This window comes from Sphingomonas faeni (assembly GCF_040407505.1).
GTDB lineage: Bacteria > Pseudomonadota > Alphaproteobacteria > Sphingomonadales > Sphingomonadaceae > Sphingomonas > Sphingomonas faeni_E.
On sequence record NZ_JAPZPQ010000001.1, the window covers coordinates 225,657 to 281,448 of the forward strand.

Below are 55,792 nucleotides of genomic sequence, written 5' to 3' on the forward strand. Positions count from 1 at the left end.
CCTCGGGTGCCTGTATCTGTTCTTCAGCCTGCCTTCGAAGACGCAGCTGTATTTCGGGCTGTGGAACCTGCTCGGGCTGGTGATCTACTTCGTCTATGCGCGGCCGAGAGCGCTCGCCGAATGACGGGCTGGACGATCGGGATCATTGGCGGCTCGGGGCTGTACGCGGTCGACGGGATCGAGGGCGGGCGCTGGCAGACGGTGGAAACTCCCTGGGGCGAGCCGTCCGATGCGATCTATACCGGGCGGGTCGGGCATGTCGGGGTGGCGTTCCTGCCGCGGCATGGGCGGGGGCACCGGATCTCGCCGTCGGAGTTGAACGCGCGGGCGAACATCGATGCGTTGAAGCGCCTTGGCGTGACCGATGTGTTGGCGGTGTCGTCGGTCGGGTCGCTTGTCGAACAGCGGCCGCCAGGGAGTTTCACCGTCGTCGACCAGTTCATCGATCGCACCAAGGGGCGGCCGTCGAGCTTCTTCGGCACCGGCCTAGTCGCGCATGTGTCGATGGCCGACCCGGTCTGCCCGCGCCTGTCGCGCTATGCCGCCGATGCCGCGCGGGAGGCGGGCGCGCAGGGCGATGACCGCGGCACGTATCTCGCGATGGAAGGCCCGCAATTTTCGACCCGCGCGGAAAGCAGGCTCTACCGCCAATGGGGCTGCGACGTAATCGGGATGACCGCGATGCCCGAGGCGAAGCTCGCGCGGGAGGCGGAGCTTCCGTATGCGCTGGTCGGGATGGTGACAGATTACGACTGCTGGCGAGAGGACGAGGCGGGCGTCGATGTCGCGCAGGTCGTGGCGCAGCTTGGTGCGAATGCGGCGAAGGCTCGGGCGATGGTGATGGCGTTGCTGCGCGCGTTGCCGGTGGAGCGGGAGGCTTCGCCGATCGATACGTGCCTCGATAGCGCGATCATTACGGCGCCGGAGGCTCGCGATCCGGCGTTGGTGGCGAAGCTGGATGCCGTGGCGGGACGGCGCTTTCTCGGGGCTGAAGCTTGACCTTGCCCTCACCTTTCCCACCGGCAAGAGCCGGCGGGCTCCTTCCCTTGCCCGATGGGAGAGGGGGAGACGGCGAAGGCGGCGAGGGTGAGGGCAGGGGGCGCTAGCGATGGCGCTTGGAACCCTGGGCTCCCGCTTTCGCGGGAGAACAAGGTTGACCGGCGGTTCGTGAAAAGTTCGTCATTCGCCGCGTTCGACATATCCCTGCAACATATCGGGGCGAAGGGGAGTGCGTCGCCGCTCCCTCTCCCCCTGTGGACGGCGACTTGACCGGGTCTCCCCTGTCCCGGTCTTCTCCCTGAACTACGGGGCGATCCTTGCGATCGCCCCGCCTTTTTTATGTTCGGGAGACGCGGGGAATATCGGCGCGAGACGCCCGACAATAACCTGAGATTTTGGAAGTCTATCGATCCTCCCCCGTCAGGGGGAGGTGGCAGGCGCTTGCCTTACGGAGGGGGAGGTAAGGGAAACCTCTGTTTCGTGTCCTCCCCCTCCGTCGCCTAGGGCGCAACCTCCCCCTGGCGGGGGAGGATCGTAGGGCAGTCTTACGCGGCCAGCTTGCGCAGGACGTAGTGGAGGATGCCGCCGTTGAGGAAATATTCCAGCTCGTTGACGGTATCGATCCGGCACTTGGTCTGGAACGTCTCGCTGGTGCCGTCGGCGCGGGTCATCTTCACGGTGACGTCCTGGCGCGGGCGGATGCTCGCGACGTCGAGGATCGTGAACGTCTCAGACCCGTCGAGGCCGAGCGTCTTGCGATCGGTGCCCTCGGCGAACTGCAACGGCAGCACGCCCATGCCGACCAGGTTCGAGCGGTGGATACGCTCGAAGCTCTCCGTAATTACGGCGCGGACGCCCAACAAGTTCGTGCCCTTCGCCGCCCAGTCGCGCGACGAGCCGGTGCCGTATTCCTTGCCCGCGACGATCACGAGTGGCGTGCCGTCCTGCTTGAAGCGCATCGCGGCGTCGTAGATCGCCATGACTTCGCCGTCGTACTTCGACATGCCGCCCTCGATGCCGGGGACCATCTCGTTCTTGATACGAATGTTGGCGAAGGTGCCGCGCATCATCACGTCATGGTTGCCGCGGCGTGCGCCATAGCTGTTGAAGTCCGCCTTGCTGACCTGGTGCTCCTGCAGGAAGCGGCCGGCGGGGCTGTCGGCCTTGATCGAACCGGCCGGCGAGATGTGATCGGTGGTGATCGAATCGCCCAGGATCGCGAGCGGCTTGGCGTCGATGATGTCCTGCACTGGCGATGGCGTCATGCTGAGGCCCTCGAAGTAGGGCGGGTTGGCGACATAGGTCGACCCTGCGCGCCATGCGTAGGTGTCCGAGCCCGTGACGTCGATCTCGCGCCACTTGGCGTCGCCTGCATAGACGTCGCCGTAGCGCGCGCCGAACATGCCGGCGTCGATGTTGGCGTCCATCGTCGTGCGGACTTCCTCGTTGGTCGGCCAGATGTCGCGCAGATACACGTCCTGGCCGTCCGAACCCTGGCCCAGCGGCGTCTCGATCATGTCGGTCGTGACGGTGCCCTTGATCGCATAGGCGACGACCAGGGGCGGCGAGGCGAGGAAGTTGGCGCGGACATCGGGCGACACGCGGCCTTCGAAGTTGCGGTTGCCCGAGAGCACCGACGCGGCGACGAGGTCGTTCTCGTTGATCGCGGCCGAGATCGCAGGGGCCAGCGGACCCGAGTTGCCGATGCAGGTGGTGCAGCCATAGCCGACGAGGTTAAACCCGAGCGCGTTCAGGTCCGCGGTGAGGCCGGCCTTGTCGAGATAGTCGGTGACGACCTGCGAACCGGGCGCGAGCGAGGTCTTCACCCACGGCTTCGACTTGAGGCCGAGTGCATTCGCCTTGCGCGCGACGAGCCCTGCGGCGACCAGCACCGACGGGTTCGACGTGTTGGTGCAGCTGGTGATCGCGGCGATCACGACGTCGCCGTCGCCGATGTCATGCTCGCGACCCTCGACCGCGACGCGCGCGGGCTGCTCCTTGTGGTAGAGCTTGTGGAGGTCGCTGTTGAACACCTCGTCGACCTTGTTGAGGCTGACGCGGTCCTGCGGGCGCTTCGGGCCGGCGAGCGAGGCGACGACGGTGCCCATGTCGAGCTCGAGCGTGTCGGTGAAGACGGGATCCTCGGCATTCTCGTCGCGCCAGAAGCCGTTCGCCTTGGCATAGGCTTCGACCAGCTCGACATTCTCGTCCGAACGCGCGGTGAGGCGCATGTAGTCGAGCGTCTTGTCGTCGATCGGGAAGAAGCCGCAGGTCGCGCCGTATTCGGGGGCCATGTTGGCGATCGTCGCGCGATCGGCGAGCGTCATGGACGACAGGCCGGGGCCGAAGAACTCGACGAAGCGGCCGACCACGCCCTTGGCGCGCAGCATCTGCGTGACGGTCAGCACGAGATCGGTGGCGGTGATGCCTTCGTTCAGCTTGCCGAGCAGCTTGAAGCCGACGACTTCGGGGATCAGCATCGAGACGGGCTGGCCGAGCATCGCGGCCTCGGCCTCGATCCCGCCGACGCCCCAGCCGAGCACGCCCAGGCCGTTGATCATCGTCGTGTGGCTGTCGGTGCCGACCAGCGTGTCGGGATACGCGATCATCGTGCCGTCGCCGTGGTCACCCGACGAGGCGGACGACCAGACGGCCTGGCCGATATATTCGAGGTTCACCTGGTGGCAGATGCCGGTGCCGGGGGGGACGACCTGGAAATTGTCGAGCGCCTTGCTGCCCCACTTCAGGAACTCGTAGCGCTCGATGTTGCGCTCATATTCGAGGTCGACGTTGTCGTGGAACGCCTGCGGCGTGCCGAACTCGTCGACCATCACCGAGTGATCGATGACGAGGTGGACGGGGACCTGCGGGTTGATCTTCTCGGGGTTGCCGCCGAGCTTGGTCATCGCGTCGCGCATCGCCGCGAGATCGACCACGCAAGGGACGCCGGTGAAGTCCTGCATAAGTACGCGGGCGGGGCGATACTGAATCTCGCGGTCGCTGCGGCGCTCCTTTTGCCAGTCGACGATCGCCTGGATATCCTCGCGCGTGACGGTCACGCCGTCCTCGAAGCGCAACAGGTTCTCGAGCAGCACCTTCATCGAGAAGGGCAGGCGGCTGATGTCGCCGAGCTGTTCCGACGCCTTCGCGAGGCTGTAATAGTCGTACGACTTGCCGCCGGTGGAGAGGCTGGTGCGGGTCTTGAGGGTGTCCTGGCCGATGGCAGTCATAGGGGTCCTTCCCGTGGGCGTCGGGCCGCCGGGCGCCGAGGGGAAAGCAGCCGTATAGGCCACGCGGGCGCGTCGGGGACCGAGCGAAAAATGCTGTTACCGGAGGGGCCTTAGCAAGGGGGAGCGCATCGGGGAAGGGCGCGGGAGTGCAGTGGACCGGTTATTCCGCCTTCGCGTTGCCAAGTGGACGCGTACGCCGGCGCGTCAGGCGGGACCATCGCTTTTGTGGACGCCGGCGGCGCGTCGCAGGAACAGGTTCATGCGTTCGACCGCGGAACGGGTGAGCGTTATCGTACTGCCGTCCGCATAGGGCTCGATCTGCGCATCCGCGACGAGATGTGCGAGCCAGCGCTGGCCCACCGCCGGCGGCGTCTTCGTAAGCGCCATCAGGTCGGGTGCGGTAATGGCTTCATCGCTGGCTTCCGCGACGAACAGCCGCAACAACATGTTCCATGCGTGTTCGTCGAAGATCTCGCTGGGGAAAATGTCCCCGCGCATGTCGCGTACCGTGAGGAGGTTTTCCGCGGTGCGGGCCGAGTCGGTGTCGATTGCCATACGCTAACATGACAGATCGCGCTTGCGACGCGCTAGCAAAAATAACGCGATTTCGTGGCTAACACAGGTTGTTGAGCACCATGGTAACCTAGCGCATTGCGCACGATCGCCGCGGTGGCGAACGTAAGGCATGGGCCCCGATACCGACGACACACAGATTTTGCGCGATGCCATCGAACATGCCTTGGCAATCGCCGATGCGCAGCGACGGTATCTGATGGCGGCGTTGCTGGCACATTGGCTCGACGAATTGGCGGACAAGCCACCCGCAAGCGCCTGATCGCGACGGGCCGGGGGGCGTTCGCCTCAGCTTTGCCAAGGCTAGCGCGGTGGAACGTCAAATGGCCCAGAGCGGCCGCGCGGTGATAATTTTACAACGTTTAAGACAGAATATTACAGTTGCCTGAATATTGCGTAGTCATTGATTGCGTTCCCAAAATGGTCTGCATACCCTCTCCACATTGGCGTACGTCTTACAGGGGGCGACGCGGACAAGGGGACCAACGTGACGACTATCGCTACCTCGCGCATGCGCGGCGCACGCACCGGATCGCGCCATGCGCGCGCGGCTTTGCTGACCTCGACGGCGTTGCTCGCCGCGGCGGCGCTGCCGTCGATCGCAGCCGCGCAGGACCGCCTGCCGCGCATGGAATCGATCGCCTACGGAAGCACGCTGAACCCGGTCGATGTCGTTTCCGAACCCAACATCGTGATCTCGGCACCGGGCACGCCGACCACGGCGCAGGATATCGCTGGCGGCGTGAACGGCGTCGGACAGATGACGATCTCGACGGGTGGCGGCGGCGTCGGCCTGTGCACGGGGACGCTGATCAATCCGCGCACCGTGATCTTTGCCGCGCACTGCGTGAACGAGAACGCCGCCGGCACCGGTGCGCAGAACCCCTGGGGCTACGGCGCGCAGGGCGGCGGCATTCCGATCGCGTTCGGTTTCCAGCAGAACAACCGTCCGGCGCTGCTCGACTGGTTCCTACCGACCACCGCGACCGGCGCGGTCAACACGCAGCAGTACAAGACCAACACCGCCAACTTCCTCTATAACGTCAACCAGGTCGTCTATAACGCCGACTCGCTGAAGCTGGGGCTGGCCCAGAACTTTCTTCAGGGCGACGTTGCGATCGCGACGCTGGACACGCCGGCTGCCAACGTGCCGACCTGGGCGCTGCTGCTGTCGGCACTGCCCGCGCCTGCCGCGATCAGCGACACCACCGGCACCGGCTACCACGTCACGATCACCGGCTATGGTCGCAACGGCCAGGGTGGTACGCTCGTCGGCGACACCAACGGAATCGATTACCGCCGTCGCATCGCCGAGAACACGATCGGCATCCTCGGCTCGTTCGACGACCTCAACGGCTTCCTCTACGGTTCGATCGATGGGATGCCGCAGAACCTGTATCAGCTCGATTTCGACGATCCCCGCCGTGGCACCGCCGCTGCCAGCCCGTACGACTTCAACATATTCAAGGACAACGCACTCCCCAACGAGGGAACGACCGCAGGTGGGGATTCGGGTGGGCCGCTGATCCTCGACCGGACTTTCGCCAAGCAGGTCGTGATCGGCGTGTTGTCGGGCGGTAACCGCTTTTACAACGAGACACCGTTCGGGGCTTACGGGACGGCGAGTTTCTACCAGCCGCTGTATCTGTTCGCGGACTATATCGCTGCCAACAACCCCTATCGCTATGCGCAGACCAAGACCGGCGACGGCCTGTGGACCGATGCGTCGCACTGGGTGACCGCGCTCGATCCGAACTACCAGATCATCGTCGACGGCAAGCTCGTGAACGGCGTTCCCACAACCGTCGGGGCGGGCATCGCAGGCGATGGCAACAAGTTCGGTCAGGTCTGCTTTGAAACCGACTGCCTCGATGTGAAGACCGGCGTCGAGACGATCGGCGGCGTACCGGTGGCCAACGGGCCACGTCCTGCCGCCGGACCTGCGCTAGCGGCGCTGTCGCCGACGCTAGCCAACGGCCTGCCGGGCGCGAGCAACTTCGTACCCAACAACATCGACCCCGATCGCGCGACGCAGCGTAGCGCGCGCTATTACGACGTCACGCTGTCGGCGGCGGGCACGACCACGCTGAACTCGGCGGTGACGGTAGACAAGTTCACCGTCGCGGGCAGCACGGCCAAGCTCGCCGTGACGTCGGCCGGGTCGCTCAGAAGCCTGATGACGATCAACCAGGTCACGGGCACCGTCCAGAACGACGGTGTCATCTCGACGCCGGGCGATTACTTCATGCTGGCCGGCATGCTGACCGGCTCAGGCCGGATCAACACGCCGTTCTTCACTAGCGTCGCCGGGATGATCGCACCCGGCACGACGGGGACGATCGGCACGCTGACGATCGGCGGCAACGGCGTGCTCGCCTCGGGCACCAACCTGTTGATCGATCTCGGGCCGAACGGGACGTCGGACAAGCTCGCCTTTGCGGCGACGACGTTCAACGCGGCGGGCGTGGCGACCAACGGCATCGCCAATCTCGGCGGTCGCGTCGGTTTCGCGCCGGTCGCAGGTCAGACGATCCGGTACAACGACCTCTACACGATCGTCACGGCGCAAGGCGGCATCACCGGCAGCTTCGCCGCGGCGATACCGCTCAGCGCGATCCTGACGCCGAGCTATGTCTACAGCGCCAACGCGGTGCAGGTCCGGATCCTCGCGGGTCAGTACCGCAACGTCGTGGCCGCGACGCCGGTGCAGTCGGCCTATGCCGGCCTGCTCGACCAGAACCGCTCCAACTATGCGGCATTGAGCGGGGTATATGGCTCGCTCGACCTGCAGAACGCGGCGACGATCCGCTCGACGCTCGAGGGCCTTGCCCCGCGGGCCGAGACGCTCAAGTCGAGCCTCGGCGTCGCGTCGATCGACACGATGTCGCGCTTCTACCGGGATCACATCGCGCAGATCGACACGCGTGGCGGTCTCGGCGGTACGCTCGCGCTGATCGGCAAGCCGGTCCAGGTCGCCTCGCTGATGGCGAGCGACCTTCCCGGCGGGCAGGACACGATGAGCGACTTGAGCGGCACCGTGTTGCAGCAGGGTCGTCTGCCCGACGACATGAGCGGCTTCATCGCGGGCGGCTATATCGACGGCAAGAGCCGGTCGATGCCGGGTACCAATCCGTTCGGCGGGCATGACAAGTTCGACGGTTACTTCGCGGCTGTCGGTCTTGAAAAGCAGGCCGGCGAGGGTGGCGTGATCGGCTTCTCGTTCTCGTACACCAATACCGACGGCACCACCGGCGGGATCGCGCAGCGCGCGAAGGGCGAGCTGTTTCAGGGCACGCTGTACGGCAAGCTGGAGACCGCATCGGGGATCGTCCTCGATACGCAGTTCAGCGCGGGTGCGTTCGTCGCCAAGACCGATCGCAACGTCGGCTTCGTCGGCACCAACTATCGCCTGCGCGGTACCGACAATGCGTTGACGGTCGTCAGCGAGGTCGGGCTCGGCAAGGCGTTCGACCTGTCGATGCTCAAGGTCGGCCCGCGCGTGTCGATGCGGGCGAGCCATATCGGCTTCGGCAAGTCGATCGAGACTGGCGGCGGCCCGGCCCTGTTCGTCGATCGCGACAGCTTCGACAGCCTGCAGGGTCGCGCCGGGCTGGTGCTCAGCGGCAGTGGTTCGTTCCGGCCTTATGCCGCCGCGAACTACGTCCATGACTTCCAGTCGACGCCGGGCGTGTTCGGCGCGAACTTCGTCGGTGGGATCGGTCCGAACGCGCTGTTCGGGCTGGCCGGGCAGGACAAGAACTGGGGCGAGATCAGCGCCGGGCTGACGCTGGTCGGCGACAGCGTCGACATCTCGGTCGGTGCGGACACCACCGTCGAGCGCAAGGACGTGTCGAACCAGTCGTACAAGGGTTCGATCAAGATCCGCTTCTGATCGGGGGAGTTCCAGACCGTTGGGATAGCGAAAGGGTCATCCGCTGGTGCGGGTGGCCCTTTTCGTATTCTCGGCCGAGCCTGTGTGAGATTCGGGGGGCCGAGCGCTTTCGCGGCACGGCCATCTACCAGCCCGTCATCCTGACTTTCGTCAGGATGACGGAGGGTGGGAAAGTGCGCATGGACGATTTGTCGTACCTTGGACCGCCACGACACGAACGTCCGCCGTCCTCACCTCAACATGCAAAACGCGCAATTGACTGCCTGGGCAATGGTTGCCATGGCAACGACATGGCGTTCTACACCAAATCGGAATTCGGGCCGGACTGTTCGCTCGGCTACCTCGCGCGGCGGATTCATCAGATCGGGCAGAGCCTGATCGAGCCGGTGTTCGCGGCGGAGGGTCTGTCCGGGACGCAGTGGTCAGCGCTCATGTCCATCCTCGCAGGCCGGGCGGCGACGTGTGCAGACGTCGCGCGGGATCTTTCGCACGACAAGGGCGCGACGACACGGCTGGTCGACGCGATGGAGCAGAACGGGTGGGTCACGCGGTCGCGGGCGAGCGATGACCGGCGCGTGCTAAATCTCGAACTGACGGCCGACGGCGAGGCGGTCGCGATCCGGTGTCGCGATAAGATCATCGAATACTGGAATACCCTGCTGACGGGCTGGGACCGGGCCGAAATCGAGAAGCTGATCGAACTGATGCAGAAACTCCGCACGACGCTGGACGACGCTCTGACCGAAGGACGCCGCGCATGAAGATTGGCACTGCCCTGGCCCCGATCACGGTGGCGGGGCTGCTCGCGGGGTGCGCGATCCCGGCATCGAAGACCGTGGTGGAGCCGGTATCGGCCACGGCGCTGGGGTTGTCTCCGGACGCCGCGCCGGTGATCGCGGTCGACTGGTGGCGGTCGTTCGGCGATCCGCAGCTCGATCGGCTGGTACGCGATGCGGTCGCGGGCAGTCCGTCGCTCGATGCGGCGCTGGCACGGGTCGCGCAGGCGCAGGCGGTGCTGTCGACGCGGCGTGCGGACAACGGCCTCGACGTGACGCTCGATGCGCAGGAGCAACTCGCGCGGTTGAGCGGTCGCTACACGATCCCGCCCCCTTATGCCGGGTCGACGCGGTTCGTCGGGTCTACCGCGGCGAACCTCAGTTGGAACCTCGACCTGTTCGGGCGGCAAAAGGCCGCGATCGAGGGGGCGCGGGCGTCGGTGCGTGCGGCTTCGCTAGACGTCGCGGCGGCGCGGATGGCGCTGTCGGGGGCGGTGGTGCAGACGTATATCGATCTCGAACGCGCCGAGGCGCAGGCGGGGATCGCGCAGCGGACGATCGCGACGCGGCAGAATTCGCTGAAACTGGTGAACGTCCGGATCCGCAACAACCTCGCGAGCAAGCTCGACGCGCAGGCCGCGATGACATTGCTGGCGCAGGCGCGGCAGGCGTTGCTGCGTGCGCAGGCGGCGCAGGTGCTCGCGAAGAATGCGCTGGCGGCGCTGGCCGGGCGTGGTGCGGATTATCCGGCGACGATCGGCGCGACGGCGTTGCGGCTGGATGCTGCGCTGCCGTTGCCCAAGACAGTGCCCGCCGACTTGCTCGCGCGACGTGCCGATATCGCGGCGGCGCAGGCGCGGATCGAGGCTGCGGCGGCCGGGCGTCAGGTTGCGCGGAAGGCGTTCTATCCGAACGTCAATCTGGCGGCGCTGGCGGGGTTCCAGGCGGTCGGGCTCGGCAATCTGTTCTCGCTCGATGCGGGCACGGTCGGCGTCGGGCCGGCGATCCATCTGCCGATCTTCGACAATGGCCGGTTGAAGGCGGACCTCGCGGGCGCGACCGCGGCGGTCGATCTGGCGACCGCGGATTACAACGACCGGGTGATCGTTGCAGTCCGCGAGGCGGGTGACGCGGTGGCGCGGATCGGGGCGCTCGATGCAGACCGGCAGCGGCAACGCGAGGTGGTACGCGGCTATGCCGAGACCGGGCGGCTGAACGCGATCCGCGTGTCGAGCGGCCTCGATAGCCGGCTCGATCTCGTCGACAACGACGTCCGCACGCTGGCCGCCGAACAGGCCGACGCCGACCTCGCCGCCGATGCCGCGCAACAGCGCGTGCAACTCGTGCTGGCGCTGGGTGGTGGTTATGATTTTCAGGGGATGACGCGATGACCGATACGCAAACGCCGGCGCCCGCCGCGGCTCCGGCCGGCAATCCGCGCGCACGGAAGCGCGCGCTGACGATTTTGGGTGTGGTCGTCGTGATCGGTGCGATCGTGTGGGCGGTGTTCCACTTCCTGCTCGCCGCGCCCGAACAGGAGACCGACGATGCCTATGTCGCGGGCGACGTGGTGGCGATCACCGCGCGCGATCCGGGGCAGGTGACGGCGATCCATGCGGATAACACGCAGGTCGTGAAGGCGGGCCAGCCGCTGATCGACCTCGACGCGGCGACTGCGGATGTCGGCGTAGCGTCGGCGGAGGCGGAACTCGCACGGGCGGTGCGGGCGACGCGGTCGGACTTTTCGAAGGTGAACGAGACCGGGGCCGCGGTCGTGCAGGCCGAGGCCGAACTGGCGCGGGCGCGGAACGATCTTGCGCGCCGCCGTGGGGCGGCCGCGGAGGGCGCGATCTCGGGCGAGGAACTGAGCCATGCCGCGGATCAGGTGAAGGTGGCGAGCGCGACGCTGCAACTCGCGCGCAGCCAGCAGGCGCAGTCGAAGAACGGCGTCGTGGGCACCACGGTGTCCAACAACCCGGCGGTGCTGGCGGCGATCGCGGCCTATCGTCGCGCGGCGATCACGCGGAGTCACATGCACGTGGTGGCGCCGATCGACGGCGTCGTCGCGCAACGCACCGTGCAGCTTGGGCAGCAGGTTTCGGCGGGGATGCCGCTGATGGCGGTGGTGCCGCTCGACCGGGTCTGGGTCGACGCGAACTTCCGCGAGACTCAGTTGCGCGATCTGCGGATCGGCCAGGCGGCTACGGTTACCGCGGATATGTACGGCGATGATTTGGTCTATCATGGCCATGTCGTCGGGCTGGGCGCGGGTAGCGGGAACGCGTTCGCGCTGCTGCCGCCGCAGAACGCGAGCGGGAACTGGATCAAGATTACCCAGCGCGTGCCGGTGCGGATCGCGCTCGACAAGGGTGAGCTGCGGCGCAATCCGCTGCGGGTCGGGCTGTCGGTGAACGCGACCGTCGATACGGCTGACAAGTCGGGGACGATGGTCGGGCGGCCTGCGGTGGCGGCGTATAAGGGGTTGGCGACCGGGCAGGGGGATGCCGCGGTCGATGCGAAGATCCGCCAGATCATCGCGGCTAACCGGTGATGGTTTTGCGGTGGCCATTACTCCGGTGCGGTCCTGCTCTCCTTGTTCTCCCGCGAAGGCGGGAGTCCAGTCTGGGTCCCCGCCTTCGCGGGGAAACAAGGGCCGGGCGGTCGGCTTTGTTGGGAACACCACCCCGGCGGAGGCCGGGGCCCAATTGGAAAGGTGGTCGTAACGGATCGCCGTTCACTTTCAGCGACGTTCCCCAATTGAGCCCCTGCCTTCGCCGGGGTGGTGGCTTGGTCGAGGCTCACCTTTCCGAACGGAGTGCCACCTGATGGCAGCCCCCTCCGGCCCCGGTCCCGCCCCTCTCGTCGGCGGCTCGCTCGCGCTCACCGCATTCGCACTCGCGCTCGGCACCTTCATGCAGGTGCTCGACACGACGATCGCCAACGTGTCGCTCCCCACCATCGCGGGCAATCTCGGCGTTTCCAGCGACAACTCGACCTGGATCGTCACGGCGTTTGCGGTCGCTAACGGCGTCGCGGTGCCGCTGACCGGGTGGCTGATGGGCCGGTTCGGGGTGGTGCGAACGTTCTGCGTTTCCGTCTTCCTGTTCACGATCGCGTCGTTCCTGTGCGGGATCGCATGGGATTTGCCGTCGCTGATCGGCTTCCGCATCCTCCAGGGCGCGGTATCCGGGCCGATGATTCCGGGCAGCCAGGCGCTGCTGATCGCGATCTTCCCGGTCCACAAACGCTCCACTGCGCTCGGTATCTGGTCGATGACCACACTGGTCGCGCCGATCATGGGGCCGATCCTGGGCGGCTACATCTCCGACAATTACCACTGGAGCTGGATTTTCCTGATCAACGTCCCGTTCGGGATGTTCTGCGCGTTCGTGTGCTGGAACAAGCTCGGCAAGCGCGACACGCCGACGCGGAAGCTGCCGATCGACCAGGTCGGGCTGATCCTGCTGGTGATCTGGGTCGGCGCGCTGCAGATCGTGCTCGATCTCGGCAAGAACGACGACTGGTTCGCGGCCGACCGGATCGTCATCGCCGCGGTCGTCGCCGCGATCGGCTTTGTCGGCTGGATCATCTGGGAACTGACCGACGCCAACCCGGCGGTGAACCTGTCGCTGTTCAAGAGCCGCAACTTCACGATCGGGACGATCGCGTTCTGCCTCGGCTATGCGGTGTTCTTCGCCAACACGCTGCTGCTGCCGCTGTGGTTGCAGACGCAGCTCGGCTACACCGCGACCTGGGCGGGGCTGGTCGCCGCACCATCGGGCGCGGTGGCGGTGATCCTGACGCCGTTCGTCGCGCGACTGAGCGGCAAGATCGACGCGCGCATCCTCGCCACGGTGGCGTTCGCCTCGTTCGGCTACTCCTATTATCTCCGCTCGGGCTACACGACCGGTGCCAGCTTCTACGACCTGATGCTGCCGCTGATGGTGCAGGGGATCGCGATGAGCACGTTCTTCCTCGCGATGCTGACGATCTCGCTCGACCGTATCCCGGCGGAGCGGCTGCCGTCGGCGACGGGCATCTCGAACTTCGCGCGGATCACCTCGGGCAGCTTCGCCGCGTCGATCATCACGACCGCCTGGGATCGCCGCGAGACACTGCACCAGAGCCGGTTGTCGGAAGCGATCGGCACCGGTTCGCCCTACCAGATGGCGCAGGGCGCGCTGACGCGGATGGGGCTGACCGACGTGCAGGCGGCAGGCGCGATCACGCGGCAGATGGTCGCGCAGGCGTATCTGCTCGCGTCGACCGACCTGTTCCGTATCTCGGCCTGGCTGTGCCTCGCGATGGTGATCATCGTCTGGTTCACGCGCCGCGCGAGCCCTCCGCAAGGCCCGATCGCCGCGGATTGATCGCTCCGGTTGTCGTTTTCTTACCACCGGCGGGCCGTCGTACGATTGCCCGCCGATTGAAACGTTATCGCAACCACTTGGCCCCTAACGGTCGCTTTACCAGATACGAACTGCCTGTGGGGGGCCAGATACCATGATGACCAAGAACACCGTTTTGCGGATCGCAGCCGCATGCCTTTTGTCGAGCGCAGCGCCAGCCTGGGCCGGTACGCCGACGACCTGCATCCAGACGATCAGCACGCCGCGGCTGGTCTGCGATGAAGGGGCGTGCGTGCGCGTCTCGGTCAAGGATTTGTGCGACGCGGTGCGCGCCTCCTATCCCGTCAAGCGCCGCGCGGTGAAGCCGACCCGCATCGACGACAACCCGGTCCGCACCGAACTGACGCTGCTGATCGCCAGCGTCAGCTAAGCGATAAAGGCGAACGCGGCGCCGGGGACGTGCACCGCGAAGCCGGTAGGGGCGAGCGTCCCGTCCGGCAGGATATCGAGCATCGTCACGCGCTGATCGCGTTCGTGGACGACGAGCATCCGGTGTTCCTCTTCCAACACCATGAAGAAGCGCGGCGATGCGCCTCCGCTGGCGATATGCTGGAGGAGTGTGGGATCGCTGCCTTCGTTCAGCGCGAAGACCGCGATGCTGTCATGGCCGCGGTTGGAGACGTACAGCCGATCGCCGGCGGCATTGGTACCGATGTGCGCGACGATGTTTGCGCCGTGCCAGTTTGCGGGGAGGGTGGATACGGACGCGCGACGTTTCAGATCGTGGCCCTGAACGTCGAGCGCGAGAAGCGTGCTGTTGAGTTCGCAGACTAGATACGCCGATTGCGGGTGCTGTTCGTGGAACAGCAGGTGTCGTGGCCCCGAACCGGAAATAGACTTGAACGCAGTGTGCGGCGTGCCGAGCGTCTGCTGTTCCGCGTCGAACGCGAAGGCGAGCACTTCGTCGGTGCCAAGATCCGCAACATACAAGAGTCGGTTGTCGAGGCCGAAGCCGACCCAGTGTGCGTGCGGCGTTTGCTGGCGTTCGGGATCGGGGCCGCTACCGTCATTGGCGTGCACCGTAGGCTGGCCGATCGGCAGCCCGCTCGCCGGATCCAGCCGGAACAGCGAGACGCTCCCGCTCGCATAGTTCGCGACCGCGACGCAGGATTGCGTGCGATCCAGCGCGACGTGGCACGGTGCTGCGCCACCAACCGGGACATGCGCTAGCCGGACCCAGTCCAAGGCGGTGCGACGATGGACGCCGAGCGCGCCGTCGTCCTGCTCGTCGACCAGGTAGTGCAGATCGAACCGCGACGAATATGTGCCGAACGATGCGTTGCGTGCGTTCAGATGCGGAGCGCCGACAGAGCCGGTTCTGCTGAGCGGATAGATGCCCGCGCCGCCACCGCCGGCATAGGTGCCGATCCAGAGCGATCGTGTGGTTTCAAGATCGGGGCGGGGGTCGGGAAGTGTCATGTAACGGCTTCTAGCCGCGGTCGACCGGTCGTCGCATCCGAATTCGGATCAGCGTTCGAGCAGCGCGATCAGCTGTTCGCGGTACAGCAGCGCCAGTTCCTCATGCATCTGCGCGATGATCGGGGTCGGCGCACGCATCGCCAGCACGGACTGGTCATCCATGCGGCGTTCGATAACGGAAGGGTGCGGCAGGAAGTCCATGATCACCGTGTTGCGCCGGCGATGTTGCGGCGGGATTTCGCGACACGGTTAACGCCGGTAACCGCAGCAAGACGTGGATGTTTCGCCAAAATTTCCGAAGGCTGGTATTGGCGTCGACGTTGCCCTACCGCGGCGCGATGGGCGATCTGGATAGACTGGTACCTTCGGGGATAATCGAGCAATGGGTCTATCACCTGCGACGACAGCGTTCGCGGGCGAGCGACGCGATCTGGTTGATAGACCAAGGGTTTACCCTGCATGACGGGCAGGATGGTATCCCGTCGCACGACGCCACCGCGCGCTGGCGGGCGGAGCAGGAAACCGTGGTCGAGGAAGTGACCGCGTTGCTTGCGCTCTACGACAAGATCAACCTCGGCAAGGCCGACATCGCCTGACATCCCCCGGTTGGATGGGCCGCTATCCGACATCACCGTAACTCCTGCGGATCAGTTCGCCGGTCTGCTCCAGCGACACGCTTTGCGGTGGTTCGGCATCGGGCATTTTGGCGACCAGTTCGGCCGTTGCCGCGAGTTGAAGATGTCGCTCGCTGAGTACCCGGTGCGCGGTATAGGCTGCGTCAGAACGCGCGGAAGCGGCAAGTACCCGTTCCTGCGCAGCCCGGTCTTCGTGATACGCGACACGATCACGCCACGCTGCGGCGTTCGTCTCCGTCTGTTCGATGTCGTCAGTCATACTGCGGTCCGTTCGTCGTCAGACTTGATCTACTTTAGTTGCTCCTTACAGTATTATGTTGGTTAACGCATCGGTTCTGGATGTATCTACCTCATGCGGCGGGGCGACTTGGCGCCTGCCAGCCACCACCCAGCGCACGGAACAAGTCGACTTGCGCCCCTGCGATCCGCGAGTCGGCGGCGGCAAGGTCCGTGTCCGTGTCGGCCAACGTGCGTTCGGCATCGAGGACGTCGAGGAAGTCGATCTGGCCCTCGCGCTGGCGGGCGCGGGTGATGCGGGCGGCCGTCGCGGCGTTGTCGTGCGCGGACTGTAGCTGCGTGCGGCGATCGAGTTCGCGGGCGTAGTTCGACAGCGCGGTCTCGGTTTCCTCGAGCGCGGTGAGGACGCTGCCATCGAAATTGGCGAGCGCGCCGCGCGAGTCCGCCTCGGCGCCGGCGATGCGGGCACGGGCGGCGGACTGGTTGAGCGACCAGTTCAGCAGGGGGCCGAGCAACCAGCGGATCGGGCCGCCGGTGAAGATGTCGCCGACGCTGAGTGCGGTCGAGCCGATCGAACCGCCAAGCGAGATCTGCGGATAGAGCTGCGAGGTCTGCACGCCGATCCGTGCGGTCGCGGCTGCGAGGCGACGTTCGGCGGCGTGGACGTCGGGGCGGCGGGCGAGCAGCGCCGCGCCGTCGCCGATCGGGATCGGCTGGTCGAGGCGGGGCGTGGTGGTGCGGGCACTGGCGGTTGCGGGCAGGTCCTGCGGGGTGCGGCCAGTGAGTGTGGCGAGGCGGAAGAGCGCGGCCTGGCGTTCGGCTTCGATCTGCGGGATGTTGGCGGCGCGCTGGTCACGCAGGGCTGCGATCCGGACCTGGTCGAGGCGGGCTGCACGACCGGCGTCGACGCGCTTGCCGGTCAGCGTATTCGACTTGTCGAGCAGGTCGACGATCCGCCGCGCGACCGCGAGACGCTCCGCGGACGAGGCTGCATCGACATAGGCGCGGGTGGTGGCGGCGACGATCGAGACGCGGACGGCGTCCGCATCGGCTTGCGCCGCGCCGACGTCACCGCGGGCGGCTTCGACGTTGCGGCGGACTCGGCCAGCGAGATCGACCTCGTAGCTGACGTCGAGCCCTACATCGTAGGTGGCGCGCTCGCGGTCGAGACCGGGCAGGTTCTGGAGTTGCGAGGTGCGCGCGTAGTTGCCGCTCGCGCCCGCGTTCACCTGTGGCTCGCGGTCGGTCTTCGCGCCGCGCAGCGAGGCGCGGGCGCTGTCGAGGCGCGCGACGGCGACGCGCAGGTCGGTGTTGGCCGCCAACGCATCCGCGACGAGGCCGTCGAGGACCGGGTCGCGGTACATCCGCCACCAGTCGTTATCCGGCGCGGTCGTGACGGTGGCTGCGTTGGCGGTGACGAACGACGCCGCCGCCTTGGGTGGGGTGATCGGCGCGACATAGTCGGGGCCGGCGGCGCACGCGGCGAGCGTCAGCGCCGAGAGGCTCGCGAGGAGGGCGGACTTCATGATGCTGGTCCTATTCGGCTGGCTGAAGGGTCGGCTGGGCGGCGGCTGGCTTGCGGCGTTCGAACCGCAGCGCCAGCGCCCGTGCGACGACATAGAAGGTGGGGGTGAAGAGCAGGCCGAACCCGGTCACGCCGATCATCCCGAAGAACACCGCGGTCCCGAGTGCCTGGCGGAGTTCCGCACCGGCACCGGTCGCGATCACCAGCGGCACCGCGCCGAGAATGAACGCGAAGCTCGTCATCAGGATCGGCCGCAACCGGTCCTTTGCCGCGCGTACCGCGGCCTCGACCGGGGTGAGGCCGTCCTGTTCCTCGGCCTGCTTGGCGAACTCGACCACGAGGATCGCGTTCTTCGCCGCGAGCGCAATCAGCACGACCAGGCCGATCTGCGTCAGGACGTTGTTGTCCATGCCCCGCAGGTTCACGCCGGTCATCGCAGCCAACAGGCACATCGGCACGATCAGGATGATCGCGAGCGGTAGCGTCAGGCTCTCATATTGTGCGGCGAGCACGAGGAAGACGAACACCACCGCCATGCCGAAGACGAGCGCGGCGGTGCTGCCGGCTGCTTTCTGCTGATAGGCGATGCCGGTCCATTCATGCGCGTAACCGGCGGGCAGGGACGCATCGGCGAGTTTCTCCATCGCGACGAGCGACTGGCCCGACGAATAGCCCTTGGCGGTGTCGCCATCGACCTCGACCGCGGGGAAGAGGTTGTAGCGGACCACGCGGTACGGGCCGGTCTTGTCCTTGAACGTCGAGACCGAGCCGACCGGGACCATCTGGCCCGAGTTGGAGCGCGTCTTGAGGTTGGCGATGTCCGCGGTGGTATTGCGGAACGGTGCGTCGGCCTGCGCCGTGACGCGGTAGGTGCGCCCCAGCAGGTTGAAGTCGTTGACGAATGCCGAGCCGAGATAGACCTGCAACGCCTCGAACACGCGCTCGGGAGGAACGCCGAGTAAATTGGCCTTGGCGCGGTCGACGTCGGCGAAGATGCGCGGGGTGGCGGTGTCGAAGAACGTGTAGATCTGGGCGAGACCCTTGGTCTGGTTCGCCTGGCCGATCAGCGCGTAGCTCGTCTTGCCGAGGTCGGCGTAACCGTGGCCACCCTGGTCCTGCACCATCAGGCGATAGCCGCCGGCCGAGCCGATGCCCTGGATCAGCGGTGGCGGGACGATCAGCAGGCGTGCCTCGGTGATGTCGCCGGTTGCCTTCTGCGATTCCGCCATGATGCTCGCCAGGGTGACGCCGAGCTTCTTGCGTTCCTCGAAGCTCTTCAGCGGGATGTAAGCGGCGGCCGAGTTGGGGGCGAGCGTCTGCGAGGGACCGTCGAAGCCCGCGAGCATGACCGCGCCCTTGACGCCGGCGAGCGGCAGGATGCGTTTCGCGACCTTCTGCATGACGGCATCGGTGCGCTCGACCGACGAGCCCGGCGGAAGCTGGATGACGGTCAGGAAATAGCCCTGATCCTGTGCGGGAACGAAGCCCGACGGGGTGATCGTGAACACCCCGACCGTGACCGCGATCAATGCGGCATAGGCGATCATCATCCGCTTCGGTGCGGTGACGAGACGCGCGGTGAGGCGGGCATAGCTCTCGCTCATCCGCTCGAAGCCGCGGTTGAAGGCGTCGCCGGCACGGCGGACGGTACGGGTCAGGCGGTTGCCGGAATCGGCGGGGGCGGTCGGCTTGAGCAGCATCGCGGCGAGTGCCGGCGACAGCGTCAGCGAGATCAGCAGCGAAATGATCGTCGCGGTCGAGATCGTCACCGCGAACTGGCGGTAGAACGCGCCCGAGAGCCCGGTGAGGAACACGGTCGGGATGAACACCGCGCACAGCACGAGCACGATCGCGACGAGCGCGCCCGACACTTCGTCCATCGACGTGCGCGCTGCCTCCAATGGGGACAGCCCGTGCTCGAGGTTGCGCTCGACATTCTCGACCACGACGATCGCGTCATCGACGACGATGCCGATCGCGAGGACGAGGCCGAACAGCGACAGGTTGTTGAGGCTGTACCCGGCGGCGGCGAGCACCGCGAAGGTGCCGATCAGCGAGACCGGGATCGCCACGATCGGAATGATCGCCGCGCGCCACTTCTGCAGGAAGACGAGGATGACGAGTACGACGAGGACCATCGCCTCGAAGAGCGTGTGCTTCACCGCGTCGATCGACTGCGCGATGAACTCGGTCGGGTTGTAGATGACCTTGTATTCGAGGCCCTTGGGAAAGCGCTTCGACATCGACTCCATCTCGGCGGTGACGGCCTGTGCCGCGCCGAGTGCGTTCGAGCCGGGACGCTGGAAGACCGCGGCGATGACCGTGGGCTTGCCGCTCAGATAGGTGTTGGCGCCGTAATCCTGCGCGCCGAGTTCGACGCGGGCGACGTCCGAGACGCGGACCTGGCGGCCTTGCGCATCGGTGCGGATGACGACGTCGGCGAACTGCTTGGGATCGGTCAGGCGGCCCTGCGTCTCGACGTTGAGCTGGAACGCGCTGTTGCCCTTGTCGTAAGGCGGCTGGCCGAGCGTACCGGCGGCGACCTGGACGTTCTGCGCGCGCAACGCCGCGACGATCTCGCCGGCGGTCAGGTCGAGCGCGGCGGCGCGGCCGGGATCGATCCAGACACGCATCGAATAATCGCGTGCGCCGAACAGCTGCACGTCGCCGACGCCGTCGATGCGGCTGAGGCGATCGCGGACCTGCGTCAGCGCGTAGTTGGAGATGTAGCCGCGATCGAGCGAGTTGTCCGGCGAGACGAGGTTCACCACCATCAGGAAGTCGGGCGACGTCTTGCGCGTCACCACGCCGAGACGCTGGACGTCTTCGGGCAGGCGCGGGACGGCGACCGCGACACGGTTCTGGACGAGCACCTGCGCGGCGTCGAGGTTGGTGCCGATCTTGAAGGTGACGGTGATCGTGACCTTGCCGTCACCGGTCGATTGCGACGACTGGTACAGCATGTTGTCGACGCCGTTGATCTCCTGCTCGATCGGCGCGGCGACGGTTTCGGCGACCGTCTCGGCCGAGGCGCCGGGATAGGTCGCGCTGACGGTGACGGTGGGGGGGACGATGTCGGGATATTGCGACACCGGCAGCGTCATGTAGGCGATCGCGCCGACGATCGTGATGATCACCGCGATCACGCCCGCGAAGATCGGCCGGGTGATGAAGAAGCGCGAGAAGCGCATGGGAATTTCCTCGGTAGAGGGGCGATCCGTCCGCGCACGCCCCGTCATCCTGACGAAAGTCAGGACCCAGGGTTACTTAGCGGGACGTCTCGAACTCTGGGTCCTGACGTTCGTCAGGATGACGGAATTGGTCGGGTAGCGATTTTACTTCGCGAGCGTGGCTTCACCCGAGATGGGCTGGACCGAAGCTGGCGCCGTCGTACCCGACGCCACCACGATCCGGCCGACCTTCGGCGCGACGGTCGCGCCGGGCATCGCCATCTGCGTCCCCTGGATGATGATCCGGTCGTTTGGACCGATCCCCGAGCGCACGATCCGCAGGCCATCGACCACCGGGCCGAGCTCGACCGGCTTCTGGCTCACGACGTTCTTCGCATCGATCGTCAGCAGGACCTTGCGTGCCTGATCGGTCTGCACCGCATCGTCGGGCACCAGCAGCGCCTGCCGCGTTCCGGCACTTGCGAGGCGCATGTTGCCGAACATCCCCGGCGTCAGGAAATACCCCGGGTTGGCAAGGATCGCGCGGCCACGGATCGTGCCCGAGCGCTGGTCGAGCCCGTTGTCGGTGAAGTCGAGCTTGCCCTTCCAGCGATGCTCGGTCTCGTCCTGCAACTGGATCTCGACCGCCGCCGGCGTCGCGCCGGGCTGCCGTGCGCGCTGCGTCTTGAGGTACAGCGCCTCGGAGCCGTCGAACGTGAAGTAGATCGGGTCGAGCGCGTTGATCGTCGTCAGCACCGTGCCGCCGGTACCTTCGCCGCCCGCGACCTGGTTGCCCGCATCGACGCGGCGGTCGGAGATACGACCGCCAATCGGTGCGCGAACCTGCGTGAAACCGACGTCCAAGGCACGGGCGCGCTCGCGAGCCTGTGCTGCGGCGAGTGCGGCCTGCGCTGCTTCGAGCCGACCGCGGAGGGCGTCGACTTCGCCAGCGGACACCGCTTCATCGGCGACTAGCCGCTGTGCGCGACCAAGATCGGTGCGGGCCAGCGACAAGGCGCTGCGTGCGCTCGCGACGTTGGCATGCGCCTCAGCCAGAGCAGCCGCAAACGGGCGGGAGTCGATCGTGAAGAGCAATTGGCCCTTGCTGACGATCTCGCCGTCGCGGAAGTGGATGCCGGTGACTTCGCCCGCCACGCGCGGGCGGATCTCGACGGTGCGGCTCGGTGCGAAGCGGCCGACATAATCGTCCCACTCGCTGACCTGTCGCACCAGTGGCGACGCGACCGTGACGGAGGCGGGCGGGGGTGCCGCCATCGCCGCGTCGGGATGATCGAACAGCTTCACGCCGACCGCGCCAAGCAGCGCGATCGGCACGAGCACCATCGCGCCGCGCTGCCATGCGGGTCGTCGGTGACGGTCCGCGGGCGGCGACGCGACGACGTCGGCGTCGTTCGCGGCCGTGATCGTGGTAAGTTGGTTCACGCTGCGATGCTCCGCTTCTGCTGGATGCCGACGCGCATGCCGGTCACGCTCTCGACGAGCGTTTCGATCTGTGCCTCGGCAAAACCGGCGGCGAGGAAGCCCTGGATCTCGGCCATCGGCAGCGCGAAGCCGCGGCGCCAGGCGTATACGGCCATCCGCCGCAGTGCCTCGAGCCTCGGGTCGGCGAGCCGCGACGCGGTGCTCAGGCCGAACAGGCTGCCCATCGCCCGCGACATGCGGCTCGGGCCGGACAGGCTGCGCAACGTGTCGCGTTTGGCGAGTGCGATGACGCTCCATTCCAGCGCGGAAAAGCCGGTCGGGGCAGGGGCGGCGATCGTCTGCGTGCGGCTGGTGACGGGCGAAGCGAACATGTTGTCGAGGTCGAGATAAGCCATGGGATTGTCCCCCTTTTGATCTTGGGCAAGCGCTGGCCTTCGTCGGTGGACGGTCCACCGACGTCAGCTGGTCGCGAGGCGTGCGCGGTCGTTGCCGGCACATCACCGTGCCGCGCTTGCCCGCTTGGAATTTTCGAAAGTTCGGCCGAAGCCTAGGTTTTAACCGTGGTCATGGGTTGGTGTCCCCGGTTGCCCCATCCGAAGTAGGAGAGAGCTTCGATACCAGTCGGTATATAAACCTGGCGTTCATCTAGTCAACAAGACTTTTGTACCGGCCGGTATTTTTTTCCGCGACGCGGTAGAAACCGTGTCTATTTGGTTGGCCACATGAGCATGCTGGTCTCGACGAGCTGCTGGAGTTCGGTGCAGCTCGCACCCGAACCGGCCTGAATCGACAGCCCCTGCATGATCGCGAACAGGTAGCGCATCAGCGCATGCGACTCGAGACCTTCGGGGAACTCGCCCGCGGCCTTGGCTTCGTCGAACCGCTTCATCAGCGCGGCTTCGGACGACGCGCGACGCTTGGCGACCTCGGCCTTGATTGGCTCGGCTTCGGCGCTGCATGCGACGCTACTGATGACGCTAAGACACCCCTTGGGGTCGCAGGTGCTCATCTGCATCTGGAGTGCGCCGCGCAACAGGTTTTCCGCTACGGCACGCGCGGTCGGCGCATCCAGCGCATACGTCATATACGCCAGCTTCTCGCGCTCGTAGAGGTCGAGCGCCTTGTGGAACAGCGCCTCCTTGTTGCCGAACGCGGCGTACAGGCTGGGCTTGGTGATCTTCATCTCGGCGGTCAGTTCCGCCATCGATGCACCCTCGTACCCGTTGCGCCAGAACACGCGCAGCGCACCCGCCAACGCATCGTCGAGATCGAACTCGCGGGGGCGGCCCTTGGGGGCGGTGAGCGTGCAAAGCCTATTCATACCGTTCGGTATATAGTGAGAGCGCGCAAAAGGTCCAGTGACTGGAATATGTTGCCCGGGACGCTCACCGACCGACTGCGGTGTAGGCGAACCCGGCCTGCTCGACGTCGGCGCGTTGATAGACGTTGCGGAGGTCGACCATCACCGGCCCGGCCATCACGCGCTTCAACCGCGCGAGATCGAGCGCGCGATAGGCATCCCATTCGGTCACGATCACGACCGCGTCGGCACCCTCGGCCGCGTCATAGGCGTCCGTGCAATAGACGAGGTCGGGCATTATCACCTTGGCGGGCGCCATGCCTTCTGGATCGTGCGTGCGGACCGTCACACCGGCGTCGGCAAGTGCGGTCGCGATCGCGAGACTTGGGGCGTCGCGCATGTCGTCGGTGTTGGGCTTGAACGTGAGGCCGAGCAGCGCGACCGTCTTGCCGCGGGGATTGTCGCCGAGCGCGTGCAGGACTTTCCGGCCCATCGCGCGCTTGCGGCTGTCGTTCACCTTCACGACGGCTTCGACGATGTGGACCGGGGTGTCGTAATCCTCGGCGGTCTTTAGCAGCGCCAGCGTGTCCTTGGGGAAGCACGAGCCTCCATAGCCCGGCCCGGCGTGGAGGAATTTCTTGCCGATCCGGTTGTCGAGCCCGATCCCGCGCGACACGTCCTGCACGTCGGCGCCGACCGCCTCGCACAGGTCGGCGATCTCGTTGATGAAGGTGATCTTGGTCGCGAGGAACGCGTTGGCGGCGTATTTGATCAGCTCGGACGTGCGGCGACCGACGAACAGGATCGGCGATTCGTTGAGGTAGAGCGGCCGATAGACGTCGCGCATCACCTGCTTGGCGCGCTCGTCCTCGGTGCCGATGACGATGCGGTCGGGGCGCTTGAAGTCGCCGATCGCGGCACCTTCGCGGAGGAACTCGGGGTTCGAGACGACCGCGACGTCGATGTCGGGACGCTTCTCGCGCAGGATAGCCTCGACCCGGTCGCCCGTGCCGACGGGGACGGTCGACTTGGTGACGACCACGGTCGGGCCGGTAACCGCGGCGGCGATCTCCTCGGTTGCGGCGAACACGTAGCTGAGGTCGGCATGGCCATCGCCGCGCCGCGACGGCGTGCCGACCGCGATGAAGATCGCATCGGCGTCCGCGACCGCGCTGGCGAGATCGGTGGTGAAGGTCAGCCGCCCCGCGGCGACGTTCGACGCGACGAGCTGATCGAGACCAGGCTCGAAGATCGGCATGCGGCCGGCATGCAGCGCATCGATCTTCGACTGGTCCTTGTCGACGCAGATCACGTCATGGCCGAAATCCGAAAAGCAGGCGCCGGACACCAGGCCGACATAGCCAGAACCGATCATCGTGATGCGCATGGACGTTCCCCGTAAAAGCCGCGCGACCTATCGTGAGTAATGCGCGCGCGTGCAAGCTGGAGAAGGCCGATCGGTGTCGTTCGCGCCGATTGCCCTGACGCTTTCGACGGTAGGCAACCCGCCGCATTGCGCGCATCATGGGTCCGACAACGGAGGCGGATATGCGGACGACGATGGCAAGCTGGGTGTTGGTGGCGACCGTGATGTTTGTTTCTGCGGATAGGGTCGCGGCACAGCAGGCGGGGGCTCCGTCGTGCCCGGCTACCGTCGCGACCGAGTTCGCCGGATGGAGCAAGCCGGCTTCGGTTGCGCCGGGCGGGGTGCTTCCGATCGGCTCGGTGGGTCGGCTGGCGCTTAAGCCGTCGGCTGGGGTTTGATTCGAGGTCACGCCGGCGAAGGCACCTGCGGCGGATAGTTTTTCCGGCGTGGTCCGGTTCGACGTCGCGAAGGCGGGAACGTACCGCGTGGCGCTTGGCGGAGCGGCGTGGATCGATGTCGTCCAGTCGGGCAAGGTGCTGACGTCCGCCGCGCATGCGCACGGACCGGCCTGTTCGCCAGTGAAGAAGATGGTCGACTTCGTGTTACCGGCGGGGCGCTATGCCTTGCAGCTATCGGGTGCGAAGACGGCCGAACTGTTCGTGTCCGTCACGACCATCCGCTGACCCGAGCGGCTGCAACCAAAGCCGGGCATGCCGGTTGAAACCACGACCGATAGCGCAACACAGGAGAGAGACGATGGCGGACGACTTCAAGCAGGCAGTCGATGACGGTGCGAACGCTAGCAAGGCGGCAACCGACCGCGCGGCGGATGCGGCGAAGGACGCGGCGGACACGATGCGCGAGAATGCCGGGAAGGCGCGCGATGCGTTCTCGGAGAAGGTCGTCGATCCGGCGCGGCGCGCTGGCGAGGCGATGAAGGAGTCGGGCGGCAAGATCGCCGAGGGCGGCGCGACGATCGGCAAGGCGATGATCGACCAGGCCGAACAGAATGCGCGCGAGGCCTTCGCGGCGATGCGCGAGGCGGCGAGCGCCAGCGACCTGACCCAGGTGATGAAGATCCAGGGCGACTACCTGCGCGAGCAGAGCCAGCGCAGCATGAGCCAGGCGCGCGAGATCGGCGAGCTGATCGTGAAGTTCGGCAAGGACGCGGTCGCACCATTGCAGGGCGGCGGGATCAAGTAAGCCGTCCGGCCGATACGTTGCTCTGGGTTTCGGGTGGAGCGGCGTACGGACGAGCAAGAACGCCGCCGCTCCGATACGATGACGGAGCGGCGGCGGACCAGCCTCAACTATTTCCGGCTTAGACGAACAGTCCGACGAGCCAGTACGTGCCGGCGCCGATCAGCCCCGCGGCGGGTAACGTCAGTGTCCATGCCACGACGATGTTGCTCGCGACGTTCCAGCGAACGGCGGACAGGCGCCGCGCAGCGCCGACTCCGACGATCGAGCCGGTGATGGTGTGAGTCGACGATACGGGAATGCCCCAGAAGGTGGCCGCGAACAGCGTGATCGCGCCGCCGGTCTCTGCGCAGAACCCTTGTGCCGGGGTAAGACGCGTGATCTTCGAGCCCATCGTGTGGACGATCCGCCAGCCACCCGACAGCGTGCCGAGCGCCATTGCCGCCTGGCAGGACAGCACGACCCAGAGCGGCACGTGGAATTCGCCGCCGAGCAGGCCCTGCGAATAGAGCAGCACGGCGATGATCCCCATCGTCTTCTGCGCGTCGTTGCCGCCGTGGCCGAGCGAATAGAGCGCGGCGGAGATCAGCTGGAGCTTGCGGAAACGCTTGTCGACGCCGAGCGGGGTGAGCTTGAGGCTGGTCCACGCGACGATCAGCACGAGCACCAGTGCGAGCATCAAGCCGATCGCGGGCGAGGCGAAGATCGCGAGGACGGTGGCGATGACGCCTTTCCAGACGATCGCGCCGAAGCCGACCTTAGCTATGCCGGCGCCTAACAGGCCGCCGATCAGCGCGTGGCTGCTGCTCGACGGGATGCCGAGCACCCAGGTGATGACGTTCCACGCGATCGCGCCCATCAGCGCGGCGAAGATCACCTGCGCGTCGATGACGTGCGCCTGGACGATCCCGGTGCCGACGGTCTGCGCGACGTGAAGGCCGAACACGGCGAACGCGATGAAGTTGAAGAACGCGGCCCAGAGCACGGCGTATTGCGGCTTCAGGACGCGGGTGGAGACGACGGTGGCGATCGAGTTCGCCGCGTCGTGGAGGCCGTTCAGGAAGTCGAACAGCAGCGCGATGCCGATGAGGCCGATGAGGAGGGGGAGGGAGAGGATCATGCGGTTGCCGCCCTATCCGCTACCGCTTCACCCCCCCGGCGAAGGCCGGGGTCCAATTGGAAAGGTTGCAGCAACGGAACGCCGCCCTTCGTTATTGCCGTCCCCCAATTGGGCCCCGGCCTTCGCCGGGGGGGAGCTGTGCGGGAGGTCGCGGGCTCAAGCGACACATCAAGCATGGTCGATGACCAGCCCCTGGATCTCGTTCGCGACGTCCTCGAAGCGGTCGACGATCTTTTCCAGGCTGCTGTAGATCTCGCGGTTGATGATGAAGGTCATCGGGTCCGCACTGATCTTCGACGCCTGGAACAGCGCGCGCAGGCCCGTGTCGTGGATATCGTCGGCATGCCCCTCGATCTGGATCAGCCGTGCAGTCAGGTCATGCAACCGGCCCGCATTGGTGCCGAGCGACCGCAGCAGAGGGATCGCCTCCGCGGTGATCCGCGCGGCCTCGACGATGATGCCGGCCATGTCGCGCATCTCGGGCGAGAATTCGGTGACCTCGTACAGCGCGATCGCGTTGGCGGTGCCGTTCATCTGGTCGATCGCGTCGTCCATCACGCCGATCAGGTCGGTGATCGCGCTGCGGTCGAACGGCGTGACGAACACGCGGCGGACGTCCTGCAACACCTCGCGCGTGATATCGTCGGCCTCGTGCTCGCGCTTGACGATCTCGGCGATCTGACCCTCGATCGAGCCTTCGCCGTGGAGCAGCCGTGCAAGCGCATCGGCGCCGGCGACCAGGGTCGCGGCATGCGCGTCGAACAGTTCGAAGAACCGTCCCTGCTTCGGCATAAGCGACTGGAACCAGCCCAGCATCGGAATTCTCCTTTTCGCACTCGTGCGTACGACGGGTAAGATACGTTGCGCGAGCGACGCCGGGATCGGCGGCTCACGGAAAGCAGCGATCAGCGCCTTCAGGCCGGGCTCATTGACAGCCTCCGCCGCGCGATCAAGCGTAAACCAGCGTGTGTCGCGTTGATGACGCTCGGGCCAGTCGTCGACCTGCTCGACGAATGCGAGCGGAAACACGGTGACGATCATGTCGCGGTAACGGCCGGTGCGGCGGCGTTTTCGGTACGCGAACTGCCCGACGGGCGAGGGGCAGGGGATGCCGCGGATGCCGGCTTCCTCAAAGGCTTCCTGTGCCGCCGCCTCGTGGCTGGCGAGCCCAACGATAGGGTTGCCCTTGGGGATTACCCAGCGGCCAGTATCGCGTGAGGTGATCAGCATCACGCGGGCGTGGCCGGCTTCGTCGATCACGTAGGGAAGTGCACCGATCTGCTCGATGGTCCGGGTCCTCGATCCCGCAGAATCGCGGGGAAAGCCCGGAGCTTATACGCGGATGTTACGCAAGGATAGCGGCGCGGTGGCGGCTCGCGGCGCGATAGCGAAGGCGCATTTCTGTCCCATTGCCGGACGCCCCGAGCTTAACCACTTTTGGCACTGGTCGAATTAGTAAACGCGACGTTAACGTTTCTATCATGACCAGACGCCTAGTCCTCACCAACGAAGCTGCCCGCCACCCGCTGCGTCGGTCGCTGCCGCCGCCGATAATCGCGAGCACCAAGAACGACGATCAGGACGTGAAGCTCTTCCTGCTGAGCTTCGCGGCGTTCTTCACCTGTTTCTACAGCTTCATTTTCTGAGAAGAACGATCCTCCCCCTGGCGGGGGAGGGTTTTAGTGTCGAAGTGTCGGCAAACACCCGATCGCGTCGTCATCGCAAGCCCGGTGCAGCTTCTGTGCGAGCCATGCCGAGACGAGGCACATCGCCGCCACGAGAAACAGCATGTCCTCGGGCGTCACACCCATCGCGGTGATGCCGATGACGAGGATCGAGCCGATCGTCATCGCGCCCGAATTGACGACGTTGTTCGCCGCCACGGTGCGCGCGGTCTGGTCCTTCTCGACGGTCGTCGTCAGGAACGCATAGAGCGGCACGACGAACATGCCGCCGGTGATCGCGATCGCCAGCAGCGTCGCCAGCACGGGCACGGCCCCCGGCTGGTGGATGAACCCCGTCCAGTCATAATACTGTCCTGCCGGCGCCGGCGTCCAGTTGCGCGCCAGGAACGAGAACAGCACGACGAAGCCGCCCATCGCGATCACCGACGCGGGCGAGAACTTCGCCGAAATGCGTCCGCGCAGCATCGAGTTGATGACCACCGAGCCGATCGCGACCCCGACCGAGAACACCGCGATCACGAAGCTCGCGACTCGCTCGTCGGCGGTCAGCACGTTCTTCACCAGTGGTGGGAAGACGATGATGAGCACCGCGCCGATCGTCCAGAAGAAGCTGATCGCGACGATCGCTAGGAACAGTCGCGGGATGTGCAGCGTCGCGCTGATCAGCCGCCACGAGGCCGTGAACGGGTTGTAGTCGAGTTTCAGCGGCGGCCCTTCGCGCGGCGCCGGCGGTACCTGGCGGCCGGAGAACCAGCCGATCACCGCGACGATCAGCACGCTGGCAGCGGCACCCTCGATCGGGATCCAGCCCGCGGTGACGGTACCCAGCAGGATCGCGAGATACGTGCCCGCCTCGACCAGCCCGGTGCCGCCAAGCACGTCGCACGGTTTCAGATGCTGCGGCAGGATCGCGTATTTGATCGGCCCGAAGAAGGTCGAGTGCACGCCGAGGCACAGCACCGCGCCGAGCATCAGCCCAATTCCCAGCGACGGATGCCCGGCACGCGCGACCATCAGGCCGGTCGCGCCGAGCAGCATGATGCCGATCTCGACCGTCTTCACGATCCGGATGATCCGCGCCTTGTCTTCGCTGTCCGCTAACTGCCCGGCGAGCGCGGACAGCAGGAAGAACGGCAGGATGCCGAGTCCCGTCGCCAGCGCGTTGAAATTGGCCTCCATCTTCGGATCGTTGAAGACGGCATAGGTCGCGAACAGGACCATCGAGGTCTTGAACAGATTATCGTTGAACGCGCCGAGAAACTGCGTGGTGAACAGGGGCAGGAAGCGACGTTGCTTCAGCAACCCGAGGGCATTGAGCATGACGGGAAATAGCCCTGATCGTTGCGGTAATGTGTCGAACCCTTAGCCGAGCGTCATCCGCACGCCAACGTTAAACCGGTTTCGCCCCGCGACCGACCGGTATAGGGGTGGTGGGTGCTGAGCTTGCCTAACCTCCTGACATTGTCGCGGATCGTCGCGGTGCCCCTGCTGGTCTGGTTCCTGTGGTGGCCCGACTGGGAGGCGGGCTACGGCATCGCCTTCGTGCTGTACTGCCTGATGGGCATCACCGATTATTTCGACGGGTACCTCGCGCGGTCGAGCGGTGCGGTGTCGCGATTGGGGATCTTTCTCGATCCGATCGCGGACAAGATCATGGTCGCGGCGGTGATCCTGATCCTGGTCGGCACGCGCGATATTGCCGGCATCCATGTCATCGCCGCGCTTGTCATCCTGTTGCGCGAGATCGCGGTGTCGGGATTGCGCGAGTTCCTGGCGCAGGTGCAGGTCTCGGTGCCGGTATCGCAGCTCGCCAAGTGGAAGACGACGTTGCAACTCGTGTCGCTCGGCGGGATCATCCTTGGCGGTTCGGTGCCCGAAATGGTCTGGGTGCATAATGTCGGCATCGTCGCGCTGTGGGGTGCGGCCGTCCTTACGTTGCTGACCGGATGGGATTATCTCCGCGTCGGCTTGAAGCACATGGACTGAAAATGACGATACGGATGGTGTATTTCGCCTGGGTGCGTGAGCGTATCGGCACGGGCGAAGAGTCGGTCGAGCCGCCGGCAAGCGTCGTGACGGTGGCTGATCTGGTCGACTGGCTGGCCGAGATGAGCCCGGCGCATGCTGGGGCTTTCGAGAACCGATCGCGGTTGCGCGCGGCGGTCGATCAGGATTTCGTGCCGCTCGATACGCCGATCGGTCGCGCACAGGAGATCGCTATCTTCCCACCGGTGACCGGTGGATGATCCACATCTCGGTCCAGCAGTCGCCGATCGATATCGCGGCCGAGATGACACGCGCGGAAGCTGCAGGGGCGGGCGCGGTGGCGACGTTCTCCGGACTGGTGCGTGCTGACGACGGTGTAGGAACGCTAGAGCTCGAACATTATCCTGGCGCGACCGAGGCCGCGTTGCTCAAGGTTGCCGAGGGCGGGGTCGAGCGCTGGTCGCTGAGCGCCGCGATCATCGTGCACCGCGTCGGGCCGATGCATCCGGGGGAGCGGATCGTGTTCGTCGCTGCGACGGCGGCGCACCGTGGCGCGGCGCTGGAGGCCTGCGCGTATCTGATCGACCGGCTGAAGACCGACGCGCCGTTCTGGAAGCGCGAAACGCGTGGGGTCGAGGCTAGCTGGGTCGAGGCACGTGATGGCGACCACGCCGCCGCGGCACGCTGGGATAAGCCGAGCCTCTAGCTCAAAGCTTGTTCTTCCGCGAAGGCGGGAGCCCAGACTGGATCCCCGCCTTCGCGGGGAAACAGGAAACGGGCCGCAACCCCATTCGAGATCGCGGCCCGCAGTCACATCAGCCGAGCTTCGGAACGCTCATGCCGTTGGTGAGATGAACGACGCCGTTCGTCTCCTTGATGTCCGCCGTATCGACGTACGACTTGATACCGGCCGTGTCGGTCAACTCGATGTTGCCGTTCGGCCCAAGCCCTGCGATCAGCGGCTGGCCTGCCAGCGTCGTCAGCGTGGCCTTGCCACCGCCCGCAGTGATCTGCGCCTTCAACTGATCCGCGGTCAGTGCACCGGCGACGACGTGATACTTGATGATCGTCGCCAGCGTAGGTGCCGACTCAGGCTTCAGCAGCGTGTCGAGTGCACCGGCGGGCAGGCGCGTGAAGGCCTCGTCGCTCGGCGCGAACAGCGTGTACGGGCCGGGGCCTGCGAGCGTCGCCTGCAACTTCGCGGCAGTCACCAGCTTCGCCAGCGTCGCGCGGTTCGGCAGCGTCGGCAGTGCAGCGGCGATCGTCGTCGTTGCCGCAGCAGTCGGCGCGACAGGCGCGCCGGGCTGTTGCGGAGCAACCGCGGTGCCGGGTGCCGCCGGAGTGGTTGGCGTCGCTGGCATCGCCGTCTGTGGCGCGGCCGGTGCCGCAGTCCGCGGCGCGGTTGGCGCTGCCGTCTGGGCAGTCGCACCCGTGGCAATAAAGAGGCTCGTTGCCGCAGCAATCATAAGGTTGGTCTTAACAGTCATCTGCAACTCCAGAGATTGTAATTGGGACGAATGAAACTTGAACGGGGCAATTTGGGTATAGAAACAACGATATCAACAATTTCACCGATAAACCGTAGCATCGCTACGATGAACCGAGCCTGTCTAACTCAGATTTAGCTCAGTTTCGGGACGATTACGCCATTGACGACGTGCACGACGCCATTCGACTGGCGGACATCTGCCGTCTCGACATAACTCTTGTTACCGTTAACGTCGGTGAGGGCGATGACTGCGCCTACCATTGTCGCAGTGATCGGGTCACCCTCGACCGTGGTCAACGTCGCGGTACCGCCACCGGCCGCGATGCGCTGGCGCAGATCGTCGGCGGTGATGACGCCCGGCACGACGTGATACGTCAACACCTTGGTCAGCGAGGCCTTGTTCTCTGGCTTCAGCAACGTGTCGACCATGCCGGGCGCGAGCCGTCCGAAGGCATCGTTGGTCGGCGCGAATACGGTGAAGGGGCCGGGGCCGGACAGCGTGCCGACCAGGTCCGCGGCCTTCACAGCGGCAACCAGGGTCGACAGGTTAGGCGCCGCCGACGCGTTGTCGACGATCGTCCGCGTCGCCATCATCGGCACGCCGCCGACGGTCGGATTGGCGACTGCGGGCGGCCCGTTCGGTACCGCCAGCGCGGGATTGGCGGGCGTCGTCGAGGCGCTGGCCACGTCGTCCTTGGATTTGCCGCTACACGCGGCGAGTGCCAGCGCGCTGGTCATCAGCAGCAGTGGAAGCGTCTTCGACATCGTTCGATCTCCAGCGGGAACTGGGAAACATACGATCGAAGGCCGAGTTGGTTGCGCAAGCGTGTCGATCTCGGGATGGGGTGAAGACCGAGCGCGCCCAGTTCGCAACGGTCTCCCATCCATGAAAGGGCGGGGCGCTACGACAATGCGGTTACTGTACGTCCGCCAGTGCCTTCGCCATCAACCGGAAGTCCTTCTCTCGCGGACTCGCCCTGCGCCAGACGAGCGCGATCCGCCGCACCGCATTCTTCTCGTCGAGCGGCCTCGCTGTGATGTTGGTGTTGTCGAGGATCCCCGCCTTCAGCGCCATTTCAGGCAGCATCGTGATGCCCAGCCCGTTATCGACCATCTGGACGATCGTGTGCAGCGACGTCCCCAGCATGGTCGCCTCCGCGCGCAGCTCCGGACGGTTGCACGCGCCCAGCGCATGATCCTTCAGGCAATGCCCGTCCTCGAGCAGTAACAGCCGCGTCTCGTCGATCGCCGACGCCGGGATCGCGGGGAGCGCGGTCGGCTCCTCGCCCGACGGATAGGCGACGAACAGGCGATCCTCGAACAGCGTCTCCGACGTCACCTCGCCACACGCATAGGGGAGGGCGAGCAGCACACAATCGGTACGGCCATTGTGCAGGCCCTCGCACGCCGGACCGCTGGGCTCTTCGCGCAGGAACAGCTTCAGGTCGGGATAGTCCTTCCGCAGCCGCGGCAGGATCCTCGGCAGCATGAACGGCGCGATTGTCGGGATGACGCTCATCCGCATGTCGCCCGACAATGGCTGGCCGGCGGCGCGCGCCATGTCGCCCAGTTCCTCCGCCTCGCGCAGCACGCGCCGTGCCTTGTCGGCGATCCCGTCGCCCAGCGGCGTGAACCGTACGACTCGCCGGGTGCGCTCCACCAGCACCACGCCGATCAGCGTTTCGAGCTCGCGCAGGCCCGCCGAAAGCGTCGATTGCGTGACGAAACACGCCTCCGCGGCGCGTCCGAAATGGCCGTGGTCCTTCAGCGCAACAAGATATTGCAACTGTTTCAACGTAGGTAGGTAGGTCGCAGCCATTAATCGCCTCTATCGATCATCAGATGATAAATAGAGCGTTGGATCGATTACACCAGCCCCCTATACCGCAATGCACAACAACCGAGCGGGCCAACCGCCGCCTTTGAGGATGCCTGGAGCCAAGTTTAATTCCAGGAGGCTTCCATCATGTTGACCATCGGCGACCAGTTCCCCTCGATGACCATTCCCGTCCAGCAGGGCACCGCTGCGCTGCCCGCCGGCGAGACGCTCGACCTGACGACCGCCTATCCCGGCAAGTGGAAGGTGCTGTTCTACTGGCCGAAGGACTTCACGTTCGTGTGCCCGACCGAGATCGTCGGCTACAGCGACATCCGCGGCGATTTCGAGGACCGCGACGCCGTCCTGATCGGCGCGTCGACCGATACCGCGCACGTCCATCTCGCCTGGCGCAAGTCGGACGCGGACCTTGCAGCCGCGGACTTCCCGTGGCTCGCGGATAACGGCGCGAAGCTCGCCGACGCGCTCGGCATCGTCGACAAGAACGAGCATGTCGCGTTTCGTGCGACGTTCATCATCGATCCGGACAACGTCATCCAGGCGGTCCAGGTCAACGGCCTGAACGTCGGCCGCAACCCCGCCGAGACGCTCCGCGTGCTCGACGCGCTGCAGACCGACGAGCTCTGCCCGTGCAACTGGAACAAGGGCGACGACGTCCTCCAGCTCGCTGCGTAACTAAAACTCCCCTCCCGCTTGCGGGAGGGGTTGGGGGAGGGCGTGTCCACACGGACCGCCCTCTCTTTTTGTCTCCAGTCCCTCCCCCGCCCCCTCCCGCAGGCGGAAGGGGAGCAGAAGGAAGTAAGATATGTCGCTCAAGGAATTCGCAGGGCAACTGCCCGACTACGCCAAGGACATCCGCCTCAACGTCGGCTCGCTGCTCAACGAGACGCACCTCACCGACCAGCGCAAATACGGGCTGCTGCTCACCTGCGCACACGGCTCGGGCTATAAGCCGCTGGTCGAGGCCGCCGAGGCCGAATGCGCGCCGAAGCTCTCGCCGGAAGCCGCGAACGCGGCGCGTGCGGCGGCTGCGGTGATGGCGATGAACAACGTCTATTACCGGTTCACGCATCTCGCCGGGAACCAGGAATACCGCAACATGCCCGCCAAGCTGCGGATGAACGTGATCGGCCAGCCGGGCATCGACAAGGTCGATTTCGAGCTGTTCAGCCTTGCCGTGTCGGCGATGAACGGCTGCGGCATGTGCATCGACAGCCACGAGCAGATCCTGAAGAAGGCCGGCGTGACGGCCGAGGCGATCCAGACGTCGGTCCGGATCGGCGCGGTGATGGCCGCGGTCGCGACGGTCCACGCGACTCTGTGACCTGTTGATCCTCCCCCGCAAGGGGGAGGTGGCTGGCGCTTGCCAGACGGAGGGGGAGGTAAGGGTAACCGATGTTACGCGATCCTCCCCCTCCGTCACCTTCGGTGCCACCTCCCCCTGGCGGGGGAGGATTTCCAAAGAAATCAGTGCCAGATCGCGCGGTACAGGCCGAAGAGGCTCGTGATCGTCAGGATCACCCCCACCAGCACCATCAGCGTCTTCGCCGGCACGCGCTTCGCCAGCATCGCGCCGAAAGGTGCCGCGAGCACGCCCCCGATCAGCAGCCCCACGGTGGCCTGCGTGAATGCCGCCCAGCCGAGCTGTGTGATGAACGTCGCCGAGATCGTCGCGGTCAGGAAAAACTCGGCGGTATTCACCGTCCCGATCGTGGTCCGCGGCGATGCGCCCTGCACCAGCAGGTTCGACGTCACCACCGGCCCCCAGCCGCCACCGCCCGCCGCATCGAGAAACCCGCCAACCAGCCCGAGCGGCTCGACGATCTTCGGCTCCTTCTGCTTCGGCGGATAGCGAAGCCCGCGGTACAGCAGGTACACGCCGATCGACGTCAGATACGCGAGGATGAACGGTTTCGCCGTGCTCGCATCGATGTTCGACAGCACGTACGCGCCCAGCACGCCGCCGATCACGCCCGGGATCATCAGCCGCAGGAACAGCGTCCAGTTGACGTTCTTGTGCAGCACATGGCTGATCCCCGACACCGCGGTGGTGAAGGTCTCGACGGTATGCACGCCCGCCGACGCCGCGGCCGGCGGCACGCCGACCCACAGCAGCAACGTGTTCGAGATCACCCCGAACGCCATCCCCAGCGCGCCGTCGACGATCTGCGCGGCGAACCCGACCAGGATGAACGGCAACAGCGTCTCGAAGCTCAAGGTCGTCAGGTCGAACATCGGCATCCCCTTAATATCGCGCGCAGAGTGCAACGCGCGGGCTTATCCCACAACAAAGATAGGCTTTACCCCGATCCCGGCAGTCCGATGTGGGGGCCTGAGGCGGCCCATGCGCGCGGTTCTGGAAATCGGTCGTTCGATACCCTAGATACGGAAATCGCGAAGGGGACTGCGGATGTCGAGCGGATTACTGGCCTATCTGGATTCGATCCGCGCCCGCGATCCCGCCCCGCATTCGCGCGCCGAAATCATGCTGTATCCCGGCGTCTGGGCGCTCGGCTACCACCGCATCGCGCACCGCTTGTACAAGGCGAAACTCTATTTCCTCGCGCGCTGCGTCAACCACTGGTCGCGCTTCACGACCGCGATCGACATCCATCCGGGTGCGACGATCGGCCGCAATTTCTTCATCGACCACGGCTTCGTCGTTATCGGCGAGACTGCGGAGATCGGCGACGACGTGACGATCTACCAGTGCGTCACGCTCGGCGGCACCAGCCCCGACAACGGCGTGCAGGGCAAGCGCCACCCGACCATTTCCGATGGCGCGATCATCGGCTCGGGCGCGCAGGTGCTCGGCCCGATCACGCTCGGCAAGCGCTCGCGGGTCGGCGCCAACGCGGTCGTGACACGTGACGTCCCGGCGGGCACGACGGTGGTCGGCATCCCCGCGCGCGCGACGACGATCGAGGGCGGCAACGCGCCCGAGGTGCCGCGCTTCGTGCCCTACGGGACGCCGTGCAGCGAGATGTTCGATCCGGCGACGCAGAAGATGGAAATCATGCGCTGCGAGCTGGAGACGATGCGCAAGCGGCTCGATGCGCTGCTCGCCGACGAACATCCAGAGGACCGCCGCGACCGCGCATGATGGTGAGTAACTGATGGGCGTCGTACCTTTTCCCACACCGTCCAAGGCGACGCAGGTCGGCTTCGAGCGCCTCGAACTGAACCGGATTCTGGATCTTTACGGCCGGATGGTCGCGGCGGGTCACTGGCGCGACTATGCGATCGATCTCGGCAAGGACGCCGCGGTGTTCGCCGCCTTCCGCCGCGCCGCCGAACGGCCGGAGTTCAGGATCGAGAAACGGCCTTCGTTGCGCAACAAGCAGGGGATGTGGGCGCTGATTGGCGAGGCCGGCGTGGTGGTTAAGCGCGGGCATGAGTTGGGACCAGTGCTGGCGCCGGTCGAGCGTCGCTTCATGAAGCTGGTCGAGGACTAGGACGCAAGCTGCTCCCCTCCCTGGAAGGGAGGGGCTGGGGGTGGGTAGGCCAGCTTGTGTCGCAACGTTGCCTGATCCGGAAACCGACCCACCCCCGACCCCTCCCTTCCAGGGAGGGGGGCAATAGGTGGTTACACCAGCACCGGCGCCGTCGCTCGGTCTGCTTCCCCGAACACCCGCAGATATCGCGCGATCTCCGCAGGTTCGCCCGTAGCCTTGGCGGGATTGTCCGACAGCTTCACCGCCGGCCGCCCGTTCGCCTCGATCACCTTGCAGACCAGCGAGATCGGCTCCAGCGCTGCCGCGCCGTCGGGATCGCAGCCGCGGAAGTCGTTGGTCAGGTTCGTCCCCCAGCCGAAGCTCATCCGCACGCGGCCATGAAAATGGCGATACGTCTGCTCGATCGTGTCGATATCCATCCCGTCGGAGAAGATCAGCAGCTTCGTCTTCGGATCGACTCGCTGCTCCTCCCACCAGCGGATGATCTGCTCGCCGCCCGCGATCGGCGGCGCGCTGTCGGGGCGGAAGCCGGTCCATTCCGCCAGCCAGTGCGGCGCGTTGCGCAGGAACGCCGTCGTCCCGAACGCATCGGGGAGGGCGATCAGTAGATTGCCGTTATAATGTTGCCGCCAATGCTCGAGCACGCGGTACGGCGCTTCGGCGAGGTCTGCGTCGCTGTCGGCCAGCGCGGCGGTCACCATCGGCAGTTCGTGCGCGTTCGTGCCGATCGCCTCCAGGTCGGCGTCCATCGCCAGCAGCACGTTCGACGTACCGATAAAGCGGTCGCCGAGCCCTTCCTTCAGCGCCTCGACGCACCAGCGCTGCCACAGGAACCCGTGTCGCCGCCGCGTGCCGAAGTCCGACAGCACGAGGTCGGGCAGCTCGCGCAGCCGCTCGACCTTTTCCCACAGCTTGGCCTTGGCGCGCGCGTAGACGATGTCGAGCGCGAACCGCCCACGATTACGCAGAGCCGCGCGCGACTTCAGTTCGTTGATGATCGTCAGTGCGGGAATTTCCCACATCGTCGTGTGGCTCCAGGGCCCTTCGAAATGCAGTTCATACTGCCCGTCGACCTTGCGGAGATCGTACGAAGGCAATTGAAACTCCGCGAGCCACGCGAGGAACTCAGGGCCAAACATCTTCTGCTTGCCGTAGAAGCTGTTGCCCGCGAGCCAGATCAGCTCCTTCTTTGCGAACCGCAGCGTCCGCGCGTGATCGAGCTGCGCGCGCAGTTCGCCCTCGTCGACGATCTCGGCGAGCCGCACCGTCTTGGTCCGGTTGATGAGCGCGAAGGTGGCGCTGACGTCGGGATACGTCTGCCGGATCATCTGCAACATCAACAGCTTGTAGAAATCGGTATCGAGCAGGCTGCGCACGATCGGATCGAGCCGGAAATTGTGATTGTACGTCCGGGTGGCGATATCGGTCACGGCCATGCGCATGGGCTCCTGCGTTGCGTAGGGGCCGGGTGTCCGAGAAGACGCGTTTGTGTCAAGCAGCGGGCAAAGGAGATGGGCGATGACGCGGTTCGTGGTCGTGGTGGATACGCAGTGGGATTTCATGGCGGGCGACGGCGCGCTGAGCGTGGCGGGGGCGGAAGAGTTGATCGCTCCGATGCAGTCGTGGCTGTCGGCTCTCACGCCTGACGAGGTTGCCGGCGTCCTGTTCACGTTCGACACGCATTTCGTCGAGACCTACGCCGCGTCGCCCGAGGCAGCGATGTTCCCGATCCATTGCATTCGCGGGACAAAAGGGTGGGGCAACATGCTCGACGTCGCGCTGGTCGACCCGGCGATCCCTGCATGGCGGATCGAGAAGGGGGTGTTCGATATGTGGGCCGAACCGGGACTTGCACTCGAGGATGCGCGAGAGCCGAACCAGCCGACTATTGAGCGCGAGGCGTTTTTTGCGGACTTGGCGGCGAGGCGCGTCACCGATGTCACAGTGATCGGCGTCGCCGCAGATTACTGCGTCCGCTGGGCCGTCGATGGACTCATCGCGCGCGGCTTCGCGGTGACCGTGCCAGCCGGGCTCACCCGCGGTATTGAGCGACAGATCGACGCTGTCGCCGCGGAAGATTTTGCGGGGGCGGGGCTGATCGTCGAGCGCGCCAGTACGCCGAACGCAGCGTAAGATTGTTTTCCCGCGAAGGCGGGAGCCCAGACTGGGTCCCCGCCTTCGCGGGATAACATGCTCGTGTCGACTGCCAGTTGGTTCGCCTCACGCCATCGCCGCAAGCAGCCGCCCGACATCCACCGTCGCGAACGAGGCGAAATTGTCCGCCACGCCGAACGGCAGCAACAGCGTGCGATCATGGACGATGCCGCCGCAGCTATACACGACGTTCGGCACATAACCGTCGCGCTCGGTCGGGCTTGGGACGATCAGCGGATCGGTCATCCTCGCCAGCAATTTGGTCGGGTCGGCCTTGTCGAGCAAACATGCGCCGATACAATAATTACGGACGCTGCCGACGCCGTGGGTCAGTACCAGCCAGCCTTCGTCGATCTCGATCGGCGATCCACAATTGCCCATCTGGATGAACTCCCACGGCCATTTCGGCTCGACGATCTTGGTACCGCCCTCCCAGGTCAGCAGGTCGTCCGACGTCAGGTACCAGATATTCTCGTTGTCCTGCCGCCCGAGCATCGCATACTGTCCGCCGATCTTACGCGGGAACAGCGCCATGCCCTTGGTCGCCGCGACCGCGCCGCGCATCGGTTGCATCTCGAACGTCTTGAAGTCCTCGCCGCGGAGCAGTTCGCAGCGCGCTTCCGAGCCGCTGAACGCGGTATAAGTGCCGAGATACTGCACCTTGCCAGCGTCCTCGAAACGGACGAGCCGCAGGTCCTCGATCCCCTGATGTTGGCTTGGCAGGATCGGAAAGATCACCGTCTCCGACAATTCGCGACTGCCACCGCATTCCAGTCGGGTGGGACCGCCATCGGTCGCACCCTGATCCGTCGGTGTGACCCGCGGCGGCACCGCGGTCTGGCTCGCGGGATCGACCGAGAAACCGTCGTCGGGCGACCAGCTTCCGGTGCGGAACGTGACCGACGAGACATGACCTTCGCCGATCCCGCGTAGCGACAGGATGAAGCGCAGGCCGCCTTCGGGGGCGTTGGCTTGATCGGGGTCGAGCACCATGCTCGGGTTGAACAGCGCGGCCGCCTCGAACGAATATTCACCGCTGAGATAGGCGCCGATCAGCAGTTTCTGGTCGGTGTCGATCTCGCGCGGGTCCTTCAGCACCGCCATGATCTCGCCGAAGCGGTGCAGGAGAAGCTCGTCGACATCGCGATGGCGTTCGTCGAGCGACTCCATCACGCGACGACGCTCGGCGCGGAGTTCGTCGGGCGAGAGCGACAGAACGCGGTCGATCACGCGGACGGCGCGGTGGTGGCCATCGACCTTGAACGCGCCGGGATATTCGATGTTGAACGGCCGGATCACGGTCCGCGAAGGGTCGGGCCGCAACTGGATATTGGAAAAGGCGACGAGTTCGGCTTCGGCCATGGTCGGCTCCAGGTGACGCGCCGCCGTCGCGCCGGAACGGACGCCAGGACACCGCGGGGGTACTTCGCACTGAACGCCGAAACCACCGCCTTGGCTACATGAATTCCCCGTCACGCGCGGCTGCCGAAACACCGCGGAAAACTTCGCCTGTCACACCGCCGGCTCGATCATTCGACGACCGGTGCACGAAGGAAGCGGTATGCAGGCTCAACGATCACGATCCGGCAATTGTGCGATCGGCCGCCACATGCCGCGATCCCGGCACCGCGACGTGAAGAGCGAGCCGATCCAGCGCTCCGCCTGCCGGTGCTGCGGCGCGGCGATCGTCAAGTCCGCGGTCAGTCGTCGCTGGATCGTGTCGGGCATGCTCGGCTGAGTCGACGTCGCCCTTAGCGTCAGGGGTCGCGACGTTCCGGAGGCGGGGGGCTCGGTTCGTCCGAGCCGTTCCGCCACGTCTCGCCGCCGGCGCGTGGGAGTTCGCCGTGGGTCAGTGCGCCGTCATGGTTCCGGTCGAGCGCGGCGAAGCGCGTTGCCGCGGCCTTGGCAAACTCGCCTGAATCGATGCCGCGGTTAAGGTTCGCATCGGCGGCGATCACTGGCTCCGGCAAGTCGAAGAAGCCGTAGCGCGCGGCGCCGATGCGTTCGTGGACGACGGTGGCGCCCTTCTTGCTGTCGCCGTTGCCGAACTGCATGCCCTGACCGCTGGACCCGCCGCCACCTCGTCCGCGTCCGCCACGGCTGCGCTCGCCACCTTCGGACCGCGGCCCGCGGCCGCCCGATGCCACGCGAATCTCGGGGACAAGGACGTTTTCGTAATAGGCGATGTCGTCGGGGTCGATCTCGCCGTCCTTGCCGCGATCGAGCACCGCGAAGAAACGCGTGGCGTCATGCTGGAATTCGGCCATCGTGATCCGCCCGTCGCCATCGGTATCGGCGCCCGCGAACCACAGGTCTTGCGCCGCGCCCGGCTTGAGTGACGCGCGGAACGGTTCGCCCATCGGACTGATGAACAACTGGCCGCGGCCGCGCGCCGGACCGTGTCCGGCCTGAGGGGGCGGCGTCTGAGTCGAGCATCCGGCCAGCGCGGCGGCGATGCCGAGGTAAAGGATACGCATGCAATCTCCAGAAATGCCGTGATATTCGTCTGACACGGCGATCGTTGCCGCCATGTCTTATTTGCCCGCTCGCGTAGTTCAGATCGGCAACGTCACGCGCGCCAGCAACCCGACGCCCGGGCGGTTCTCGATCGTCGCATCGCCGCCATGCGCGCGCGCCACCGCGCGGACGCTGGCGAGGCCAAGCCCGCTGCCGCCGGTATCGCGGTTGCGCGATTGCTCGGCGCGGAAGAACGGCTCGAACGCGCGGTCGAGATCCGCTGGCGCCATGCCCGGCCCCGAATCGCACACCTCGACGATCGCGACCCCGCCCTCGCGGCGCACCTCCACCTCGGCATGGCCGGCATATTTGACGGCGTTGCCGACCAGGTTCGCGAGCAGCGCCTTCAACGACGGCGCATCGCCCTCCAGCGCGAGCGGGTCGCCCGGATGCAACGCCACCGCATCGCCGCGGTCGGCAAAATCATCCGCGACGCTTTCAGCCAGCGACCGGAGATCGAGCCGCTGGCGGCGGACGTGACGGGTCATGTCGCGGACGAACGCCATCGCCGAACCGATCCGTTCGCTCATCTCCTGGATGTCGCCCTCGCTTGCCGCACGGATATCGTCGGGCGCCTTTTCGAGGCGCAGCGACAACCGCATCAACGGCGTCCTCAGATCATGCGCGACCGCGGCGATCAGAGTCGTCCGATCCTCGACATAGCGATTCAGCCGCTCCTGCATCAAGTTGAACGCGGTGGCCGCTTCGGCGATCTCCGGCGGGCCGACGATCGGCAGCGGTTCGGCGCGGGGATCGCGACCGAGACGCTCGGCGGCGGCGGCAAAAAGCGCAATCGGCTTTACGACGCGCCGCGCCATCACCCAGGCGACCGCGGCCGCGACCACCATCGCGACCAGGAACCACAGCACGATCCGCATCCGCCAGGGGCCGATCGTGGTGTGTGTCGGCCGGATCACGCGCCACCGGCCGTTCGGCGTCTCGATCGACACGACGAACGGGCCGAACAGCGCATTGTCGAACGATTGCGGCAGATGCCCCGAACGGCCCATGCCGAGCGGCAGCGGCGGCCGGAGTGCGCCTGCAAACAGCGGCATCGCCGATCGCTCGGTCTCGACGGTCACCTTGGTCCGCGGCAGTCCGAGATCGGCGGCGATCGATTCGGCGAGCCGAGCGTCGCGCGGATTGTCGGTCGGGTGGGGTGGGCCGGTGGCAATCTCGACCTTGAGCTGCCCGGTCGGATCGCCTCCCGTCCGTGCGACGGCGGCGACGCGGTTGGCGGTGAAGATCTGCGGTCGGGGCGGTGGCATCAGCAACACGATCGCAAAGTTCAGGATCTGGACCAGCAGCACGGTCGTCAGACCCAGCACGAAGATGCGCAGGAACATCGGCCATGATCGCTGCGGGTTACGCCGTATCGGCTGGTCGATCTTGGCGACTGCGGCCTTCGGGTGGCGCATCACAGGCGCACCACGCGGGGAACGAAGAAATAGCCTTCGTTGCGGATCGTCCGGATGATCTCGTCGTCGCGCGAGCGCAATTTGCGGCGCAAGCGGCTGACCTGCACGTCGATCGCGCGGTCGAACGCGTCGGTATCGGGGCCTCGCGCCGCCTCCAGCAGCGCATCGCGTGCCAGCACGCGCCGTGGTCGCTCGACGAACGCGCGCAAAACCGCGAACTCGCCGTCGGTCAGGTCGATCAGCGTGCCTTCGGGATCGAATAGTTCGTGCGCCGCGAAATCGACGCGCCAGCCGAGGAACCCGAATGCGCGGCTGTCCCCTGCATCCTGCATTTCTCGCGCCCGCAGCGCAGCGCGAACCGTCGCGAGGATCTCGCGGGGGCTGCACGGCTTGGACAAATAATGGCTCGCGCCGATCTCCAGTCCCAGGATCCGGTCGGGTTCGTCGCCCAGCGCGCTCAGCATCACCACCGGCGGAGCGCCGGTCCGCGCCAGCCGACGGCACACCGACAGACCGTCCTCGCCGGGCATCATCACGTCGAGCAGGATGAGCGACACCGCGCACCGCGCGAGCACGCCATCCATTTCCTGCGCGTTGGTCGCGGTCTCGACCTGATAGCCATGCATGCCGAGGCTCTCCGCCAGCAGCGTGCGGATCATGTGGTCGTCATCGACCACCAGCAGTACGGGCTTCGCAAGGTCGGGCACGGGACGTGGGATCATTCGCCGGTCCTGCCGCACGAGTGTGTTCGACATATTTCCGCAGATGGTCGGACGTGGGTCATTTTTCGGAGCGCCTGGCTGCGACGAAATCGATGAACGCGCGCAGCGGTGCCGGGAGATAACGCCGTCCCGAATAATAGAGGAACGGACCCGAGAAGCGCTGCCACCACGGCTCCAGCACCGGCACCAGCGCGCCGCTGTCGAGATGCGGTCGCAGCCAATCCTCGAACAGGTGGATGATTCCAGTCCCCGCCAGCGCCGCATCGACGGCGAGATCGGTTGCCGCGCCGACGCGGACGATCAGCGGTCCGCCGGGCTCGACCTTGACGATCTCGCCGTCGCGCTCGAACTCCCAGGGCATCATCGAGCCGCTGGAGAACTGGCCGCGGATACACGCGTGGTCGAGCAGATCGCGGGGATGCACCGGCGTGCCGCGGCGGGCGAGATAGTCGGGTGACGCCGCCGTCGCGAACCGTTGCTCGCGCGGACCGATCGGTATCGCGATCATGTCCAGTTCGAGCCGTTCGTCGTAGCGGATGCCGGCGTCGCACCCCGCCGCGAGCATGTCGACGAAGCTGTCCTCCGCGATCACCTCCAGCCGGATATCGGGATAGGCGGCGAGGAACGCCGGCACGATCGCGGGCAGGACCAGCCGCGCGGCGCTGACCGGCACGTTCAGCCGCAACGGTCCCGCCGGCAGGTCGCGATAGCCGTTGACGACGTCCAGCGCCGCCTCGACTTCGGCGAGCGCGGGGCCGAGTCGGTCGAGCAGGCGCGCACCGGCTTCGGTCGGCGCCACGCTCCGTGTCGTCCGATTGAGCAACCGCACGCCGAGCTTAGCCTCCAGCCGCCGTACCGCCTCGCTCAGCCCCGACGCGCTGCCGCCACTGATCCGCGCGCCGTCGCGAAATCCGCCCGCCCGCGCGACAGTCACGAACGCGGAGAGATCGCCTGCATCCACTGCCATTGTGCGTGCTCCCGTACAGCCCGTGCCGATACTGCCGCGTTATCGTAACAGCCAACCCGGTCCATATGAAAGTCCACACTTCGAAAGGACCGGATCATGACCACGCACGGCATCACCATCACCGCCCCGCTCGCAGGCCGCACCGTCAACCGTCTCGGCTACGGCGCCATGCAGCTTGCCGGCCCCGGCGTGTTCGGGCCTCCCAAGGATCACGACTCGGCGCTCGCGGTCCTGCGCGCGGCGGTCGCGGCCGGCGTGAACCATATCGACACGAGCGACTTCTACGGCCCCCACGTCACCAATCGCCTCATCCGCGAGGCGCTGCATCCGTATCCAGACGACCTCGTGATCGTCACCAAGATCGGCGCGCGGCGGGGACCTGATGGCTCATGGGATCCCGCTTTCTCGGCTGCGGACCTGACCAGCGCGGTCCACGACAATTTGCGCAACCTGGGGCTGGAGACGCTCGACGTCGTGAATCTGCGCGCGATGTTCGATGCGCATGGCCCTGCCGAGGGCTCGATCGCCGAGCCGCTCGCGACGCTCGTCGATCTCCAGCGGCAGGGTCTGGTCCGCCATATCGGGCTCAGCAACGTCACGTCGACGCAGGTCGCGGAGGGGCGGTCGATGGCGACGATCGCCTGCGTGCAGAACCAATACAACCTCGCGCACCGCGACGACGACGCGCTGATCGACGAGCTGGCCGAGGCGGGGATCGCGTATGTGCCATTCTTCCCGCTCGGTGGGTTCTCGCCGTTGCAATCGTCCGCATTGTCGGACGTCGCACGCGATCTGGACGCGACGCCGATGCAGATCGCACTCGCGTGGCTGTTGCAGCGTTCGCCCAATATCCTGCTGATCCCCGGCACGTCGTCGATCGGTCATCTGCGCGAGAACCTTGCCGCAGGTGACATCGTGCTGCCAGCCGACGCGATCGCGACACTCGATCGGATCGGCACGGACGCTGCGCTCGACTAAGCATTTCCGTCCGGGCGGCGGGCGGCTAACGGCAGCGTCATGGCCAAGAAACGCTACCTCACCGCGACGCTGCCCGACGGTTATGTGAAGACGATCGGCCCGACCGCGACACCGTTCACGCATTACTGGCGGATCGTCGCGGTGCTGGCCAACGGCAAGACCGAGATATTCTGGGGCCATACCAAATCGCTCGGCGAAGCGAAGAAGAAGCGCAACGCACTTGCCGAGGCCGCGGCGCAACGCGGCTGGCAGCGCTACGACTTCGAATTCGTCGAGCTGGTGGCCTCCGACGGTTGATACCGTCCGCCGTTCAGGCGGGCGGTAAAGCCTTCACCAGCTCGAGTACCTGCGTCGCCAATTCCATCCGACAGATCAGCAGGTCGGGCAGATACGGATCGGCGCAATTATAGACGAGCGGCGATCCGTCGACGCGGCTGACGTGCAGCCCGGCCGCCTGCGCGACCGCGATCGGTGCGCAATTGTCCCACTCATATTGCCCGCCGGTGTGGAGGTAGATGTCGGCCTGGCCGCGCACCACCGCCATCGCCTTCGCCCCCGCCGAGCCCATCGGCACGAGCGTCGCCCCCAACGTCTCGGCGACCGCCACCGCCTCGCGCGCGGGCCGGCTGCGGCTGACCAGCATGCGGAGCGGATCGCCCGCGGGTTCCAGCGGCTTCGGCGAACCCGAGGTCAGCGTCATCCCGAGCCCGGGCAGCGCCACCGCGCCCACGACGGCGACGCCGTCGATCGCGAGCGCGACGTGCACCGCCCAGTCGGTCCGCCCCTCGCCATATTCGCGCGTGCCGTCGAGCGGATCGACGATCCACGCGCGGCGCACCGAACAGCGATCGCCGGTATCCTTCTCTTCCTCGGACAGGATCGCATCGTCGGGCCGCGCCGCGCGCAGCATCCGCATGAGGAACCTGTTGGCCTGCTCGTCGCCCGCCTTGCCGAGGTCCTTGCCGGTCAGCCCGCTGCTTTTCTGCAACGCGAGCAATATCTCGCCCGCCTCGGTGGCAAGGCGCTCGGCGAGACGGACGTCGCTTTCTATGACGGTCACTTGAGCGGCATGATCTGGCGGACGATGAACGCGGCGGCTTCGGCCGGCGTCATCTCGACCGTGTTGACGCGGATCTCCGCGTTGAGCGGCGCCTCGTAAGGGCTGTCGATCCCGGTAAAGTTCTTCAAATCGCCCGCCCGTGCTTTCTTGTAGAGGCCCTTCACGTCGCGACCTTCCGCCACATCGAGCGGCGTGTCGACGAAGATCTCGATGAACTCGCCCGCCGGCAGCATCGCGCGCACCATATCCCGCTCGGCACGGAACGGCGAGATGAACGCGGTGAGCACGATCAGCCCGGCGTCCGCCATCAGCTTGGCGACCTCGCCGACGCGCCGAATATTCTCGATCCGGTCGGCCTCGGTGAAGCCCAGATCCTTGTTCAGCCCGTGGCGGATGTTGTCGCCGTCGAGCAGAAAGGTGTGCCGGTTCATCAGGTTGAGCTGTTTCTCGACCTCGTTGGCGATCGTCGACTTGCCCGCGCCCGACAGCCCGGTGAACCACAGCACCGCCTGTTTCTGGTTCTTGAGGCCGGCATGCGCCTCGCGGCCGATATCGGTCGCCTGCCAGTGGACGTTCTGCGAGCGGCGCAGGCTGAAATGGACCATCCCCGCCGCGACGGTCGCATTGGTGATCTTGTCGATCAGGATGAACCCGCCAAGCACCTTGTTAGGTGCAGCCCCCTCTTGTGCGTAGGCCTCGAACACGATCGCCCGGTCCGTCGTAATCTCCGCGACGCCGATCGCGTTCAGCTCGAGCGTCTTGGTCGCGAGCCGCTCCATCGTGTTGACGTTGACCTGATATTTCGGCTCGCGAACGGTGGCGGACACCATCTGCGTGCCGAGCTTGAGCCAATAGGAGCGGCCGACGATCAGCGGCTCGTCGTCCATCCAGACGATCGTCGTCTCGAACTGATCGGCGGTGTCGGGCGGTGCGTCCGATGCGGCGATGACGTTGCCGCGCGAGCAGTCGATCTCGTCGGCGAACGACAACGTGACCGACTGCCCCGCGACCGCCTCGTTGAGATCGCCATCGAGCGTCGTGATCCGGCTGATCGTAGAGGTCTTGCCGCCGGGAAGCACACGGATCGCGTCGCCGGGCTTGACCGTGCCCGCTGCGATCTGGCCGGAGAAACCGCGGAAATCGAGGTTGGGGCGGTTGACCCACTGCACGCTCATCCGGAACGGCTTGGCCTGGTCGTCGTCGACATCGACATCGACGGCTTCGAGATGCTCCATCAGCGTCGGGCCGGAATACCAGGGCATGGTTTCGGACCTGAGGGAGATGTTGTCGCCCTTGAAGCCCGAGATAGGCATCGGCGTGAACGTCGAGATGCCGATGCTCTGCGCGAACGCCGCATAGTCCGCGACGATCTCGTCGTAGGGCGCCTGGTCGTAGCCGATCAGGTCCATCTTGTTGACGGCGAGCACGAGGTTCCGGATGCCGATCAGGTGCGCCAGATAGCTGTGGCGCTTGGTCTGCGTCAGCACGCCCTTGCGCGCATCGACCAGGATCACGGCGAGGTCGGCGGTCGATGCGCCCGTCACCATGTTGCGCGTATATTGCTCGTGGCCGGGGGTGTCGGCGACGATGAACTTGCGTTTTTCGGTCGAGAAGAAGCGATAGGCGACGTCGATCGTGATCCCCTGTTCGCGCTCGGCGGCGAGCCCGTCGACCAATAGCGCGAAGTCGATCTCGCCACCTTGCGTGCCCACGCGCTTGCTGTCCGCCTCGAGCGCCGCGAGTTGATCCTCGAAGATCATCTTCGAATCGTACAGCAGCCGGCCGATCAGCGTCGACTTGCCGTCGTCGACCGAACCGCAGGTGATGAAGCGCAGCATCGTCTTGTTGCGGTGCTGATCGAGATACGCGTCGATATCCTCGGCGATCAACGCGTCGGTCTGGTAGGCCGATTCCTGGATTGCGATGTCGCTCATCAGAAATACCCCTCCTGCTTCTTCTTCTCCATGCCAGCGCCGCCGGCATCCTTGTCGATCGCGCGACCCTGGCGCTCGCTGGTGGTGGTCAGCAGCGTTTCCTGGATGATCTCGGACAGCGTCGACGCCGTGCTCTCGACCGCGCCGGTCAGCGGGTAGCAACCAAGCGTGCGGAAGCGGATCGATCGATCGACCGGGACTTCGCCGGGTTCGAGGCGGAAGCGGTCGTCGTCGACCATCAGCAGCATGCCCTCGCGCTCGACCGTGGGGCGCACGCCCGCGTAGTAGAGCGGGACAATCGGCACGTTGTTGAGCTGGATATATTGCCAAACGTCGAGTTCGGTCCAGTTCGAGATCGGGAACACGCGGATGCTCTCGCCCTTCGATTTTCGCGCATTGTAGAGGTTCCACAATTCGGGGCGCTGGTTCTTCGGGTCCCAGCCATGCGTCGCGGTGCGGAACGAGATGATGCGTTCCTTCGCACGCGATTTCTCCTCGTCGCGCCGCGCGCCACCGAATGCCGCGTCGAACCCATGCAGGTTGAGCGCCTGCTTCAAGCCCTCGGTCTTCCACATGTCGGTGTGGAGCGCGCCGTGATCGAACGGATTGATCCCACGTTCGGCGGCTTCGGGGTTCTGGTAGACGAGCAGTTCCATCCCGCTCTCGGCCGCCATCCGGTCGCGTAACTTGTACATCTCCTGGAATTTCCAGGTCGTGTCGACGTGCAGCAGCGGGAAGGGCGGGGGCGACGGATAGAACGCCTTGCGCGCGAGGTGCAGCATCACGGCCGAATCCTTGCCGACAGAATACAGCATCACCGGCTTGTCGGCCTCGGCGACGACTTCGCGCAGGATGTGGATCGCCTCCGCCTCGAGCCGTTCCAGATGGGTGAGTGTCTTCGCCATGATGTGTCTCCGCGGCGCCGTTTGCCCGGCGCAGGGCGGTGTCGGCAATCAATGCATTCTTCGGTCGGGGAACGCTTCGCTATCTCATGCCCGGCGACGGCGGTCCGGGTCCAGACGATGTCGTCTGTGACCACGAGGTTTTCGACACGCCTTCCAGCACGCGGGATACTTCTCTCCCTCTCGTCGTTTGAAGCCGCATCTTCAACCAATCGAAAGAGACCAGCCATGAACACCGATACCCTCAGCGGCGCGGCAACCGACACCAGCGGCAAGATCAAGGAAACCCTCGGCGGTGCACTCGGCGACAAGTCGCTGCAGAGCGAAGGTGCCGCGGATCAGCTGACCGGGACGGTGCAGAAGACGGTTGGCCAGGCCAAGGATGCGGTCGAAGAGAACATCCGGCCGCTGGTCGACTATGTCCGCCAGTTCTCCAAGGAGCGTCCGTTCACCGCGGCAGCGGTTGCAGGCGTCCTCGGGATCGCGCTGATCAACACCCTGCGCGGCAAGTAAGCAGGCGCGTGGCGGCGGGGTTGCAGTCCACCCCGCCGCCACCCCTACGCCATCGGAGCCGGGCATGACGAGTTATACCGATTACGACGTCGATGCTGCACGCGACCCGATAGCGCGACACCGCGGCCACAGGTCCGAAGACGATTGGGACGCTATCTGGAGTAACGCCGATCGCAACCGCGATCCACGCCGAGGGGTGAAACCGGCCCTCGCGCTGATCGCTGCCGGCGTCGCTTTTATACTTGTACGCGCAGGATGGCGCCGGATGGAATCGACGCCGATGCGCGTCGTACCCTCCGCAGTCGATATTCACGTCCGCTTGCCACCGCCTCGCTGACGGCATCCGGTCCGGTCAGAAAAGCTTGGCACCGCAAAGAGGGCCTAGCTGGCATTTTACCCTTCGATAATTGCGATCTTGCGATGCCGTGTCGAGCCGAGCCGAGCCGAAGTTATCGAGCTATGGCGCGCGCATCGACCAACGTCGTCTACCGTATTGATTTGCCGTAGGTTGTACCCGAAAACATTGCGGGCACTCGGGCAGGGGCCTAAATATGTCCCACAGCGATCATCGACGAATGGACGGCCTTGACTGATATCACCGACCGCGCCGTCGAAAGCGCCCCCAAAATGACCGCGGATGCCGAGCGTATCGCAGCGGAACTGATCGCGCAGGACGTCGGCACCGATCCGTTCGTCGCGGCCGTGCGGGCGACGCGGATGCCGATGATCATTACCAATCCCCGGCTGCCCGACAATCCCGTCGTGTTCACCAACGACGCGTTCTGCCGGTTGAGCGGCTATAGCCGGGCGGAGATCCTCGGTCGCAATTGTCGGTTTCTACAGGGGCCGGAAACCGATCCCACGACTGTCGTCAAGATTCGCGAGGCGGTGCGGCAGGTCCGGCCGATCGAGATCGACATCCAGAACCATCGCAAGGACGGTGAACTGTTCTGGAACCGCCTGTTGTTGGCGCCCGTGTACGATACTGAAGGCGTGCTCGCCTATTTCTTCGCGAGCCAGGTCGACGTGACGATCGAGCGGGAACGGCTGAAGGGGCTAGAGTCGAGCAACGCCGCGCTTCTCGCCGAACTGACCGACCGGTTGCGAATGCAGCAGGAGCAGGAGCGCGAACTGGCTTTCACGTTGAAGGCGGCACGCTTCGGCACCTGGAGCCTGGAGATCGCCAGCAAGCAGTTGACCGCATCCGAGACGTGCAAGGAAATCTTCGGTCGGCCGAGCCACGAACCTTTCTCCTACGAGGATCGGCTCGATGCGATCCACCCCGATGATAGGGCTAAAAGCGTCGCCGAAGTCCGTCGCTGCGTCACGGAAGGGACCGACTACGACGTGGTCTACCGCATCCATCGACGCGATGGCGAGTTGCGGTGGATCGCCTCGCGCGGCCAACCCTTCTTCAACACCGAGGGCGAGGCGTTGCGGATCGCTGGCGTCTCGACCGACATCACCGATCAGCGCCGTGGCGAGATCATGCGCGCCGCACTCGTCGAACTGGGCGACGTGTTTCGCGACACCGAGCAGCCGGATGATATCTCCTTCGCGGCTGCCAAGATCATCGGTCGGACTATCGATGTCAGCCGCGTCGGGTACGGAGAGATCGACCTCGATGCGGAAACCGTGACGATCCTCCGCGATTGGAGCGCGCCCAATGTCGAGCCGTTGATCGGTAGGTTCGCGTTGCGCGATTATGGCTCTTACGTCGACGATCTGAAACGCGGCGAGGAAGTCTGTATCGAGGACTCGCGGACCGATCCGCGGACGCGAAGTTCGTACGCCGCGCTGGAGACGCTTGGAGCGCGCGCGCTCATCAATATGCCGATCATGGAGAACGGCGAGTTGGTGGCGATGCTGTATCTGGGCAACGCATGCGAAAGACGCTGGCGACCCGACGAAGTCGGGTTCGTTCGCGAAGTGGCCGAGCGCACCCGGATCGCAACCGAGCGGCGGCGCACGGAGCAGGAGCTTGCAGCTCTGGCCGCGTCGCTCGAACAGCAGGTCGCGGCGCGCACCGGCGAGCTCCAGCATGCCGAGGACGCGCTGCGCCAGTCGCAGAAAATGGAGGCGGTCGGCCAGCTCACCGGTGGCGTCGCGCATGATTTCAACAATTTGCTGACGGTCATCCGCTCGGCGACCGACCTGCTGAAGCGTCCGGACCTCAGCGCGGAACGGCGCGAACGCTATATCGACGCCATCTCCGACACCGCCGATCGTGCCGCGAAACTCACGGGGCAGCTGCTCGCCTTCGCGCGGCGACAGGCGCTCCAGCCCGAGGTGATCGACGTCGGGCATAGCCTGCGCGTCATCGCCGATATGCTGGGCACGCTGACGGGCTCGCGGATCGTCATCGACATCGACGTGCCCGAGACGCCGCTGTTCACCAACGTCGATCCGAGCCAGCTCGATACCGCGCTCGTGAACATGGCGGTCAATGCGCGTGACGCAATGGACGGCGCAGGTCATATCCTGATCGCGGTACGGCCTGCATCGTTTATCCCCGCCGTTCGCTCGCATCCGGCCGTGCCGGGACGCTATGTCGCGATCTCGATGACCGACAGCGGTACCGGCATCGAACCCGAGAAATTGGAGCGGATCTTCGAGCCGTTCTTCACGACCAAGGGCGTCGGGCAGGGCACCGGCCTCGGGCTCAGCCAGGTGTTCGGGTTCGCCAAGCAATCCGAGGGCGACATCGTCGTCGAAAGCCCGCCCGGCGAGGGCGCGACCTTTACCCTGTACCTGCCACAGGTCGACGAGAGCGACCGTCCCGTCGAGGACGACACCGTCCAGACGCTGGCCGACGGTCATGGAACCTGCGTACTGGTCGTCGAGGACAACAGGGAAGTCGGGACGTTCACCACGCAGTCGCTGGCCGAACTCGGCTATGTGACGGTGTGGGCGGCCAATGCGCAGGAGGCTCTGGCGGAGCTGGGCAAGGATGCCTCGCGCTTCGATATCGTGTTCTCGGATGTGGTGATGCCGGGGATGAACGGCATCGAACTCGGCAAGGCGATCCGCGCCGACCATCCAAGCCTGCCGGTCGTGCTGACGTCGGGGTACAGCAATATCCTCGCGCAGGACGGCACGCACGGGTTCGAACTGCTCCACAAGCCGTATTCGGTCGAGCAATTGTCGCGCGTACTGCGCAAGGCGGCGGGCTGGGGAAGCGCCGACAGGAGTTCGGACGGCTCTGCGGAATAAAGGAGCGGCCGCCGATCCGCGCGTGAAAGGCTCATACGGTCGGCGCCATCAACGACCGGATACGCTGCGCCGTTTCCGGAGTGGCGGGATTGTAGACGATCATCCCGAGTTCCGGCCGACCGTCGACCGCAAACGCCGAGAATTCGAGCTCGAGCAGGCCGTGTACCGGGTGGTGAAGCCGCTTCAGGCCGTCCGCGTGCCGGGCGACGTTGTTGTCGCGCCACAACGCATCGAACTCGGGACTGAGCCGCGATAGTTCCTCGACCAGTTGGCTGATCTCCGCGCCCGCGCCTGCACGCGCGGCATCTGCGCGAAACGCACCTACGACGTAACGGGCAACGTTGAGCCAGTCCTCCTGCGCCGCCTTGATGCTCGCATTGGTGAACATCAGGCGCAGGATGTTGCGCTGGTCGCGGGGTAGCGTCGCGTAGTCGGTGAGCAGGGTCGCCGCCGCCGCGTTCCACGCGACCACGTCCCAGGTCGGCGTCTTTACGATCGCCGGACTGAATTCGAGCGCATCCAGTACGCGCTGAAGCCGCGGCGTGACTTCGTCGGAGGCGCGATAGGTCGCTTCGGGCGGGTGGCCGAGACCGAGGACGAACAGGTGCTCGCGCTCCGGCTCGGTCAGCATCAGGCCGCCGGCGATGCGGTTGAGGACGTCGGCCGACGGCGCGCCGCCGCGGCCCTGTTCGAGCCAGGTGTACCAGGTCGCCGAGATGTTCGCGCGCTGGGCGACTTCCTCGCGGCGCAGGCCGGGCGTCCGGCGCCGTCCACCGCTGAACCCGAACGCCGCGGCGTCCATACGTGCCCGGCGATCGCGCAGGAACGTGGCGAGCGCATTGTCAGTCTCGATAGACATCGCCATCCTGTTGAAGATTATACCATGATAAGGTCACTACTTTTACAGGTGTCGAAATACGCCCAAGTCTTGCTCCGGACAATATCGGAGAGTTTGGATGCGTGTATTTTTGACGGGTGCGACGGGCTTTATCGGGTCGCGTATCGTGCCGGAACTGCTGAGTGCCGGGCATGAGGTTCTGGGTCTTACGCGATCCGACGTAGGTGCTCGTTCGCTTGAGGAAGCTGGCGCCGAGGTGCACCGCGGCGATCTCGTCGATCTCGACAGCCTGCGTAGCGGGGCGGAGCAGGCCGATGCGGTGATCCACACCGCGTTCGACCATGAGTTCACCAACTTCGTAGCGAACTGCGAAAAGGATCGCCGCGTGATCGGCGCGATGGGGGAGGTGCTCAAGGGGAGCGATCGTCCCTTGATCATCACGTCGGGTACTGGGATCGGCGATACCGGCCCGGGCAAACCTGCGCTCGAGTCCGCGTTCAACTCCGATTATCACAATCCGCGGATCGCGTCGGAAAAGGCGGGGCAGGTGCTTCTGGAGGCAGGCCTCGACGTCCGTGTCATGCGGCTCCCGCAGGTTCACGATACCGTCAAGCAGGGGCTGATCACACCTTATGTCGATATCGCGCGCGAGAAGGGCGTGGTCGCCTATGTCGGTGACGGCGCCAATCGCTGGCCCGCTGCACACGTGCTGGACGTAGCGAAACTCTACGCACTCGTGCTCGACAAGGGCGAGAAGGGCGCACGGTACAATGCCGTGGCGGAGGAAGGCGTCAGCGCGCGGGCGATCGCCGAGGTCGTGGCGGCCGGGC

General features: G+C 65.8%; 56 protein-coding genes (2 of these 56 only partly in view). 29 read left to right on the plus strand and 27 right to left on the minus strand.

The genetic code is table 11. The annotated features are described in order from the left end of the window. Both O6X71_RS01085 and O6X71_RS01090 read left to right on the plus strand, forming a co-directional pair. Positions 1-124, plus strand: the 3' portion of a protein-coding gene (locus tag O6X71_RS01085) for an amino acid permease (RefSeq protein WP_353464088.1). Its footprint begins 1,268 nt before the window's first position; only the last 124 of its 1,392 coding nucleotides appear in the window; its start codon lies beyond the left edge, outside the window; its stop codon occupies positions 122-124. Further along, entirely contained in the window at positions 121-999 is an 879-nt protein-coding gene (locus tag O6X71_RS01090; protein WP_353464089.1) for an S-methyl-5'-thioadenosine phosphorylase, read from the plus strand. Before O6X71_RS01085 ends, O6X71_RS01090 begins: the two co-directional genes overlap by 4 nt. A 545-nt stretch (positions 1,000-1,544) precedes the next feature. On the opposite strand, the gene acnA is transcribed toward O6X71_RS01090, so the two are convergent. Further along, the gene (gene acnA / locus O6X71_RS01095) at positions 1,545-4,229 is read right to left on the minus strand and encodes an aconitate hydratase AcnA (RefSeq protein ID WP_060526615.1); all 2,685 of its coding nucleotides are present in this window, start codon (positions 4,227-4,229) and stop codon (positions 1,545-1,547) included. A gap of 204 nt (positions 4,230-4,433) precedes the next feature. Then, positions 4,434-4,784 carry a hypothetical protein gene (locus O6X71_RS01100; RefSeq protein ID WP_353464090.1) on the minus strand — a complete coding sequence of 117 codons (351 nt, stop codon included), beginning with the start codon at positions 4,782-4,784 and terminating at the stop codon, positions 4,434-4,436. A 130-nt stretch (positions 4,785-4,914) separates the two neighbouring features. Here O6X71_RS01100 and O6X71_RS01105 point away from each other — a divergent pair, with 130 nt between their 5' ends. The 7 genes from O6X71_RS01105 to O6X71_RS01135 all read left to right on the plus strand — a co-directional run bounded on the left by O6X71_RS01105 (position 4,915) and on the right by O6X71_RS01135 (position 14,249). Further along, positions 4,915-5,064: a hypothetical protein gene (locus O6X71_RS01105; protein ID WP_353464091.1), complete on the plus strand. Its 150-nt coding sequence runs from the start codon at positions 4,915-4,917 to the stop codon at positions 5,062-5,064. A 225-nt stretch (positions 5,065-5,289) separates the two neighbouring features. Further along, positions 5,290-8,694 carry an autotransporter outer membrane beta-barrel domain-containing protein gene (locus tag O6X71_RS01110; protein ID WP_353464092.1) on the plus strand — a complete coding sequence of 1,135 codons (3,405 nt, stop codon included), beginning with the start codon at positions 5,290-5,292 and terminating at the stop codon, positions 8,692-8,694. Between the two features lie 179 nt (positions 8,695-8,873). Then, entirely contained in the window at positions 8,874-9,455 is a 582-nt protein-coding gene (locus O6X71_RS01115) for a MarR family winged helix-turn-helix transcriptional regulator (protein ID WP_353464093.1), read from the plus strand. Continuing rightward, the gene (locus O6X71_RS01120) at positions 9,452-10,861 is read left to right on the plus strand and encodes an efflux transporter outer membrane subunit (RefSeq protein WP_353464094.1); all 1,410 of its coding nucleotides are present in this window, start codon (positions 9,452-9,454) and stop codon (positions 10,859-10,861) included. The genes O6X71_RS01115 and O6X71_RS01120 overlap by 4 nt, the downstream gene beginning before the upstream one ends. After that, positions 10,858-12,021 (plus strand): efflux RND transporter periplasmic adaptor subunit, encoded by a 1,164-nt coding sequence (locus O6X71_RS01125; RefSeq protein WP_353464095.1) that lies wholly within the window; start codon positions 10,858-10,860, stop codon positions 12,019-12,021. The genes O6X71_RS01120 and O6X71_RS01125 overlap by 4 nt, the downstream gene beginning before the upstream one ends. A gap of 274 nt (positions 12,022-12,295) precedes the next feature. Next, positions 12,296-13,840 carry a DHA2 family efflux MFS transporter permease subunit gene (locus tag O6X71_RS01130; RefSeq protein ID WP_056489257.1) on the plus strand — a complete coding sequence of 515 codons (1,545 nt, stop codon included), beginning with the start codon at positions 12,296-12,298 and terminating at the stop codon, positions 13,838-13,840. 136 nt (positions 13,841-13,976) lie between these two features. Then, complete coding sequence (locus O6X71_RS01135) at positions 13,977-14,249, plus strand: hypothetical protein (protein WP_353464096.1); 273 nt, start codon at positions 13,977-13,979, stop codon at positions 14,247-14,249. Here the strand turns inward: O6X71_RS01135 and O6X71_RS01140 are convergent. Next, a complete protein-coding gene (locus O6X71_RS01140; protein ID WP_353464097.1) occupies positions 14,246-15,298 on the minus strand; it encodes a lactonase family protein in 1,053 nt (350 codons plus the stop codon). The two genes, O6X71_RS01135 and O6X71_RS01140, sit on opposite strands and share 4 nt — an antisense overlap. A 278-nt stretch (positions 15,299-15,576) precedes the next feature. Between O6X71_RS01140 and O6X71_RS01145 the strand changes: the two genes are divergently transcribed. Next, positions 15,577-15,894, plus strand: coding sequence for a hypothetical protein (locus O6X71_RS01145; protein ID WP_353464098.1), 318 nt, complete (start codon positions 15,577-15,579; stop codon positions 15,892-15,894). A 22-nt stretch (positions 15,895-15,916) separates the two neighbouring features. Here the strand turns inward: O6X71_RS01145 and O6X71_RS01150 are convergent, their stop codons facing one another. The 7 genes from O6X71_RS01150 to O6X71_RS01180 all read right to left on the minus strand — a co-directional run bounded on the left by O6X71_RS01150 (position 15,917) and on the right by O6X71_RS01180 (position 24,995). Continuing rightward, positions 15,917-16,192, minus strand: coding sequence for a hypothetical protein (locus O6X71_RS01150; RefSeq protein ID WP_353464099.1), 276 nt, complete (start codon positions 16,190-16,192; stop codon positions 15,917-15,919). A gap of 91 nt (positions 16,193-16,283) precedes the next feature. Beyond that, positions 16,284-17,696, minus strand: a complete 1,413-nt coding sequence (locus O6X71_RS01155) for a TolC family protein (RefSeq protein ID WP_353464100.1) — start codon at positions 17,694-17,696, stop codon at positions 16,284-16,286. 10 nt (positions 17,697-17,706) lie between these two features. Continuing rightward, on the minus strand, positions 17,707-20,886 hold the full coding sequence (locus O6X71_RS01160; protein WP_353464101.1) for an efflux RND transporter permease subunit: 3,180 nt from the start codon (positions 20,884-20,886) through the stop codon (positions 17,707-17,709). A gap of 144 nt (positions 20,887-21,030) precedes the next feature. Beyond that, positions 21,031-22,308, minus strand: coding sequence for an efflux RND transporter periplasmic adaptor subunit (locus O6X71_RS01165; RefSeq protein WP_435368427.1), 1,278 nt, complete (start codon positions 22,306-22,308; stop codon positions 21,031-21,033). Next, a complete protein-coding gene (locus O6X71_RS01170; protein ID WP_333929425.1) occupies positions 22,305-22,703 on the minus strand; it encodes a hypothetical protein in 399 nt (132 codons plus the stop codon). Before O6X71_RS01170 ends, O6X71_RS01165 begins: the two co-directional genes overlap by 4 nt. Positions 22,704-23,014: 311 nt before the next feature. Then, complete coding sequence (locus tag O6X71_RS01175) at positions 23,015-23,629, minus strand: TetR/AcrR family transcriptional regulator (RefSeq protein ID WP_353464102.1); 615 nt, start codon at positions 23,627-23,629, stop codon at positions 23,015-23,017. Between the two features lie 64 nt (positions 23,630-23,693). Continuing rightward, complete coding sequence (locus O6X71_RS01180) at positions 23,694-24,995, minus strand: UDP-glucose dehydrogenase family protein (RefSeq protein WP_353464103.1); 1,302 nt, start codon at positions 24,993-24,995, stop codon at positions 23,694-23,696. 161 nt (positions 24,996-25,156) lie between these two features. Here O6X71_RS01180 and O6X71_RS01185 point away from each other — a divergent pair, with 161 nt between their 5' ends. The 3 genes from O6X71_RS01185 (at position 25,157) to O6X71_RS01195 (ending at position 26,177) form a co-directional block, all read left to right on the plus strand. Then, positions 25,157-25,372, plus strand: a complete 216-nt coding sequence (locus O6X71_RS01185) for a hypothetical protein (protein ID WP_353464104.1) — start codon at positions 25,157-25,159, stop codon at positions 25,370-25,372. Between the two features lie 48 nt (positions 25,373-25,420). Further along, complete coding sequence (locus O6X71_RS01190) at positions 25,421-25,657, plus strand: hypothetical protein (RefSeq protein WP_353464105.1); 237 nt, start codon at positions 25,421-25,423, stop codon at positions 25,655-25,657. Between the two features lie 73 nt (positions 25,658-25,730). Next, the gene (locus O6X71_RS01195; RefSeq protein WP_347812401.1) at positions 25,731-26,177 is read left to right on the plus strand and encodes a phasin family protein; all 447 of its coding nucleotides are present in this window, start codon (positions 25,731-25,733) and stop codon (positions 26,175-26,177) included. Between the two features lie 118 nt (positions 26,178-26,295). Here the strand turns inward: O6X71_RS01195 and O6X71_RS01200 are convergent, their stop codons facing one another. Then, complete coding sequence (locus tag O6X71_RS01200) at positions 26,296-27,294, minus strand: inorganic phosphate transporter (RefSeq protein ID WP_107962801.1); 999 nt, start codon at positions 27,292-27,294, stop codon at positions 26,296-26,298. A 168-nt stretch (positions 27,295-27,462) separates the two neighbouring features. Beyond that, entirely contained in the window at positions 27,463-28,581 is a 1,119-nt protein-coding gene (locus tag O6X71_RS01205; protein ID WP_353465031.1) for a DUF47 family protein, read from the minus strand. Between the two features lie 194 nt (positions 28,582-28,775). On the opposite strand from O6X71_RS01205, the gene O6X71_RS01210 reads away from it, so the two are divergent. Next, the gene (locus O6X71_RS01210) at positions 28,776-28,940 is read left to right on the plus strand and encodes a hypothetical protein (protein ID WP_353464106.1); all 165 of its coding nucleotides are present in this window, start codon (positions 28,776-28,778) and stop codon (positions 28,938-28,940) included. 33 nt (positions 28,941-28,973) lie between these two features. Here the strand turns inward: O6X71_RS01210 and O6X71_RS01215 are convergent, their stop codons facing one another. Continuing rightward, the gene (locus O6X71_RS01215) at positions 28,974-30,299 is read right to left on the minus strand and encodes an MFS transporter (protein WP_353464107.1); all 1,326 of its coding nucleotides are present in this window, start codon (positions 30,297-30,299) and stop codon (positions 28,974-28,976) included. Between the two features lie 114 nt (positions 30,300-30,413). Here O6X71_RS01215 and pgsA point away from each other — a divergent pair, with 114 nt between their 5' ends. The 3 genes from pgsA to O6X71_RS01230 are packed head-to-tail and all read left to right on the plus strand — an operon-like array spanning position 30,414 to position 31,671. Continuing rightward, the gene (gene pgsA / locus O6X71_RS01220) at positions 30,414-30,965 is read left to right on the plus strand and encodes a CDP-diacylglycerol--glycerol-3-phosphate 3-phosphatidyltransferase (RefSeq protein ID WP_192974756.1); all 552 of its coding nucleotides are present in this window, start codon (positions 30,414-30,416) and stop codon (positions 30,963-30,965) included. Positions 30,966-30,967: 2 nt separating this feature from the next. After that, positions 30,968-31,225 (plus strand): molybdopterin converting factor subunit 1, encoded by a 258-nt coding sequence (moaD, locus tag O6X71_RS01225; protein ID WP_353464108.1) that lies wholly within the window; start codon positions 30,968-30,970, stop codon positions 31,223-31,225. After that, positions 31,222-31,671 carry a molybdenum cofactor biosynthesis protein MoaE gene (locus O6X71_RS01230; RefSeq protein ID WP_353464109.1) on the plus strand — a complete coding sequence of 150 codons (450 nt, stop codon included), beginning with the start codon at positions 31,222-31,224 and terminating at the stop codon, positions 31,669-31,671. Before moaD ends, O6X71_RS01230 begins: the two co-directional genes overlap by 4 nt. 109 nt (positions 31,672-31,780) lie before the next feature. On the opposite strand, the gene O6X71_RS01235 is transcribed toward O6X71_RS01230, so the two are convergent. From O6X71_RS01235 to O6X71_RS01245, 3 genes are all read right to left on the minus strand, one after another. Continuing rightward, complete coding sequence (locus tag O6X71_RS01235; RefSeq protein WP_353464110.1) at positions 31,781-32,452, minus strand: fasciclin domain-containing protein; 672 nt, start codon at positions 32,450-32,452, stop codon at positions 31,781-31,783. Between the two features lie 134 nt (positions 32,453-32,586). Beyond that, positions 32,587-33,219 (minus strand): fasciclin domain-containing protein, encoded by a 633-nt coding sequence (locus O6X71_RS01240; protein WP_167397686.1) that lies wholly within the window; start codon positions 33,217-33,219, stop codon positions 32,587-32,589. 151 nt (positions 33,220-33,370) lie between these two features. Then, positions 33,371-34,273: a hydrogen peroxide-inducible genes activator gene (locus tag O6X71_RS01245; RefSeq protein ID WP_056057748.1), complete on the minus strand. Its 903-nt coding sequence runs from the start codon at positions 34,271-34,273 to the stop codon at positions 33,371-33,373. A gap of 147 nt (positions 34,274-34,420) precedes the next feature. On the opposite strand from O6X71_RS01245, the gene O6X71_RS01250 reads away from it, so the two are divergent. Further along, positions 34,421-34,966: a peroxiredoxin gene (locus O6X71_RS01250; protein ID WP_055879693.1), complete on the plus strand. Its 546-nt coding sequence runs from the start codon at positions 34,421-34,423 to the stop codon at positions 34,964-34,966. 130 nt (positions 34,967-35,096) lie between these two features. Continuing rightward, positions 35,097-35,615, plus strand: a complete 519-nt coding sequence (locus tag O6X71_RS01255; protein WP_056051403.1) for a carboxymuconolactone decarboxylase family protein — start codon at positions 35,097-35,099, stop codon at positions 35,613-35,615. Between the two features lie 143 nt (positions 35,616-35,758). Here O6X71_RS01255 and O6X71_RS01260 read toward each other — a convergent pair whose 3' ends face one another. Further along, a complete protein-coding gene (locus tag O6X71_RS01260) occupies positions 35,759-36,526 on the minus strand; it encodes a sulfite exporter TauE/SafE family protein (RefSeq protein ID WP_056052944.1) in 768 nt (255 codons plus the stop codon). A gap of 175 nt (positions 36,527-36,701) precedes the next feature. Between O6X71_RS01260 and epsC the strand changes: the two genes are divergently transcribed. Continuing rightward, positions 36,702-37,394 (plus strand): serine O-acetyltransferase EpsC, encoded by a 693-nt coding sequence (gene epsC / locus O6X71_RS01265; protein WP_056057758.1) that lies wholly within the window; start codon positions 36,702-36,704, stop codon positions 37,392-37,394. Between the two features lie 13 nt (positions 37,395-37,407). After that, positions 37,408-37,746 (plus strand): DUF2794 domain-containing protein, encoded by a 339-nt coding sequence (locus O6X71_RS01270; protein WP_353464111.1) that lies wholly within the window; start codon positions 37,408-37,410, stop codon positions 37,744-37,746. A 131-nt stretch (positions 37,747-37,877) separates the two neighbouring features. Here O6X71_RS01270 and pncB read toward each other — a convergent pair whose 3' ends face one another. After that, positions 37,878-39,182 (minus strand): nicotinate phosphoribosyltransferase, encoded by a 1,305-nt coding sequence (pncB, locus tag O6X71_RS01275; protein WP_353464112.1) that lies wholly within the window; start codon positions 39,180-39,182, stop codon positions 37,878-37,880. An 82-nt stretch (positions 39,183-39,264) separates the two neighbouring features. Here pncB and O6X71_RS01280 point away from each other — a divergent pair, with 82 nt between their 5' ends. Next, complete coding sequence (locus tag O6X71_RS01280; RefSeq protein WP_353464113.1) at positions 39,265-39,879, plus strand: cysteine hydrolase family protein; 615 nt, start codon at positions 39,265-39,267, stop codon at positions 39,877-39,879. An 87-nt stretch (positions 39,880-39,966) separates the two neighbouring features. Here O6X71_RS01280 and O6X71_RS01285 read toward each other — a convergent pair whose 3' ends face one another. Continuing rightward, positions 39,967-41,262, minus strand: a complete 1,296-nt coding sequence (locus O6X71_RS01285) for a glycoside hydrolase family 130 protein (protein ID WP_353464114.1) — start codon at positions 41,260-41,262, stop codon at positions 39,967-39,969. 247 nt (positions 41,263-41,509) lie between these two features. Between O6X71_RS01285 and O6X71_RS01290 the strand changes: the two genes are divergently transcribed. Further along, a complete protein-coding gene (locus tag O6X71_RS01290) occupies positions 41,510-41,638 on the plus strand; it encodes a hypothetical protein (RefSeq protein WP_353464115.1) in 129 nt (42 codons plus the stop codon). Positions 41,639-41,657: 19 nt separating this feature from the next. Here O6X71_RS01290 and O6X71_RS01295 read toward each other — a convergent pair whose 3' ends face one another. The 4 genes from O6X71_RS01295 to O6X71_RS01310 form a co-directional block, all read right to left on the minus strand. After that, a complete protein-coding gene (locus O6X71_RS01295; RefSeq protein WP_353464116.1) occupies positions 41,658-42,377 on the minus strand; it encodes an EF-hand domain-containing protein in 720 nt (239 codons plus the stop codon). 78 nt (positions 42,378-42,455) lie between these two features. Continuing rightward, positions 42,456-43,835 (minus strand): sensor histidine kinase, encoded by a 1,380-nt coding sequence (locus O6X71_RS01300; RefSeq protein ID WP_353464117.1) that lies wholly within the window; start codon positions 43,833-43,835, stop codon positions 42,456-42,458. Then, a complete protein-coding gene (locus tag O6X71_RS01305) occupies positions 43,835-44,557 on the minus strand; it encodes a response regulator (RefSeq protein WP_353464118.1) in 723 nt (240 codons plus the stop codon). Before O6X71_RS01305 ends, O6X71_RS01300 begins: the two co-directional genes overlap by 1 nt. A 58-nt stretch (positions 44,558-44,615) precedes the next feature. Further along, entirely contained in the window at positions 44,616-45,524 is a 909-nt protein-coding gene (locus O6X71_RS01310) for a LysR family transcriptional regulator (protein WP_353464119.1), read from the minus strand. 96 nt (positions 45,525-45,620) lie between these two features. On the opposite strand from O6X71_RS01310, the gene O6X71_RS01315 reads away from it, so the two are divergent. Continuing rightward, positions 45,621-46,502, plus strand: a complete 882-nt coding sequence (locus O6X71_RS01315; RefSeq protein ID WP_353464120.1) for an aldo/keto reductase family oxidoreductase — start codon at positions 45,621-45,623, stop codon at positions 46,500-46,502. A gap of 39 nt (positions 46,503-46,541) precedes the next feature. Next, positions 46,542-46,799: a hypothetical protein gene (locus tag O6X71_RS01320; RefSeq protein ID WP_353464121.1), complete on the plus strand. Its 258-nt coding sequence runs from the start codon at positions 46,542-46,544 to the stop codon at positions 46,797-46,799. Between the two features lie 13 nt (positions 46,800-46,812). Here O6X71_RS01320 and O6X71_RS01325 read toward each other — a convergent pair whose 3' ends face one another. Genes O6X71_RS01325 through cysD form a run of 3 tightly spaced genes read right to left on the minus strand, consistent with a single transcriptional unit; the run spans position 46,813 to position 50,401 of the window. After that, a complete protein-coding gene (locus tag O6X71_RS01325) occupies positions 46,813-47,562 on the minus strand; it encodes a 3'(2'),5'-bisphosphate nucleotidase CysQ (protein WP_353464122.1) in 750 nt (249 codons plus the stop codon). Beyond that, positions 47,559-49,496 (minus strand): sulfate adenylyltransferase subunit CysN, encoded by a 1,938-nt coding sequence (gene cysN, locus O6X71_RS01330; RefSeq protein WP_353464123.1) that lies wholly within the window; start codon positions 49,494-49,496, stop codon positions 47,559-47,561. Before cysN ends, O6X71_RS01325 begins: the two co-directional genes overlap by 4 nt. Beyond that, positions 49,496-50,401, minus strand: coding sequence for a sulfate adenylyltransferase subunit CysD (gene cysD / locus O6X71_RS01335; protein ID WP_353464124.1), 906 nt, complete (start codon positions 50,399-50,401; stop codon positions 49,496-49,498). Before cysD ends, cysN begins: the two co-directional genes overlap by 1 nt. 225 nt (positions 50,402-50,626) lie before the next feature. On the opposite strand from cysD, the gene O6X71_RS01340 reads away from it, so the two are divergent. From O6X71_RS01340 to O6X71_RS01350, 3 genes are all read left to right on the plus strand, one after another. Next, the gene (locus O6X71_RS01340) at positions 50,627-50,911 is read left to right on the plus strand and encodes a CsbD family protein (protein WP_353464125.1); all 285 of its coding nucleotides are present in this window, start codon (positions 50,627-50,629) and stop codon (positions 50,909-50,911) included. Between the two features lie 64 nt (positions 50,912-50,975). Next, positions 50,976-51,248: a hypothetical protein gene (locus tag O6X71_RS01345; RefSeq protein ID WP_353464126.1), complete on the plus strand. Its 273-nt coding sequence runs from the start codon at positions 50,976-50,978 to the stop codon at positions 51,246-51,248. 248 nt (positions 51,249-51,496) lie between these two features. After that, positions 51,497-54,124, plus strand: a complete 2,628-nt coding sequence (locus O6X71_RS01350) for a PAS domain-containing protein (protein WP_353464127.1) — start codon at positions 51,497-51,499, stop codon at positions 54,122-54,124. A gap of 31 nt (positions 54,125-54,155) precedes the next feature. Here O6X71_RS01350 and O6X71_RS01355 read toward each other — a convergent pair whose 3' ends face one another. Beyond that, on the minus strand, positions 54,156-54,983 hold the full coding sequence (locus O6X71_RS01355; RefSeq protein WP_353464128.1) for a helix-turn-helix transcriptional regulator: 828 nt from the start codon (positions 54,981-54,983) through the stop codon (positions 54,156-54,158). A 97-nt stretch (positions 54,984-55,080) separates the two neighbouring features. Between O6X71_RS01355 and O6X71_RS01360 the strand changes: the two genes are divergently transcribed. Next, positions 55,081-55,792: the 5' portion of an SDR family oxidoreductase gene (locus tag O6X71_RS01360; RefSeq protein WP_353464129.1), read on the plus strand. It continues 194 nt past the right edge of the window; only the first 712 of its 906 coding nucleotides appear in the window; the start codon lies at positions 55,081-55,083; the stop codon falls past the right edge of the window.

What these genes read in the sequence shown, in the direction of transcription:
- O6X71_RS01090 (WP_353464089.1), top strand. Translation starts at nt 121, where the DNA reads ATGACGGGCTGGACGATCGGGATCATTGGCGGCTCGGGGCTGTACGCG.
- acnA (WP_060526615.1), bottom strand. Translation starts at nt 4,229, where the DNA reads ATGACTGCCATCGGCCAGGACACCCTCAAGACCCGCACCAGCCTCTCC.
- O6X71_RS01100 (WP_353464090.1), bottom strand. Translation starts at nt 4,784, where the DNA reads ATGGCAATCGACACCGACTCGGCCCGCACCGCGGAAAACCTCCTCACG.
- O6X71_RS01105 (WP_353464091.1), top strand. Translation starts at nt 4,915, where the DNA reads ATGGGCCCCGATACCGACGACACACAGATTTTGCGCGATGCCATCGAA.
- O6X71_RS01115 (WP_353464093.1), top strand. Translation starts at nt 8,874, where the DNA reads ATGGACGATTTGTCGTACCTTGGACCGCCACGACACGAACGTCCGCCG.
- O6X71_RS01120 (WP_353464094.1), top strand. Translation starts at nt 9,452, where the DNA reads ATGAAGATTGGCACTGCCCTGGCCCCGATCACGGTGGCGGGGCTGCTC.
- O6X71_RS01125 (WP_353464095.1), top strand. Translation starts at nt 10,858, where the DNA reads ATGACCGATACGCAAACGCCGGCGCCCGCCGCGGCTCCGGCCGGCAAT.
- O6X71_RS01130 (WP_056489257.1), top strand. Translation starts at nt 12,296, where the DNA reads ATGGCAGCCCCCTCCGGCCCCGGTCCCGCCCCTCTCGTCGGCGGCTCG.
- O6X71_RS01135 (WP_353464096.1), top strand. Translation starts at nt 13,977, where the DNA reads ATGACCAAGAACACCGTTTTGCGGATCGCAGCCGCATGCCTTTTGTCG.
- O6X71_RS01140 (WP_353464097.1), bottom strand. Translation starts at nt 15,298, where the DNA reads ATGACACTTCCCGACCCCCGCCCCGATCTTGAAACCACACGATCGCTC.
- O6X71_RS01145 (WP_353464098.1), top strand. Translation starts at nt 15,577, where the DNA reads ATGTTTCGCCAAAATTTCCGAAGGCTGGTATTGGCGTCGACGTTGCCC.
- O6X71_RS01150 (WP_353464099.1), bottom strand. Translation starts at nt 16,192, where the DNA reads ATGACTGACGACATCGAACAGACGGAGACGAACGCCGCAGCGTGGCGT.
- O6X71_RS01155 (WP_353464100.1), bottom strand. Translation starts at nt 17,696, where the DNA reads ATGAAGTCCGCCCTCCTCGCGAGCCTCTCGGCGCTGACGCTCGCCGCG.
- O6X71_RS01160 (WP_353464101.1), bottom strand. Translation starts at nt 20,886, where the DNA reads ATGCGCTTCTCGCGCTTCTTCATCACCCGGCCGATCTTCGCGGGCGTG.
- O6X71_RS01170 (WP_333929425.1), bottom strand. Translation starts at nt 22,703, where the DNA reads ATGGCTTATCTCGACCTCGACAACATGTTCGCTTCGCCCGTCACCAGC.
- O6X71_RS01175 (WP_353464102.1), bottom strand. Translation starts at nt 23,629, where the DNA reads ATGAATAGGCTTTGCACGCTCACCGCCCCCAAGGGCCGCCCCCGCGAG.
- O6X71_RS01180 (WP_353464103.1), bottom strand. Translation starts at nt 24,995, where the DNA reads ATGCGCATCACGATGATCGGTTCTGGCTATGTCGGCCTGGTGTCCGGC.
- O6X71_RS01185 (WP_353464104.1), top strand. Translation starts at nt 25,157, where the DNA reads ATGCGGACGACGATGGCAAGCTGGGTGTTGGTGGCGACCGTGATGTTT.
- O6X71_RS01195 (WP_347812401.1), top strand. Translation starts at nt 25,731, where the DNA reads ATGGCGGACGACTTCAAGCAGGCAGTCGATGACGGTGCGAACGCTAGC.
- O6X71_RS01200 (WP_107962801.1), bottom strand. Translation starts at nt 27,294, where the DNA reads ATGATCCTCTCCCTCCCCCTCCTCATCGGCCTCATCGGCATCGCGCTG.
- O6X71_RS01210 (WP_353464106.1), top strand. Translation starts at nt 28,776, where the DNA reads ATGACCAGACGCCTAGTCCTCACCAACGAAGCTGCCCGCCACCCGCTG.
- O6X71_RS01215 (WP_353464107.1), bottom strand. Translation starts at nt 30,299, where the DNA reads ATGCTCAATGCCCTCGGGTTGCTGAAGCAACGTCGCTTCCTGCCCCTG.
- moaD (WP_353464108.1), top strand. Translation starts at nt 30,968, where the DNA reads ATGACGATACGGATGGTGTATTTCGCCTGGGTGCGTGAGCGTATCGGC.
- O6X71_RS01230 (WP_353464109.1), top strand. Translation starts at nt 31,222, where the DNA reads ATGATCCACATCTCGGTCCAGCAGTCGCCGATCGATATCGCGGCCGAG.
- O6X71_RS01235 (WP_353464110.1), bottom strand. Translation starts at nt 32,452, where the DNA reads ATGACTGTTAAGACCAACCTTATGATTGCTGCGGCAACGAGCCTCTTT.
- O6X71_RS01240 (WP_167397686.1), bottom strand. Translation starts at nt 33,219, where the DNA reads ATGTCGAAGACGCTTCCACTGCTGCTGATGACCAGCGCGCTGGCACTC.
- O6X71_RS01245 (WP_056057748.1), bottom strand. Translation starts at nt 34,273, where the DNA reads ATGGCTGCGACCTACCTACCTACGTTGAAACAGTTGCAATATCTTGTT.
- O6X71_RS01250 (WP_055879693.1), top strand. Translation starts at nt 34,421, where the DNA reads ATGTTGACCATCGGCGACCAGTTCCCCTCGATGACCATTCCCGTCCAG.
- O6X71_RS01255 (WP_056051403.1), top strand. Translation starts at nt 35,097, where the DNA reads ATGTCGCTCAAGGAATTCGCAGGGCAACTGCCCGACTACGCCAAGGAC.
- O6X71_RS01260 (WP_056052944.1), bottom strand. Translation starts at nt 36,526, where the DNA reads ATGTTCGACCTGACGACCTTGAGCTTCGAGACGCTGTTGCCGTTCATC.
- epsC (WP_056057758.1), top strand. Translation starts at nt 36,702, where the DNA reads ATGTCGAGCGGATTACTGGCCTATCTGGATTCGATCCGCGCCCGCGAT.
- O6X71_RS01270 (WP_353464111.1), top strand. Translation starts at nt 37,408, where the DNA reads ATGGGCGTCGTACCTTTTCCCACACCGTCCAAGGCGACGCAGGTCGGC.
- pncB (WP_353464112.1), bottom strand. Translation starts at nt 39,182, where the DNA reads ATGGCCGTGACCGATATCGCCACCCGGACGTACAATCACAATTTCCGG.
- O6X71_RS01280 (WP_353464113.1), top strand. Translation starts at nt 39,265, where the DNA reads ATGACGCGGTTCGTGGTCGTGGTGGATACGCAGTGGGATTTCATGGCG.
- O6X71_RS01285 (WP_353464114.1), bottom strand. Translation starts at nt 41,262, where the DNA reads ATGGCCGAAGCCGAACTCGTCGCCTTTTCCAATATCCAGTTGCGGCCC.
- O6X71_RS01290 (WP_353464115.1), top strand. Translation starts at nt 41,510, where the DNA reads ATGCCGCGATCCCGGCACCGCGACGTGAAGAGCGAGCCGATCCAGCGC.
- O6X71_RS01295 (WP_353464116.1), bottom strand. Translation starts at nt 42,377, where the DNA reads ATGCGTATCCTTTACCTCGGCATCGCCGCCGCGCTGGCCGGATGCTCG.
- O6X71_RS01300 (WP_353464117.1), bottom strand. Translation starts at nt 43,835, where the DNA reads ATGCGCCACCCGAAGGCCGCAGTCGCCAAGATCGACCAGCCGATACGG.
- O6X71_RS01305 (WP_353464118.1), bottom strand. Translation starts at nt 44,557, where the DNA reads ATGATCCCACGTCCCGTGCCCGACCTTGCGAAGCCCGTACTGCTGGTG.
- O6X71_RS01310 (WP_353464119.1), bottom strand. Translation starts at nt 45,524, where the DNA reads ATGGCAGTGGATGCAGGCGATCTCTCCGCGTTCGTGACTGTCGCGCGG.
- O6X71_RS01315 (WP_353464120.1), top strand. Translation starts at nt 45,621, where the DNA reads ATGACCACGCACGGCATCACCATCACCGCCCCGCTCGCAGGCCGCACC.
- O6X71_RS01320 (WP_353464121.1), top strand. Translation starts at nt 46,542, where the DNA reads ATGGCCAAGAAACGCTACCTCACCGCGACGCTGCCCGACGGTTATGTG.
- cysN (WP_353464123.1), bottom strand. Translation starts at nt 49,496, where the DNA reads ATGAGCGACATCGCAATCCAGGAATCGGCCTACCAGACCGACGCGTTG.
- cysD (WP_353464124.1), bottom strand. Translation starts at nt 50,401, where the DNA reads ATGGCGAAGACACTCACCCATCTGGAACGGCTCGAGGCGGAGGCGATC.
- O6X71_RS01340 (WP_353464125.1), top strand. Translation starts at nt 50,627, where the DNA reads ATGAACACCGATACCCTCAGCGGCGCGGCAACCGACACCAGCGGCAAG.
- O6X71_RS01345 (WP_353464126.1), top strand. Translation starts at nt 50,976, where the DNA reads ATGACGAGTTATACCGATTACGACGTCGATGCTGCACGCGACCCGATA.
- O6X71_RS01355 (WP_353464128.1), bottom strand. Translation starts at nt 54,983, where the DNA reads ATGTCTATCGAGACTGACAATGCGCTCGCCACGTTCCTGCGCGATCGC.